50 protein-coding genes (2 of these 50 cut by a window edge) are annotated in these 57,671 nt (G+C 72.3%); 33 read left to right on the top strand and 17 right to left on the bottom strand.

The annotated features are described in order from the left end of the window. Nucleotides 1-978, top strand: partial view of an MFS transporter gene (locus KV205_RS21530; RefSeq protein WP_265866151.1) — the 3' portion only. Its footprint begins 324 nt before the window's first position; the window shows 978 of its 1,302 coding nt (coding positions 325-1,302); its start codon lies off the left edge, out of view; it ends in the stop codon at nt 976-978. Then, nucleotides 975-1,946 (top strand): hypothetical protein, encoded by a 972-nt coding sequence (locus KV205_RS21525; RefSeq protein WP_265866150.1) that lies wholly within the window; start codon nt 975-977, stop codon nt 1,944-1,946. The genes KV205_RS21530 and KV205_RS21525 overlap by 4 nt, the downstream gene beginning before the upstream one ends. A 169-nt stretch (nt 1,947-2,115) precedes the next feature. Here the strand turns inward: KV205_RS21525 and KV205_RS21520 are convergent, their stop codons facing one another. Next, nucleotides 2,116-3,411 carry an MFS transporter gene (locus KV205_RS21520; RefSeq protein WP_374214704.1) on the bottom strand — a complete coding sequence of 432 codons (1,296 nt, stop codon included), beginning with the start codon at nt 3,409-3,411 and terminating at the stop codon, nt 2,116-2,118. Nucleotides 3,412-3,638: 227 nt separating this feature from the next. Further along, on the bottom strand, nt 3,639-4,208 hold the full coding sequence (locus tag KV205_RS21515) for a methylated-DNA--[protein]-cysteine S-methyltransferase (protein ID WP_265866149.1): 570 nt from the start codon (nt 4,206-4,208) through the stop codon (nt 3,639-3,641). 161 nt (nt 4,209-4,369) lie between these two features. Between KV205_RS21515 and KV205_RS21510 the strand changes: the two genes are divergently transcribed. From KV205_RS21510 to KV205_RS21490, 5 genes are all read left to right on the top strand, one after another. Next, the gene (locus KV205_RS21510) at nt 4,370-5,278 is read left to right on the top strand and encodes an MHYT domain-containing protein (RefSeq protein ID WP_265866148.1); all 909 of its coding nucleotides are present in this window, start codon (nt 4,370-4,372) and stop codon (nt 5,276-5,278) included. Between the two features lie 83 nt (nt 5,279-5,361). Continuing rightward, nucleotides 5,362-7,515 (top strand): excinuclease ABC subunit UvrB, encoded by a 2,154-nt coding sequence (uvrB, locus tag KV205_RS21505; protein WP_265866147.1) that lies wholly within the window; start codon nt 5,362-5,364, stop codon nt 7,513-7,515. A 154-nt stretch (nt 7,516-7,669) separates the two neighbouring features. Then, nucleotides 7,670-8,248, top strand: a complete 579-nt coding sequence (locus KV205_RS21500) for a TerD family protein (protein WP_265866145.1) — start codon at nt 7,670-7,672, stop codon at nt 8,246-8,248. A gap of 43 nt (nt 8,249-8,291) precedes the next feature. Continuing rightward, nucleotides 8,292-10,253 carry a TerD family protein gene (locus KV205_RS21495; RefSeq protein ID WP_265866144.1) on the top strand — a complete coding sequence of 654 codons (1,962 nt, stop codon included), beginning with the start codon at nt 8,292-8,294 and terminating at the stop codon, nt 10,251-10,253. 226 nt (nt 10,254-10,479) lie between these two features. After that, nucleotides 10,480-11,457 (top strand): TerC/Alx family metal homeostasis membrane protein, encoded by a 978-nt coding sequence (locus KV205_RS21490; protein WP_265866143.1) that lies wholly within the window; start codon nt 10,480-10,482, stop codon nt 11,455-11,457. 10 nt (nt 11,458-11,467) lie between these two features. Here the strand turns inward: KV205_RS21490 and KV205_RS21485 are convergent, their stop codons facing one another. The 4 genes from KV205_RS21485 to KV205_RS21470 all read right to left on the bottom strand — a co-directional run bounded on the left by KV205_RS21485 (nt 11,468) and on the right by KV205_RS21470 (nt 15,444). Further along, nucleotides 11,468-12,640 carry a hypothetical protein gene (locus KV205_RS21485; protein ID WP_265866142.1) on the bottom strand — a complete coding sequence of 391 codons (1,173 nt, stop codon included), beginning with the start codon at nt 12,638-12,640 and terminating at the stop codon, nt 11,468-11,470. Next, nucleotides 12,625-13,914, bottom strand: a complete 1,290-nt coding sequence (locus tag KV205_RS21480; protein WP_265866259.1) for an MFS transporter — start codon at nt 13,912-13,914, stop codon at nt 12,625-12,627. Before KV205_RS21480 ends, KV205_RS21485 begins: the two co-directional genes overlap by 16 nt. A 142-nt stretch (nt 13,915-14,056) precedes the next feature. After that, a complete protein-coding gene (locus tag KV205_RS21475; protein WP_265866141.1) occupies nt 14,057-14,713 on the bottom strand; it encodes an MBL fold metallo-hydrolase in 657 nt (218 codons plus the stop codon). A 47-nt stretch (nt 14,714-14,760) separates the two neighbouring features. Continuing rightward, nucleotides 14,761-15,444, bottom strand: a complete 684-nt coding sequence (locus KV205_RS21470) for a maleylpyruvate isomerase family mycothiol-dependent enzyme (RefSeq protein ID WP_265866140.1) — start codon at nt 15,442-15,444, stop codon at nt 14,761-14,763. A gap of 213 nt (nt 15,445-15,657) precedes the next feature. Between KV205_RS21470 and uvrA the strand changes: the two genes are divergently transcribed. Beyond that, nucleotides 15,658-18,666, top strand: a complete 3,009-nt coding sequence (uvrA, locus tag KV205_RS21465) for an excinuclease ABC subunit UvrA (RefSeq protein ID WP_265866139.1) — start codon at nt 15,658-15,660, stop codon at nt 18,664-18,666. 52 nt (nt 18,667-18,718) lie between these two features. Here uvrA and KV205_RS21460 read toward each other — a convergent pair whose 3' ends face one another. Then, complete coding sequence (locus KV205_RS21460) at nt 18,719-19,612, bottom strand: carbohydrate kinase (protein WP_265866138.1); 894 nt, start codon at nt 19,610-19,612, stop codon at nt 18,719-18,721. A gap of 186 nt (nt 19,613-19,798) precedes the next feature. On the opposite strand from KV205_RS21460, the gene KV205_RS21455 reads away from it, so the two are divergent. Beyond that, nucleotides 19,799-20,224 (top strand): Rieske (2Fe-2S) protein, encoded by a 426-nt coding sequence (locus tag KV205_RS21455; RefSeq protein ID WP_265866137.1) that lies wholly within the window; start codon nt 19,799-19,801, stop codon nt 20,222-20,224. 36 nt (nt 20,225-20,260) lie between these two features. Here the strand turns inward: KV205_RS21455 and KV205_RS21450 are convergent, their stop codons facing one another. Then, nucleotides 20,261-21,190 carry a hypothetical protein gene (locus tag KV205_RS21450; protein WP_265866136.1) on the bottom strand — a complete coding sequence of 310 codons (930 nt, stop codon included), beginning with the start codon at nt 21,188-21,190 and terminating at the stop codon, nt 20,261-20,263. 236 nt (nt 21,191-21,426) lie between these two features. On the opposite strand from KV205_RS21450, the gene KV205_RS21445 reads away from it, so the two are divergent. From KV205_RS21445 to KV205_RS21390, 12 genes are all read left to right on the top strand, one after another. Then, a complete protein-coding gene (locus KV205_RS21445; protein ID WP_265866135.1) occupies nt 21,427-22,059 on the top strand; it encodes a papain-like cysteine protease family protein in 633 nt (210 codons plus the stop codon). Nucleotides 22,060-22,064: 5 nt separating this feature from the next. Continuing rightward, nucleotides 22,065-22,850 carry a hypothetical protein gene (locus KV205_RS21440; protein WP_265866134.1) on the top strand — a complete coding sequence of 262 codons (786 nt, stop codon included), beginning with the start codon at nt 22,065-22,067 and terminating at the stop codon, nt 22,848-22,850. 108 nt (nt 22,851-22,958) lie between these two features. Then, on the top strand, nt 22,959-24,938 hold the full coding sequence (gene uvrC / locus KV205_RS21435; protein ID WP_265866133.1) for an excinuclease ABC subunit UvrC: 1,980 nt from the start codon (nt 22,959-22,961) through the stop codon (nt 24,936-24,938). Beyond that, nucleotides 24,935-25,939 carry an RNase adapter RapZ gene (rapZ, locus tag KV205_RS21430; protein ID WP_265866132.1) on the top strand — a complete coding sequence of 335 codons (1,005 nt, stop codon included), beginning with the start codon at nt 24,935-24,937 and terminating at the stop codon, nt 25,937-25,939. The genes uvrC and rapZ overlap by 4 nt, the downstream gene beginning before the upstream one ends. Continuing rightward, entirely contained in the window at nt 25,936-26,970 is a 1,035-nt protein-coding gene (gene yvcK, locus KV205_RS21425) for a uridine diphosphate-N-acetylglucosamine-binding protein YvcK (protein ID WP_265866130.1), read from the top strand. The genes rapZ and yvcK overlap by 4 nt, the downstream gene beginning before the upstream one ends. Beyond that, the gene (whiA, locus tag KV205_RS21420) at nt 26,961-27,950 is read left to right on the top strand and encodes a DNA-binding protein WhiA (protein WP_030205188.1); all 990 of its coding nucleotides are present in this window, start codon (nt 26,961-26,963) and stop codon (nt 27,948-27,950) included. Before yvcK ends, whiA begins: the two co-directional genes overlap by 10 nt. Before the next feature lie 188 nt (nt 27,951-28,138). Beyond that, nucleotides 28,139-31,096, top strand: coding sequence for a M14 family metallopeptidase (locus tag KV205_RS21415; RefSeq protein ID WP_265866128.1), 2,958 nt, complete (start codon nt 28,139-28,141; stop codon nt 31,094-31,096). Nucleotides 31,097-31,343: 247 nt separating this feature from the next. After that, nucleotides 31,344-32,351 (top strand): type I glyceraldehyde-3-phosphate dehydrogenase, encoded by a 1,008-nt coding sequence (gene gap, locus KV205_RS21410; protein WP_265866127.1) that lies wholly within the window; start codon nt 31,344-31,346, stop codon nt 32,349-32,351. A 120-nt stretch (nt 32,352-32,471) separates the two neighbouring features. Beyond that, nucleotides 32,472-33,683, top strand: coding sequence for a phosphoglycerate kinase (pgk, locus tag KV205_RS21405; protein ID WP_265866126.1), 1,212 nt, complete (start codon nt 32,472-32,474; stop codon nt 33,681-33,683). Between the two features lie 7 nt (nt 33,684-33,690). Beyond that, the gene (gene tpiA / locus KV205_RS21400; RefSeq protein ID WP_265866125.1) at nt 33,691-34,467 is read left to right on the top strand and encodes a triose-phosphate isomerase; all 777 of its coding nucleotides are present in this window, start codon (nt 33,691-33,693) and stop codon (nt 34,465-34,467) included. Between the two features lie 107 nt (nt 34,468-34,574). Then, nucleotides 34,575-34,805, top strand: a complete 231-nt coding sequence (secG, locus tag KV205_RS21395) for a preprotein translocase subunit SecG (protein WP_265866124.1) — start codon at nt 34,575-34,577, stop codon at nt 34,803-34,805. Between the two features lie 77 nt (nt 34,806-34,882). Further along, nucleotides 34,883-35,218 carry an RNA polymerase-binding protein RbpA gene (locus tag KV205_RS21390; RefSeq protein ID WP_003957010.1) on the top strand — a complete coding sequence of 112 codons (336 nt, stop codon included), beginning with the start codon at nt 34,883-34,885 and terminating at the stop codon, nt 35,216-35,218. Between the two features lie 62 nt (nt 35,219-35,280). Here the strand turns inward: KV205_RS21390 and KV205_RS21385 are convergent, their stop codons facing one another. Then, nucleotides 35,281-36,117: a MurR/RpiR family transcriptional regulator gene (locus KV205_RS21385; RefSeq protein WP_265866111.1), complete on the bottom strand. Its 837-nt coding sequence runs from the start codon at nt 36,115-36,117 to the stop codon at nt 35,281-35,283. A gap of 96 nt (nt 36,118-36,213) precedes the next feature. Between KV205_RS21385 and KV205_RS21380 the strand changes: the two genes are divergently transcribed. The 5 genes from KV205_RS21380 to KV205_RS21360 all read left to right on the top strand — a co-directional run bounded on the left by KV205_RS21380 (nt 36,214) and on the right by KV205_RS21360 (nt 41,793). Next, complete coding sequence (locus KV205_RS21380; protein WP_265866110.1) at nt 36,214-37,161, top strand: N-acetylglucosamine kinase; 948 nt, start codon at nt 36,214-36,216, stop codon at nt 37,159-37,161. A gap of 78 nt (nt 37,162-37,239) precedes the next feature. After that, on the top strand, nt 37,240-38,010 hold the full coding sequence (locus KV205_RS21375) for an SIS domain-containing protein (protein WP_265866109.1): 771 nt from the start codon (nt 37,240-37,242) through the stop codon (nt 38,008-38,010). An 81-nt stretch (nt 38,011-38,091) separates the two neighbouring features. After that, nucleotides 38,092-39,747, top strand: coding sequence for a glucose-6-phosphate isomerase (gene pgi / locus KV205_RS21370; protein WP_265866258.1), 1,656 nt, complete (start codon nt 38,092-38,094; stop codon nt 39,745-39,747). 4 nt (nt 39,748-39,751) lie between these two features. Continuing rightward, nucleotides 39,752-40,264 (top strand): PH domain-containing protein, encoded by a 513-nt coding sequence (locus KV205_RS21365; RefSeq protein ID WP_265866108.1) that lies wholly within the window; start codon nt 39,752-39,754, stop codon nt 40,262-40,264. Further along, nucleotides 40,261-41,793, top strand: coding sequence for a PH domain-containing protein (locus KV205_RS21360; protein WP_265866107.1), 1,533 nt, complete (start codon nt 40,261-40,263; stop codon nt 41,791-41,793). Before KV205_RS21365 ends, KV205_RS21360 begins: the two co-directional genes overlap by 4 nt. Before the next feature lie 22 nt (nt 41,794-41,815). Here the strand turns inward: KV205_RS21360 and pgl are convergent, their stop codons facing one another. From pgl to tkt, 5 genes are read right to left on the bottom strand one after another with little or no spacing between them, the layout of a single operon-like run. Next, entirely contained in the window at nt 41,816-42,598 is a 783-nt protein-coding gene (gene pgl / locus KV205_RS21355) for a 6-phosphogluconolactonase (protein ID WP_265866106.1), read from the bottom strand. After that, a complete protein-coding gene (opcA, locus tag KV205_RS21350; protein ID WP_265866105.1) occupies nt 42,595-43,659 on the bottom strand; it encodes a glucose-6-phosphate dehydrogenase assembly protein OpcA in 1,065 nt (354 codons plus the stop codon). The genes pgl and opcA overlap by 4 nt, the downstream gene beginning before the upstream one ends. After that, nucleotides 43,656-45,188, bottom strand: coding sequence for a glucose-6-phosphate dehydrogenase (zwf, locus tag KV205_RS21345; protein ID WP_265866103.1), 1,533 nt, complete (start codon nt 45,186-45,188; stop codon nt 43,656-43,658). Before zwf ends, opcA begins: the two co-directional genes overlap by 4 nt. Before the next feature lie 5 nt (nt 45,189-45,193). Continuing rightward, on the bottom strand, nt 45,194-46,312 hold the full coding sequence (gene tal / locus KV205_RS21340; protein ID WP_265866102.1) for a transaldolase: 1,119 nt from the start codon (nt 46,310-46,312) through the stop codon (nt 45,194-45,196). A gap of 36 nt (nt 46,313-46,348) precedes the next feature. After that, entirely contained in the window at nt 46,349-48,436 is a 2,088-nt protein-coding gene (gene tkt, locus KV205_RS21335; protein ID WP_265866101.1) for a transketolase, read from the bottom strand. Between the two features lie 350 nt (nt 48,437-48,786). Here tkt and KV205_RS21330 point away from each other — a divergent pair, with 350 nt between their 5' ends. The 3 genes from KV205_RS21330 to KV205_RS21320 all read left to right on the top strand — a co-directional run bounded on the left by KV205_RS21330 (nt 48,787) and on the right by KV205_RS21320 (nt 51,355). Next, the gene (locus tag KV205_RS21330; RefSeq protein ID WP_265866100.1) at nt 48,787-49,734 is read left to right on the top strand and encodes a heme o synthase; all 948 of its coding nucleotides are present in this window, start codon (nt 48,787-48,789) and stop codon (nt 49,732-49,734) included. A 104-nt stretch (nt 49,735-49,838) separates the two neighbouring features. After that, entirely contained in the window at nt 49,839-50,189 is a 351-nt protein-coding gene (locus tag KV205_RS21325; protein WP_265866098.1) for a hypothetical protein, read from the top strand. A gap of 86 nt (nt 50,190-50,275) precedes the next feature. Then, entirely contained in the window at nt 50,276-51,355 is a 1,080-nt protein-coding gene (locus KV205_RS21320; RefSeq protein ID WP_265866096.1) for an amidohydrolase family protein, read from the top strand. 24 nt (nt 51,356-51,379) lie between these two features. Here KV205_RS21320 and KV205_RS21315 read toward each other — a convergent pair whose 3' ends face one another. From KV205_RS21315 to KV205_RS21305, 3 genes are all read right to left on the bottom strand, one after another. Continuing rightward, entirely contained in the window at nt 51,380-52,348 is a 969-nt protein-coding gene (locus tag KV205_RS21315; protein ID WP_265866095.1) for a heme A synthase, read from the bottom strand. 75 nt (nt 52,349-52,423) lie between these two features. After that, on the bottom strand, nt 52,424-53,212 hold the full coding sequence (locus KV205_RS21310) for an ABC transporter permease (protein ID WP_265866093.1): 789 nt from the start codon (nt 53,210-53,212) through the stop codon (nt 52,424-52,426). After that, on the bottom strand, nt 53,209-54,144 hold the full coding sequence (locus KV205_RS21305; protein ID WP_265866092.1) for an ABC transporter ATP-binding protein: 936 nt from the start codon (nt 54,142-54,144) through the stop codon (nt 53,209-53,211). The genes KV205_RS21310 and KV205_RS21305 overlap by 4 nt, the downstream gene beginning before the upstream one ends. 57 nt (nt 54,145-54,201) lie before the next feature. On the opposite strand from KV205_RS21305, the gene KV205_RS21300 reads away from it, so the two are divergent. The 4 genes from KV205_RS21300 to sufD form a co-directional block, all read left to right on the top strand. Next, entirely contained in the window at nt 54,202-54,978 is a 777-nt protein-coding gene (locus KV205_RS21300; RefSeq protein ID WP_265866257.1) for a DUF72 domain-containing protein, read from the top strand. A 103-nt stretch (nt 54,979-55,081) separates the two neighbouring features. Beyond that, complete coding sequence (locus KV205_RS21295) at nt 55,082-55,822, top strand: metalloregulator ArsR/SmtB family transcription factor (protein ID WP_265866091.1); 741 nt, start codon at nt 55,082-55,084, stop codon at nt 55,820-55,822. Beyond that, nucleotides 55,819-57,234 (top strand): Fe-S cluster assembly protein SufB, encoded by a 1,416-nt coding sequence (sufB, locus tag KV205_RS21290; protein WP_265866090.1) that lies wholly within the window; start codon nt 55,819-55,821, stop codon nt 57,232-57,234. Before KV205_RS21295 ends, sufB begins: the two co-directional genes overlap by 4 nt. A 70-nt stretch (nt 57,235-57,304) precedes the next feature. Beyond that, nucleotides 57,305-57,671, top strand: partial view of a Fe-S cluster assembly protein SufD gene (gene sufD, locus KV205_RS21285; protein ID WP_265866088.1) — the start only. Its footprint extends 812 nt past the window's final position; 367 of the gene's 1,179 nt are visible here — the first part of the coding sequence; the start codon lies at nt 57,305-57,307; its stop codon lies off the right edge, out of view.

The raw sequence follows: 57,671 nt of genomic DNA, 5'->3' as shown, positions 1-57,671 counted from the left end.
CTCCTCGCGGGCGGCGCGGCCGGTCTGATCGGCGCCGCGCTCGCCGCCGACCGGCTCGGCAAGGGCATCCGCACCGCGCCGCGGGACGCGCTCATCACCCTCGACAGCCCGCCCGACGCCCTCGGCCGCGCCTTCGGCGTGCACCGCGCCATGGACACCACCGGCGCGCTGCTCGGCCCGCTCGCCGCGTTCGCGATCCTGTGGGCCACGGCCGACGCGTACGACGCCGTCTTCGTCGTCAGCTTCTGCGTCGGGCTGCTCGGGGTGCTGCTGCTCGTGGTCCTCGTGCCCGGCGGCCCCCGCGCGTCCGTGGCCGACGCGCGCGCCGCGCGGCCGGTGCGGGAGCGGGGGCGGGTGCGGGGGCGGGTGCCCGCCGTGGGGCGGGTGCGGCCCGACGGTCCGGCCCTGCTGCGGGTGCCCGCCGTGCGCCGGGTCGCGCTCGCCGCCGCGCTGCTCGGCGCGGCCACGGTCGGCGACGCGTTCTTCTACCTCCTGCTCCAGCAGCGCACCGCACTCGACGCGACCTGGTTCCCGTTCCTGCCGCTCGGCGCCTCCGCCGCGTATCTGCTGCTCGCCGTGCCGGCCGGCCGCCTCGCCGACCGGACCGGCCGCCGACGCCCCTTCCTGTACGGGCACGGGGCCCTGCTCCTCGCCCTCGGCCTGCTCCTGGCCCCGGTGCCGGGCGCGCTGCTCCTCGTGGCCGTTCCGCTGCTCCTCGGGGTCTTCTACGCGGCCACCGACGGCGTCCTGATGGCGCTCACCGGCCCGCTGCTCCCGCCCGAGCGGCGGGCGAGCGGGCTCGCGCTCGTCCAGACCGCGCAGGCGCTCGCCAAGGTGGCCGCGGCCACCGGCTTCGGCGCCGCCTGGACCCTCTGGGGCCCGCGGCCCGCGCTGCTCCTGGCGCTCGCCGCGCTCACCGCCGCGCTGCTCGGCGCGAGCCGCCTGCTGCCCCGACCCCCTCGAAGGGACCCCTCATGAACCGGCGCCGTCTGTGGGCCCTCGTGCTCGGCTTCCTGATCCTGGCCGGCGGGGCCACCGCGTACACCGTGCGGGCCGCCGCCGGCCGCCCCGACAACGCCGCCGTGGCGGCCGACGCCGGGTTCGGGCTCGACGGGGCGCCGCCGGGCGCGCTCTGGTTCCGGGACACCGCGACCGGGCGGGTGGCCCGGCAGGACCCGGCCGCGCCCGGCGGCCGACTGGCCCTCGGGCCGCGCTGCGACCGCTTCCACGCCGCCGGGCCCACCGCGCTGTGCCTCCAGCGCCGCCCGGGGGTGCCGGCCCGCTCGTACGTCCTGGTGCTCGACCGGCGCCTGCGGGAGCAGAAGCGGATGAGCCTGCCCGGCATCCCCAACCGGGCCAGGGTCTCCGCCTCGGGCCAGGTGCTCGCCTGGACCACGTTCGCGACCGGCGACTCGTACAACACCTCCGCCTTCTCCACCCGCACCTCGATCCTCGATCTGCGCACCGGCTACCTGATCAAGAGCATCGAGCAGATCCCGCTCACCCTCGACGGGCGCCGCTACCACGCGCCCGACGTCAACTACTGGGGCGTCAGCTTCGCCGCCGACGACAACCGCTTCTACGCGACCGTCGGCACCCGCGGCCGCACCTACCTCGTCGAGGGCGACCTCGCGAAGTGGTCGGCGCGGGCGATCGAGGAGAACGTCGAGTGCCCCTCGCTCTCCCCGGACGGCACCCGCGTCGCGTACAAGAAGAAGGTCTCCACCGACCCGCGAGCGCCCTGGCGGCTGTACGTGCTGGACCTGGCCACCCGCCGCGCGCACCCCCTCGCCGAACCCCACTCCATCGACGACCAGGCCGCCTGGACCGCTCCCGACACGCTCTCCTACGCCTACGACGGCGCCGTCTGGAGCGTGCCCGCCGACGGCACGGGCGCGCCACGGGAGGTGGCGGCGGGCGCCACGTCTCCGGTGGTGCCGCGGTGAGCGGACCGGGGACGTCCGGGGGCCGGGCCCGCAGGGCTCAGGGGGCCTGGCACAGCATGGCCTTGGGCCGTGCGGGCCCAGGGGTGAGCCGCCCCGGCGGCCTGGGGCGGCTCCAGCACCAGGTGCCGCGGGCCTGTCCGGCCCCGATCCGCCGGGCGCGCCCGGCGGATCAGGCGCGGCGGAGTGCGCCGCGCGCCGCGAGGACGGTCATCGGGAGCAGCAGGCAGGCGCCGACGAGGTTGAGCCAGCCGTAGCCCGCCTGGGAGACGATCAGGCCGGCGGCGAGGCCGCCGAGGCCGGCTGAGGTGTTCATGATGAAGTCGGAGAGGCCCTGGACGGCGGCGCGGGCGGCCTGCGGCACGGAGTCCGTGAGCAGCGCCGAGCCGGAGACCAGGCCGGCCGACCAGCCGAGACCGAGGACGAACAGGCCGAGCGCGGTCTGTCCGTGGCTGGGTCCGGCGGTGCCCGCGAGCAGTGCGGCGGTGGCGAGCAGCGCCACGGCGAGGCCGATCACGGCGAGCCGACCGAGCCGGTCGGACAGCCAGCCCATGACCGGCGAGAAGGCGTACATGCCGGCGATGTGGCCGCTGATCACCAGTCCGATCAGCCGGATCCCGGCACCGTGGTGGCTCAGCGCGACCGGGGTCATCGACATGATCGACACCATGGCGGTGTGCGAACCGGCGACCGTCACCAGAGCCAGCCGGGCCCGCGACGAGGCCCGCACCGCGCGCAGTCCGGCCTTCAGGGAGCGCCCGTCGGCGGCCGCGGCCTCCTCGGGGCCGGCCAGTGCCCGCGCGGTGAGCAGGGGGTCGGGCCGGAGCAGCGCCGCCACCATGGCGGCGGCGACCACGAACACGCCGGACGCCCACACGAAGGGCCCGGCGGCGGCCGGGATGCCGAGGCCGGAGACGCTCTCGCCGGCCGGGGCGGCGATGTTGGGGCCGAGGACGGCGCCGATGGTGGTGGCCCACACCACGGTGGAGATGGCCCGGGCCCGCCGGTCCGGCTCGGCCAGGTCCGCGGCGGCGAACCGGGCGGCCAGATTGGCCGAGGAGCCCGCGCCGAAGCCGACCAGGCCGGCCAGGAGCAGCGGGAAGCTCCCGGCGGTGGCGCCGAGCACGGCGACCGCCGATCCGAGGGCGCCGACCAGATAGGCCAGAACCAGTCCCGCCCGCCGCCCGCGCCGGGCCATCAGCGAGGCCAGCGGCATCGCGAGCAGGGCGGGCCCGGCGACCGTCGCCGTCGACGCGAGCCCCGACAGCGCCTCCGTACCGCTGACCTCCTTGGCCAGGACCGCGGCGAGCGCCACCCCGATGGCGATGCCGAGCCCGCCCAGGATCTGCGTGGCGATCAGCACGGCCTGTATCCGGCGCCGCAGCGCGGGCAGCCGCTCGGGAGAGACGGACTTCGATATCCCCCCGGCCAGCAGGGCGGCGTCAGGGGCGTCTGGGGCTGTGGTCACTTACGCAGTGTGCCAGCCACCCCGCGGCCTGGGAACGCCCAGGTGCCGCCCACCGCAGCACCCATGGGCGCCGGGCCGGACCCGGCACCTGCCGGGCGCGTGACGGCGTCCCCCATCCCACGCGCGCCGCACCCCCGGTCCGGGTCGTACGCCTGTCCGTGCCGCGTCGGCCCCGGCCCCCCGGACCCGCCCCCAACCACCACCACCGCACCGCCGCGAACCGCCCCTCAGAACAGCGGCTCCGGCAGCACCCCCTCCAGCGCGAGCAGCTGCCGCTTGGTCTCCAGGCCGCCGCCGAAGCCGCCGATGCCGCCGTCGCTCTCCACCACCCGGTGGCACGGCACGACCACCGGCAGCGGATTGGCGCCCATCGCCGCGCCGACCGCCTGGGCGGCCGCCGGCCGGCCCACCCGGCGGGCCAGGTCGCCGTATCCCACCACCGTCCCGAAGGGGACGGTGGTGGCCAGTTCGCGCAGCACCTGACGGTTGAATCCGGTCACCAGGGACCAGTCGAGCTTGACGTCGAAGCTCCGGAGACTCCCGGCGAAGTAGGCCGCGAGCTGCCGTATCGGCTCGGCGAGGCGGCCGGAGGGGAGCTCCACGAGGTCCGCGCCCAGCGCGCCGGCGAGCCGGTCGAGGGCCCGCTCGCGCACCCGCGGGTCGGCGTGGAAGACCACGCTCACGAGTCCCCGCTCCGTCGCGGCGAGCAGCAGGGGCCCGATGGCGCTGGGCACCACCGCCCACTCCACCCGTCCCCGCTCCGGCCCGGCCGGCGTCCCCGGCATCTCCTGCTCCATGCCGCCCACCGTACGACCCGCCACCGACAACCGGTCCGGACTTTTCCCGGACCCCATGGCCGGACGGCCTCGGCGGACGCCATAATCCGATAGCACTACTCAGCGGTACCGACTGTTTTCGGACGAACGAACGTGGCACTCGGGGTGGAGGACGGACGCTGATGCAGGGCACGGTCGACGGATTCAGCTACGGACTGGTCACGCCGGTGGCGGCCTTCCTCATGGCCTGCCTCGGCGGCGCCCTGGGCCTGCGCTGCACCACCAGGTCGCTGCGCCACCGGGACACCTTCAAGGCCGGCTGGCTCGCGCTCGGCGCCACGTCCATCGGCACCGGCATCTGGACCATGCACTTCATCGCCATGATGGGCTTCTCCGTCCGGCAGGCCCCGATCAGCTACGACCGGCCCATCACCTTCGCCAGCCTCGGCGTCGCCATCCTCATGGTCGGCATCGGCATCTTCATCGTCGGCTACCGCGGCGCCACCCCGCTGACCCTGGTCACCGGCGGCACCATCACCGGCCTCGGCGTCGCCACCATGCACTACCTGGGCATGGCCGGGATGCGACTGCACGGAGAGGTCCGGTACGACACCCTCACCGTCGCCCTCTCGGTGGTCATCGCCGTCGTGGCCGCCACCGCCGCCCTGTGGGCCGCCGTCTCCGTGCACGGCTTCCTCGCCAGTCTCGGCGCCAGCGTCGTCATGGGACTCGCGGTCAGCGGCATGCACTACACCGCCATGGCCGCCGTCGACGTGCGGCTGCACGGCACCGCCGCCGCCGGCAGCGGCGACAGCGCCACCTCGCTCCTGCTGCCCATGCTGATCGGCCCCGGCGTCTTCCTGCTGCTCGCCGCCGTCGTCGTGATGTTCGACCCGCTGCTCGTCATGGGCGAGCCCGACTGGCAGCGCCCCGGCGGCCGCGGCGGCTACCCCAACCACCTCCCCGGAGTCCCCGCCCCGCGCCGCGCCGCGGCCTACGGCGAGCCCGCCAACTGGTCCGCCGCCCGCCCCGCCGCGCGCTCCGGCCGCCGCGCCGCACACCGCGGCACGTACCGCTCCCAGGACTGGTAGGGGACGGGGCGCGGAGCAGGCGACGGGACCGCCGACGGGGCGATCGCACCCCGGCTGTCAGTGCCGGGTCGTACGGTGGTCACATGCGGCCCGTTTCCAAGATCGAACGTACGGTGGCGCCCTTCGAGGTCGTCAGCCCCTACCAGCCCAGCGGCGACCAGCCTGCGGCCATCGCCGACCTCGACCGGCGCATCCGCGCCGGCGAGAAGGACGTCGTGCTGCTCGGCGCCACCGGCACCGGCAAGTCGGCTACCACCGCCTGGATGATCGAGAAGCTTCAGCGCCCCACCCTGGTGATGGCGCCGAACAAGACGCTGGCCGCCCAGCTGGCGAACGAGTTCCGCGAGCTCCTGCCGAACAACGCGGTGGAGTACTTCGTCTCGTACTACGACTACTACCAGCCCGAGGCGTACGTCCCGCAGTCCGACACCTACATCGAGAAGGACTCCTCGATCAACGAGGAGGTCGAGCGGCTGCGCCACTCCGCCACCAACTCGCTGCTCACCCGGCGCGACGTCGTCGTGGTCGCCTCCGTCTCCTGCATCTACGGCCTCGGCACCCCGCAGGAGTACGTGGACCGGATGGTCTCCCTCAAGGTGGGCGACGAGATCGACCGCGACCAGCTCCTGCGCCGCTTCGTCGACATCCAGTACAACCGCAACGACATGGCCTTCGCCCGCGGCACCTTCCGGGTGCGCGGCGACACCATCGAGATCTTCCCGGTGTACGAGGAGCTCGCCGTCCGCATCGAGATGTTCGGCGACGAGATCGAGGCCCTGTCGACCCTGCACCCGCTCACCGGCGAGGTCATCAGCGACGACGAGCAGCTGTACGTCTTCCCCGCCAGCCACTACGTCGCGGGCCCCGAGCGCATGGAGCGCGCGGTCAACGACATCGAGACCGAGCTGGAGCAGCGCCTCAAGGAGCTGGAGAAGCAGGGCAAGCTCCTGGAGGCGCAGCGGCTGCGCATGCGCACCACCTACGACATCGAGATGATGCGCCAGATCGGCTCCTGCTCCGGCATCGAGAACTACTCGATGCACTTCGACGGCCGCGAGCCCGGCTCCCCGCCGAACACCCTCCTCGACTACTTCCCCGAGGACTTCCTGCTCGTCATCGACGAGTCGCACGTCACGGTCCCGCAGATCGGCGCCATGTACGAGGGCGACGCCTCCCGCAAGCGCACCCTCGTCGACCACGGCTTCCGGCTTCCCTCGGCGCTCGACAACCGGCCGCTGAAGTGGGAGGAGTTCCAGGAGCGGATCGGCCAGACCGTCTATCTGTCGGCCACCCCCGGCACCTACGAGCTGTCCCGCTCCGACGGCTTCGTCGAGCAGATCATCCGCCCCACCGGCCTCGTCGACCCCGAGGTCGTCGTCAAGCCCACCGAGGGCCAGATCGACGACCTGGTGCACGAGATCCGGCTGCGCACCGAGCGCGACGAGCGGGTCCTCGTCACCACCCTCACCAAGAAGATGGCCGAGGACCTCACGGACTACTTCCTGGAGCTCGGCATCCAGGTGCGTTATCTGCACAGCGACGTCGACACCCTGCGCCGCATCGAGCTGCTGCGCGAACTGCGCTCCGGCGAGTACGACGTGCTCGTCGGCATCAACCTGCTCCGCGAGGGCCTCGACCTGCCCGAGGTGTCCCTCGTCGCCATCCTCGACGCCGACAAGCAGGGCTTCCTGCGCTCCGGCACCTCGCTCATCCAGACCATCGGCCGCGCCGCCCGAAACGTCTCCGGCCAGGTCCACATGTACGCCGACACCATCACCCCGGCGATGGCGCAGGCCATCGACGAGACCAACCGGCGCCGCGAGAAGCAAGTCGCCTACAACAAGGCCAACGGGATCGACCCGCAGCCGCTCCGCAAGAAGATCAACGACATCGTGGCCACCATCGCCCGCGAGGAGATCGACACCGAGGAGCTGCTCGGCACCGGCTACCGCAAGGGAGGCAAGGACGGCAAGGGCGCCAAGTCCCCCGTCCCGTCGCTCGCCGCCCACGCGCCCAAGGCCACGTCGGGCAAGGCGGGCAAGGCCGCGAAGTCCGGCGCGACCCTGGAGCTCGGCGACCGGCCGGCGGCCGAACTCGCCGGAATCATCGAGGAGATGACCGACCGGATGCGGGCCGCCGCCGCCGAGCTGCAGTTCGAGGTCGCCGCCCGGCTCCGCGACGAGGTGTCCGAACTCAAGAAGGAGCTGCGCCAGATGAAGGAGGCCGGACTCGCCTGACCGCCGCCCCCCACTGCCCTGAGGACGGATCCGGAGGACGGCCCCGCCGCCACGGCCCGGTGTGTTGCAAGACCGACACAAAACCGGGCCTCTCCGGGCACGGTGTCAGTGCCCCTGCGTAGGGTGCTGCTCACACCGATGAGAGGGGCAGCGCGTGACGGTCAACATGACCAAGGGGCAGGCCATCAGCCTGGAGAAGAAGGACGGCGGCAGCCTGACGTCCGTACGGATGGGGCTCGGCTGGCAGGCGGCACCCCGCCGCGGCCTGTTCGGCTCGCGCACCCGCGAGATCGACCTCGACGCCTCCGCGGTCCTCTTCGCCGACAAGCAGCCGGTCGACGTGGTCTTCTTCCGCCACCTGGTGAGCGACGACGGCTCGGTCCGCCACACCGGCGACAACCTGGTCGGCGGCGTGGGCCAGGGCGGCGACGACGAGGCGATCCTGGTGGACCTCCAGCGGGTCCCCGTCCACATCGACCAGATCGTGTTCACGGTGAACTCCTTCACCGGCCAGACCTTCCAGGAGGTGCAGAACGCGTTCTGCCGCCTCGTGGACGAGACCAACGGCCAGGAGCTCGCCCGCTACACGCTCAACGGCGGTGGCCAGTACACCGCCCAGATCATGGCCAAGGTGCACCGGGCCGGCTCCGGCTGGCAGATGACCGCCCTGGGCAACCCGGCCAACGGCCGGACCTTCCAGGACCTGATGCCGAGCATCTTCCCGGTCCTGTAACCCGGCGCCGCAGCGCCCACGTTCGCAACGAGAGACGGAGCAGATGACCGCCGAGCTGGTCCGGGGGCAGAACCACCCCCTGCCCCACACCCGCCTGGAGATCCGGGTCTCGGCCGGTCATCCGGTCCTCGCCGCGGCCACCCTGGGCGACGAGCAGGGCCGGGTCGCCGGCCCCGAGGCCCTCGCCCACCCGGGGGCCGCCGAACTGCCCGGCGTGGAGGTGCCCCGGCAGGCCGCCGCCCGGCACCGGCTCGCGGTCGACCTGGAGGCGGTGCGCGACACCGTCCACCGGGTCTCCGTCCTGCTCGCCCTGCCGCTCGGCACCGGCGGGCCCACCCGCTTCGGCGCCTCGGCCGCGCCCGTCGTCACCGTCACCGCACCCGACGGCACCGGCATCGCCGACTACACGATCACCGGACTCGACCGCGAGTCCGCCGTGGTCGCCCTGGAGCTGTACCGCCGCCAGGACAGCTGGAAGGTCCGCGCGGTCGGCCAGGGGTACGAGGGCGGGCTCGCCGCCCTCCTCGCCGACCAGGGCCTCGACCGCGCCCCCGAACTCGCCGGCTCCGTCCTGGACGCCGTCGCCCAGGGCCTGGCCCGCGCCGTGCCCGCCCCCGCCCCGCGCGCCGAGGACGCCGCCGGCCGGGTCCCCGAGGGCGAGCGCGCCCACCAGGCCGCCCAGACCCAGCCCGCCGTCCCGGTCCAGCCCCCGGTCACGCCGCCGCCCCCGGCCCCGGTCCAGCCCCCGGCCGCGCCGAGCAGCGGCGGGCCCATCGACTACACCCACCCGCGCCGCCGCCCGGCCGCCGCCGCGGCCCCCGGCCCCGCGCCGCAGCAGGACGCCGCCCCCGGACCGGCCCCCGCCGACTTCCCGCCGCCCGTCGCCGGCGACGCCAGCGGCTGGACCATGGACGAGCGGCTCTACAACCAGGTGTGGGGCATGTTCGAGGACCTGGCCCGCGCCACCGCCGCCTACCGCAGCGCCTGCAACTTCGCCGAGTCCCGGCTCGACCAGGAGCTCGACCGGGTCCTCTCCGACCCGCGCAGCCGCATCGGCGGCGCGGGCGACGCCGCCCGCGCCGCGGCCAAGGCCAAGCACGACGAGCTCACCGACCGCGCCCAGGAGGCCCTGGACCGGGACCTCGCCCAGCTCACCGCCGAGTCCGAGGTGGTCGAGCCCGCCCTGCCCGCCGCGTACGCGCGCTGGGACAGCCCCGTCTGGCAGGCCTACCGGGTGCCCATGGAGCCCCCGATGGCCGTCCGCCTCGGCGACCTCCACCTCCCCGAGCGCACCGGCCTGCGCGTCCCCTTCCTGGCCCGCCTCCCGCTCGCCCGCGGACTCTGGGTGGACTCCGGGCGCGGCCACTCGGAGGCGGCGATGCTGCTCGACGAGGCCGAGCTCCGCCGGCTCGCACTGGAGAGCGCCGTCGCGCACGCGGTGCGGCTGCTCGCCGTGCATCCCGCGGGCCGCTTCCGGGTCCGGGTGATCGACGCGGCCGGCGCGGGCGCGCACGCCTTCGCTCCGCTCGTCGAGGCGGGCGTCCTCGCCGGCCCGCCGGCCGCCGGTGCGGCCGGGGTCTCCGCCGTACTCATGCAGCTCACCGAGCGGGTCGACCTGCTGCAGATGGCGTCCCGCGCCGGGGCCGCCGAGGACCTGCCGCCCGGTCTGGACACGGCCGAGGAACTGCTGATCGTGCACGACTTCCCGCACGGTTTCGACGACCGCTCGGTCAACCAGCTGCGCTACCTCGCCGACGAGGGCCCGTCGGTCGGCACCCATCTGCTGCTCGTCGCGGACCGGGCCGACGCGGCGGCGTACGGGCCGGTGCTCGACCCGCTGTGGCGCTGCCTGACCCGGCTGACCCCGGTGCCCGACGACCACCTCGCCGACCCCTGGGTCGGGCACGCCTGGACGTACGAGCCGCCGGCCTTCCCGGCGGGCAGCTCGATACTGCGCCAGGTACTCGCCCAGCTCTCCGACTCCCGACGGCAGTGGGGCCCCTGACCCTCTGACCTGCACTCTTGGTGCGCCTTTACCCATCCCTTTACCAATCCTTGGGTATTCGGGTAGTCTCCCCTCAGCGGAGGGGAGTACTCCCCATGCGCGGCGTACCCGTCAATACGGACAGGTCGGACACCTGGTCCCGGGGCGTCGGCCCGGGCGACCCGGGTGGAAGAGACCTCCGGCAACGACGAGGCCGATCCGTCGGCCGTACGACGCCGGAGGCGCAGTGGACGTTTCTGTGACCCTGTGGGTGCTGACCATTCTCGGTCTGGGCGCCCTGATCGCGATCGACTTCTTCATCGGGCGCAAGCCCCATGACGTGTCGACCAAGGAAGCGGGCATCTGGACGGGCGTCTGGATCGCCCTCGCGGCCCTGTTCGGCCTCGGCCTGCTGGTCTTCGGCGACAGCAAGGCATCAGGGGAGTTCTTCGCCGGATTCATCACCGAGAAGTCGCTGAGCGTCGACAACCTCTTCGTCTTCGTCCTGATCATGGCGAAGTTCTCGGTGCCGTCCCACCTCCAGCAGCGCGTGCTGCTCGTGGGCGTGCTGATCGCCCTGGTACTCCGCGCGATCTTCATCGCCGCCGGCGCGGCGATCGTCGCCGGCTTCTCCTGGGTGTTCTACCTGTTCGGCGCCTTCCTCATCTACACCGCCTGGAAGCTCATCCAGGAGGCCCGCTCCGACGAGGAGGAGGACGACTTCGAGGAGAACCGCCTCCTCAAGTCCATCGAGAAGAAGTTCGGCGTCGCCGACCGCTACCACGGCACCAAGCTCTTCATCCGCGACAACGGCAAGCGGGTGCTGACCCCGCTGATGATCGTCATGCTGGCGATCGGCACCACCGACGTGCTGTTCGCCCTCGACTCCATCCCGGCGATCTTCGGCCTCACCCAGGACCCGTACATCGTCTTCACCGCCAACGCCTTCGCCCTGATGGGCCTGCGCCAGCTGTACTTCCTGATCGGCGGCCTGCTGAAGAAGCTGGTCCACCTCAGCTACGGCCTGTCGGTGATCCTCGGCTTCATCGGGGTGAAGCTGGTGCTGCACGCGCTGCACGAGTCGGGCGTCCACGTCCCGGAGATCTCCATCCCGTTCTCCCTCGCTGTCATCTGCGGCGTGCTGATCGTCACGACGATCACGAGCCTGATCGCGACGAAGAGGGAGACGGGGCGGGAGGCCGAGCGGAAGGCGGTCGAGGCCTGAGGACGCGCAGTCAGTTCACGCAGCCGGTGACGGCGGGGCTGCTGCCCGAGCAGTTGGAGGGCAGGTTGTCCGTCACCGGCGTCGCGGTCAGGGACACGGTGCCACCGTCGTTGTAGACGCCGCCGGGGGCGCTGCGGGACTGGTTGTGGGTGACCGAACTGTTCCGCAGTGTCGCCGCTGCGCCGGCACCTGAGTTCGTGATGCCGCCGCCCTGGCCACCGTCCCCCAGCGACCTGTTGGCGAAGACGGTGGTTCGCTCGAGCGTCAGGGCGCCTCGGTTGAGGATCCCACCGCCGGCGGGGCCGCCGTCCCGCTCGAAAGCCGTGGTGTTGCCCCGGACCAGCGTGTCCGTGAGCGTGGCCGTCGCGTCGGTTCGGATCGAGATGCCGCCGGCTTCCTCCCCGTCGGCGTTGTCGGTCACCCGGCTGTTCGTGAGGGTCAGAGTGGCGTATGCCTCGATGCCGCCGCCGATGTTCCTGGCGGTGTTGCCGTTGATCGTGGTGTTCGAGAGCGTCGTGGGGCCGAAGGCTTCCACGCCGCCTCCGCTCTCGGTCGCGTTGTTGAAGCTCACCGTGCTGTTGCGCAGGATCAGCGTGCCCCCGGAGACGATGCCGCCACCGGGGCCGGTGGCCAGCGATTGGTTCCGGGTGACCTCCACGGTGTCCAGGGTGGCCCGGCTGCCCGTATCAACGGCGAGCCCGCCGCCGCCCGCGCCGCCGGACGTCGACCGGCCGTCGCGCACGGTCAGATTCCGCAGGGTGAGGTTGCCGCCCGGGCCCTTGACCTCGAGGATCCGGAAGTTCGGCGCCGTGGACGCGCGCCGGATCGTGCTCTTGTTGCCGACGATGTCGATCTCGCTCGTGACCAGCGGCAGGCCGTTGCCCGGGTTGTCCGCGACAGTGAGCTGGTAGGTGCAGCCGAACGACAGATACAGCGTGCTCGGCCCGGGCGTCGTGTTCGCCCGGGTGATGGCGTTGCGCAGTGCCGTCGCGCTGCACGGGACGAACTCCTGGGCATGGGCGGTGCTTGGGACGGCGACGGCCGCCGCGACCGCGGAGGTCGCGACGGCGAGAACGGCGAGCCTGGACAAGAGGGTGCCTCCGAATCGGTATTCGACTACTTTGCGTAACGTAAATAGTGCGGAAAGTAGTCGCAATCGGGAGGCGGCTATGCGGGCGCGCACTCCCGCTCCGCCACCTCCTCCGCCCGCGCCGGCAGCGTCTCCGGCAGGAGCGCGAAGCAGGCCAGGCTCACCAGCGCCACCCCCGTCAGATAGGCCGCCACGCCCCACGGCGGGCCGTCGCCGCCGTCGGAGACGGCCGTCGCCACGATCGGGGTTAGCGCGCCGCCGAGGACGCCCGCCAGGTTGTAGCCGACGGCCGCGCCGGTGCAGCGGACCCGGGGCTCGTACAGCTCCGGGAGGTACGCGGCGACCACGGCGAACATCGTGATGAAGCCGAGCAGCGAGCCGAGGAAACCGAGGAACATCAGCAGCGGGCGCGCGGTGTGCAGCAGCGCGATCATCGGGAACATCCACAGGGCCGAGGCCGCGCAGCCCGCCAGGCACAGCGTCCGCCGCCCGTAACGGTCGCCGAGCAGCGCGAAGACCGGGGTCAGCGCCCCCTTGATCGCCACCGCCGCCATCACACAGGTCAGCATCACCGTGCTCGGCACCCCGAGCCGCTCGGTGCCGTACGCCAGGGCCCAGGTGGACACCGTGTAGAAGACGGCGTAGCCGACCGCGAGCGCGCCCGCCGTGAGCAGCACGAGGCGCCAGTGGCCCCGGGCGACCTCCCGCAGCGGCGCGCTCGCCTGCTTGCCCTCGGCGGCCAGCGCCTCGAACTGCGGGGTCTCCGCGAGCGAGGAGCGCAGCGCGAGGCCGGCGGCCGCGAGCAGCCCCGCCGCCCAGAACGGCACCCGCCAGCCCCAGGAGCGGAAGTCCGCGTCCCCGAGCCCGGCGGTCAGGGCCAGCATCACCCCGTTGGCGAGCAGGAAGCCGACGGCGGGCCCGATCTGCGGGAAGCTCGCCCACAGCGCCCGGCGTCCCGCCGGGGCGTGCTCGGCGGTCAGGAGCACCGCCCCGCCCCACTCGCCGCCGAGGCCGAGGCCCTGGAGGAAGCGCAGGACGAGCAGCAGGATCGGCGCGGCGACGCCGATGCTCTCGTACGTGGGGACGCAGCCGACCGCGACCGTGGCGCAGCCGGTCAGGAGCAGCGAGGCGAACAGGACCGGGCGGCGTCCGTAGCGGTCGCCGACATGGCCGAAGACGACCGAGCCGAGCGGCCGGGAGAGGAAGCCGATCGCGAAGGTGCCGAAGGCGGCGAGGGTGCCGGCGACGGGGGAGAAGGTCGGGAAGAAGAGCGGTCCGAGGACGAGGGCAGCGGCCGTCCCGTAGACGAAGAAGTCGAAGAACTCGATGGCGGTGCCGACGAGCGAGGCGGCGGCGAGCCGCCCCATCGAGGGCGCGGGGCGGGCCGTGGGCGGCGACGGAGCGTGACCGGTGTGCATGTCGCGCCCACTACCCGCCCGCCGTCCGGGTTACGGGGGCGCGCGGGAGCGCCCCCGGTGTCACCAGGGGCGCCTTGCCCGTGCCCGGGGGCTACCAGCCGCGCTCGCGCCACTCCGCGAGGTGCGGGCGCTCTTCACCGAGGGTGGTGTCCTTGCCGTGGCCCGGGTAGACCCAGGTCTCGTCGGGGAGCCGGTCGAAGAGCTTGGTCTCCACGTCGTGGAGCAGGCTCGCGAAGGCCTCGGGGTCCTTCCAGGTGTTGCCGACGCCGCCGGGGAAGAGGCAGTCGCCGGTGAAGACGTGCGGGTGCCCGTGCGGGTCGTCGTAGATCAGCGCGATCGAGCCGGGGGTGTGGCCGATGAGCCGGCGGGCGGTCAGCTCGACCCGGCCGACCCGGATCGTGTCGCCGTCCTCCACGAGCTCGTCGGTTCCGACGGGGATGCCCTCCGCGTCGTACGCCCCCGCGTACGTACGGGCGCCGGTGGCCGCGACGACCTCGGCGAGGGCCTGCCAGTGGTCGCCGTGCCGGTGGGTGGTGACGACGGCGGTGATGCCGTCGTCGCCGATCAGCGTGAGCAGGGTGCCGGCCTCGTTGGCCGCGTCGATCAGCAGCTGCTCGCCGGTGGTCCGGCAGCGCAGCAGATACGCGTTGTTGTCCATCGGACCGACCGCGACCTTCGAGATCATCAGATCGGTCAGCTCGTGCACGTCGGCGGGCCCGCCGACCTTCACCGCTCCGCTGTACGTCATGTGATCAGCCTAGCCCCGGCCGCTGACGGCCGGGGCGGCTGCCGGCGTCAGAGGGCCGGGAGTTCGGGGAGGGGGCCGCCGGCGGTGGTGAGGGCCGCGCCGTCGCGGCGGCCGGCGAGCCAGCCGAGGAGGTCCGGGGCCGGGCCCGTGACGGTGACGGCGCCGGAGTCGCCGCCGGTCGTCCAGGTCCGGCCGTCCTCGGAGCGCAGGACCGTGTTCGGTACGTTCTCCAGACCGCTCCAGCGGTCGGCGAGGAAGTCGATCTCCCGGGAGACGAACTCCTCCGGCAGGTCCTCCAGCTCGTACCCCGCGCCCAGGTCCACGTGGTGCAGGGCCACCTCCACCCAGCGGCGGAAGGGGATCCGGGAGGCGCTGTCGGTGACGCCGTTGCGCAGTTCGACGGTGCGGTCCCAGTCGGCGGGCTCCTCGCCCAGCGCCATGAAGCGGTCGGCGGTGGCGCGCAGGTCGGCGAGCTGGACGTCCAGCGGGCGGCCGGCGCCGGCCTCGATGTCGGCGTCGCGGGTCTCCGCGTCCTTGTACATCGGCAGGCCCTGGAGCACGTTCACGAGGGCGTCGGCGTTACGGGAGAGGTGGGCCAGGACGTGGCCGCGGGTCCAGCCCGGAAGCCGTGACGGCTGGGCCAGCGCCGCGTTGTCCCAGGAGGAGACCGCGTCGATGAGCCGGTCGGTCGCCTCGCGCACGGAGGCGAGGTCACGCACATGGTCGATCATGGCGTCGACCCTAGGCGGTTCGGGGCCGGTCCGGCCAGGCCCTCAGGGCCGCGACCTGGGACGACGCCCCGGCGCCGCCACTCGTTCGGGTGAAGTGGTCGGCGAAGGTCCGGAAATCGAATGTGCGTGCTATAAGCTCGACGGAAGCATCCGGCATCCTTGGTTGTTGGGTGTTCAGGCACATCCGCTCTCTCAAGAAAGGTGCGGACCGGCGTGGCCGACCGTCTCATCGTCCGTGGCGCTCGCGAGCACAACCTCAAGAACGTCTCGCTCGACCTCCCGCGTGACTCCCTCATCGTCTTCACCGGGCTCTCCGGGTCGGGCAAGTCCTCCCTCGCGTTCGACACGATCTTCGCCGAGGGGCAGCGCCGGTACGTCGAGTCGCTCTCCTCCTACGCCCGGCAGTTCCTCGGCCAGATGGACAAGCCGGACGTCGACTTCATCGAGGGCCTGTCGCCGGCCGTCTCCATCGACCAGAAGTCGACCTCGCGCAACCCGCGCTCCACGGTCGGCACGATCACCGAGGTCTACGACTACCTCCGGCTGCTCTTCGCCCGCATCGGCAAGCCGCACTGTCCCGAGTGCCGCCGCCCGATCTCCCGCCAGTCCCCGCAGGCCATCGTCGACAAGGTCCTGGAGCTGCCCGAGGGCAGCCGCTTCCAGGTGCTGTCGCCGCTGGTGCGCGAGCGCAAGGGCGAGTTCGTCGACCTCTTCGCCGACCTCCAGACCAAGGGCTACAGCCGCGCCCGGGTCGACGGGCAGACGATCCAGCTCAGCGAGCCGCCGACGCTCAAGAAGCAGGAGAAGCACACCATCGAGGTGGTCGTCGACCGCCTCACCGTGAAGGACAGCGCCAAGCGCCGCCTCACCGACTCCGTCGAGACCGCCCTCGGGCTCTCCGGCGGCATGGTCGTGCTCGACTTCGTCGACCTCGCCGAGGACGACCCCGAGCGCGAGCGGATGTACTCGGAGCACCTCTACTGCCCGTACGACGACCTGTCCTTCGAGGAGCTGGAGCCGCGCTCCTTCTCCTTCAACTCGCCCTTCGGCGCCTGCCCGGACTGCACCGGCATCGGCACCCGCATGGAGGTCGACGCCGAGCTGGTCGTGCCCGACGAGGAGAAGTCGCTCGACGAGGGCGCCATCCACCCCTGGTCGCACGGCCACACCAAGGAGTACTTCGGCCGGCTGATCGGCGGCCTCTCCCAGGCCCTCGGCTTCCGCACCGACATCCCGTACGCGGGCCTGCCGCAGCGCGCCAAGAAGGCGCTGATGTACGGCCACAAGACCCAGGTCGAGGTCCGCTACCGCAACCGGTACGGTCGCGAGCGCTCCTACACCACGCCCGCCTTCGAGGGCGCCGTCTCCTTCGTGAAGCGGCGGCACAGCGAGGCCGAGAGCGACGCGAGCCGCGAGCGCTTCGAGGGCTACATGCGCGAGGTGCCCTGCCCCACCTGTGAGGGCACCCGCCTGAAGCCGATCGTGCTCGCGGTCACCGTGATGGAGAGGTCCATCGCCGAGGTCTCCGCGATGTCGATCAGCGACTGCGCCGAGTTCCTCGGCCGGCTCACGCTCAACGCGCGGGACAAGAAGATCGCCGAGCGGGTCCTCAAGGAGGTCAACGAGCGGCTGCGCTTCCTCGTCGACGTCGGCCTCGACTACCTCTCGCTCAACCGCGCGGCCGGCACCCTGTCCGGCGGCGAGGCCCAGCGCATCCGGCTCGCCACCCAGATCGGCTCCGGCCTGGTCGGTGTCCTGTACGTGCTCGACGAGCCGTCCATCGGCCTGCACCAGCGCGACAACCACCGGCTCATCGAGACCCTGGTCCGGCTGCGCGACATGGGCAACACGCTCATCGTCGTCGAGCACGACGAGGACACCATCAAGGTGGCCGACTGGGTCGTCGACATCGGCCCCGGCGCCGGTGAGCACGGCGGCAAGGTGGTCCACTCCGGATCCCTGAAGGAGCTGCTCGCCAACGAGGAGTCGATGACCGGGCAGTATCTGTCCGGCCGCCGGGCGATCGTCACGCCGGAGATCCGCCGCCCCGTCGACCCCTCGCGCCGCCTCACCGTGCACGGCGCCCGGGAGAACAACCTGCGGGACATCGACGTCTCCTTCCCGCTGGGCGTCCTCACCGCCGTCACGGGCGTCTCCGGCTCCGGCAAGTCGACCCTCGTCAACGACATCCTCTACACCCACCTGGCGCGCGAGCTGAACGGCGCGAAGTCGGTGCCCGGCCGGCACACGCGCGTGGACGGCGACGACCTCGTCGACAAGGTCGTGCACGTCGACCAGTCGCCCATCGGCCGCACCCCGCGGTCCAACCCGGCGACGTACACCGGCGTCTTCGACCACATCCGCAAGCTCTTCGCGGAGACGATGGAGGCGAAGGTCCGCGGCTATCTGCCCGGCCGCTTCTCCTTCAACGTCAAGGGCGGCCGCTGCGAGAACTGCTCCGGCGACGGCACCATCAAGATCGAGATGAACTTCCTCCCGGACGTCTACGTCCCGTGCGAGGTCTGCCACGGCGCCCGCTACAACCGGGAGACCCTGGAGGTCCACTACAAGGGCAAGTCCATCTCGGAGGTCCTCGACCTGCCCATCGAGGAGGCGCTGGACTTCTTCGAGGCCGTCCCGACCATCTCCCGCCATCTGCGCACCCTCACCGAGGTCGGCCTCGGCTATGTGCGCCTCGGCCAGTCCGCGCCGACCCTCTCCGGCGGCGAGGCCCAGCGCGTCAAGCTCGCCTCCGAGCTCCAGAAGCGCTCCACGGGCCGCACGGTCTACGTCCTGGACGAGCCGACCACCGGCCTCCACTTCGAGGACATCTCGAAGCTGATCAAGGTGCTCTCCGGCCTGGTCGACAAGGGCAACTCGGTGATCGTCATCGAGCACAACCTGGACGTGATCAAGACCGCGGACTGGATCATCGACATGGGCCCCGAGGGCGGCAGCGGCGGCGGCATCGTCGTCGCCGAGGGCACCCCGGAGGAGGTCGCCTCCGTGCCGGCCAGCCACACCGGCAAGTTCCTGCGGGAGATCCTCGCCGCCGACCGGATCAGCGACGCCACGGCCTCCGTCCCGGCCGCGCGCGGCGCCAAGAAGGCAGCGGCGAAGAAGGCCCCGGCGAAGAAGACGGCGGCGGCCGCGACCAAGACCCCGGCGGCGAAGAAGACCACCGCCAAGAAGACGGCCACCACCCGGGCCCGCAAGGCCTGACGGGCGCCGACACCGGCCCCGAGGGGGCGCCCGCCGTAAGGAGGGCGCCCCCTCAGCCGTCGCCGAGCTCGTGGGCGTACGGCGGCTCCGCGCCCGCCCGGGTGCAGGTGATCGCCGCCGCCCGCGCGGCGAACGTCAGCAGCTCGTGCCAGTCCGTCCGGCCGAGCGCCTCCGGGGCGCGGCCCGCCAGGCCGTGCAGCAGGGCCGCGTTCACCGTGTCGCCCGCGCCGATCGTGTCCACCACCGGCACCCGCACGCCCGGGACGGACACCTCGTACCCCCGGGTGAACACCGTCAGACCGTCGCCGCCCCGGGTCAGCACCACGGCCGCCGGACCCGCGGACCGCCAGTCGGCGGGGGAGCCGCCCAGCCAGGCCGCGTCCTCCTCCGAGAGCTTCAGCAGACGGACGTCCGGCAGCCAGCCCGCGAACCGCTTCCGGTAGGCGTCCGCGTCCGGGATGAGGACCGGCCGGATGTTCGGGTCGAGCAGGGTCAGCACGCCCTCCCGCGCCGAGCGGCGCAGCAGCGCCTCGTACGCGCTCGCGCCCGGCTCCAGGGCCATGGAGCAGGTCCCGAAGGCCACCGCCCGTACGCCGGCCGGCAGCCGCTCGGGGAGCGCGAAGAGCCGGTCGGCCGTGCCTTCGACGTAGAAGCCGTAGCGCGCCGAGCCGTCCGACCCCACCGCGGCCACCGCCAGGGTGGTCGGCTCGGGACCGCGCTGGACGAGTCCCGTCGCGACGCCCGCCGCGCCGAGCCGTTCAAGCAGCGCCTCGCCGAAGGCGTCCGTCGACATCCGAGAGCAGAAGGCCACGTCCGCGCCGAGCCGCCCCAGGGCCACGGCGGTGTTGTACGGGCCGCCGCCCGGCCGGGGCAGCAGCGGGGCCAGGGGGCCCGGCGCCCCGTCGGGGACCAGGTCGATCAGGGACTCACCGGCGACGACGATCACGCACCGGAACGTAACCCATCACCGGCACCGGCCGACAACCACGGCCCGACGGTCAGGGCCCCGCCGACCTGCCCGCCACCCGCCCCGCCGACCCGCCCGCCGGCCCCCGCGTACGCGCCGGTATCGTCGGTTCGGTCCCTTCTGGGACCGCCTGTCCCGTCCCCGAGCCGACACCGTGGAGCGCTCATGTCCGGCCAGTCCACCCGCCGCACCGTCCTCAAAGGCGCCGCCCTCGCCGGGGCCGCCGGGCTGGGTGTCGCCGCCTGCTCCACCGACTCCAAGCTCGGCCACGCCGAGAACCCCACGCCCACCGCCCCGGTCGCCCTCGGCGCGCCCGACGAGATCCCCGTCGGCGGCGCCAAGCTCTACCGCGAGCAGCGGCTCCTGGTGCACTGCCCGGCCAAGGGCGAGTACAAGGCGTTCAGCGCCCAGTGCACCCACGCCGGCTGCGTCCTGGACAAGATCGAGGACAACGAGGGCAACTGCCCCTGCCACGGCAGCCGCTTCGACGTCACCACCGGCAAGGCCCTCCAGGGCCCGGCGACCGTGCCGCTCCCCGCGGTCCCGGTCCGGGTCGAGAACGGCAGGCTGATCGCCGGCCCGAAGGCCTAGGGCCTAGGGCCTAGCCGGAGGAGATCTCGCGCCCGGTCAGGACCAGTCCCACTCGATCCCCAGGATCCCCGGGCGCACCCCCTGCTCCACCACGTGCACCGTGCGGTGCCGGCCGCTCAGCGTCAGCTCGGCCCGGCCGCCGCGCGGCGCGCCCGTCGAGGCCTGCGCGAACCGCCGGCAGCGCACCGGCAGGGCCGCCTCGTCGAAGCGCACCTGGAGCACGTACTGCCCACCGGCGAAGCCGAAGCCGCGCACGTACTCCCGGCTCGGTCCGCCGGTGCCGTCCTCGAAGGCGTACGAGAAGAGATACGTGTCCCCGGCCCGCAGCCGCGCGTCGAAGAGCAGCTCGGCCACGCACACCCCGGTCTCCGCGTGCCGCCGCACCCGGCCCGTGCGGCAGTTCTCCGTCGCCCGCACCTCCACCCGGGACGGGTCGCAGCCCGGATCGCCGCGGTGGATCGCGAGATAGCGGTCGACGCCGTCCCGGTGCGCCCGCACCACCTGCTGCGAGTCCCGGCCGAGCAGCTCGCGCCCGGCGCCGATCCGTACCCGCTCCTGGTGGCCCACCGTGTGCAGCCCGCCGTCCGCCGGGCACTCCAGCTCCGCGAGCAGCTGCTCCACCACCCCGGAGGCCTCGACCAGCGAGCGGTACGAGCGGGCCGCCGGACGCTCGACCTCGGCGCGGGCCGCGGCGTCCTCGCGGAGCAGCCGGATCAGCGAGTTGTCGGGCAGCTGGAGCACCTCCTCCAGGGCCCGCACCGCCTTCATCGACTCCGGCCGCTGCGGCCGCCGTGCCCCCTGCTGCCAGTAACTCAGCGAGGTCACCCCGACCTTGACGCCCCGGTGCGCCAGATGGTGCTGCACCCGCTGGAGCGGCAGCCCGCGCACCGCGAGCGCCGTGCGCAGCGCCAGGTGGAACGGACCGGTGTGCAGCAGTTGCGCCAGATCGGCCTCGGTGTGGCCCACGAGGACTCCTCAGTGAACGTTCACGGCAGGGGGCGGCGGCGCGCGCCCGCCGGGGCGGGCGGGCAGGTGGGCAGGGGACGGCTGTTCACATCCGGGTCGCACCGTTCACAGCCCGCCGTCACCCCGCATTGAAGCGTGTTGACCCGATCCGGACAACGTTCGATGCTCCAGGCAGCGTCCGGACGCGCTCCTCTCCCCCCACTCACTCCCCACATCCCCACCTCGGGAGGAACGCGATGCGCAGCAGAAAGGCCCTGGCGGTGCTTGCCGCAGCCGCCGCCCTGTTCCTCGTCCCCGCCGCGCCGGCGTCCGCCGCGCCGACCGGCGAGGACGTCTCCACCCAGCACGTCTCGGCCAAGGACGTCTCCACCCAGGACGTCTCCACCTCCGCGTACAAGCGCCTGAACATCACCATGCAGGCCCAGCAGAAGGACAACTGGTGCTGGGCGGCAGGCGGCAACACCATCGCCACCTGGTACGGCCGCACCTACTCGCAGAACCAGTTCTGCAACGCCGCCTTCGGGCGGCAGCAGGGCTACGACTGCCCCAACTGGCAGGCCACGCTGGGCAACGTCCAGGACGGACTGAGCTGGGCGGGCATCAACCCCGGCTCGTACGTGGACGGCTGGCTGCGCTACTCGACCGTGCAGACCGAGATCAACGCGAACCGGCCGGTCGAGACCCGCATCCAGTGGGCGAGCGGCGGCGGCCACATGCACGTCCTCTACGGCTACGACGACGCCAACGGCTGGGTGTACTGGGGCGATCCGTGGCCGACGAGCGACCGCTACAACTGGGCCTCGCACGCCTGGTACGTGAACAACGGGTCCTTCTCCTGGACCCACTCGCTCTACCGGATCGGGGCGTGACGGCGATGACGATGGCGAACGTACGGATAGGGGCGGTGCTCGGTGCCGCGGTCCTGACGATCGGGCTCGGCGCGGTCCCGGCGGAGGCGGCGGAGGCCGCGGAGGCCGCGACGACTCCGGAGCGGGCGGCGGCCGCGCCGCGGACGCTCGACACGGTGGCGCGCTTCTTCGCCCGGGACGACGCCTCTCTTGCGCGGTCCGCCGCCAAACCCCGGATCGAGGGCGGGTCCGTCCCCGTCCGGATCCTGTCGCCCGACTTCGTCGCCGGGAAGCCGGGGGCGCCGGTGGCCCGCGTCGAGTTCCACGCGAGCACGGCGGTCGCCGCCGACGGACGCACCGCCTCGCTCTGGACCGTGCGCACGCCCGGCGGCGACTGGCAGGTGGTGAACATCGCCACCGGCGACGACGAACGCCGCTACGACGCGGCGGGCCGGCGCACGCTGCCGGGCGGCACGGTGTTCCGCGAGCCGCAGATCGACGCGTGGTACGTCCAGAAGGGCACGAAGGTGCTGCCGCTCGACGAGGACGCGGTGCGGGCGGTGGGCAGGAACGGCACCACCCTCGCCGCGTACCGGGACCGGGTGACCCGGGCGTACGGAGACAAGCTCCCGGGCTCGGCCTACGCGAGGAAGGGCGCGGCCGGCGGTTACGACGCGGGCGCGGGCACCGGCGCGTCGCACGACGACCCCGCCGTCACCGTCGCCTCCACGGCGGCGGGCGCCGGCGCCGTCCTCGCCCTGGCCCTGACGGGCGCGGCGACGCTCCGCCGCCGCGCCTCCCGCCGGGCCTGAACCCTGGGCCACCGCCCCGCCCGCGCGGGGCGGTGCGCCCCTCCGTCATGGGCCGGCCCCCGTTCGCGCGCGGTCTGAGTGTCGGTCCCCGCCAGTAGGGTGGGAACCATGGCCGACCCCTCCAGCTACCGCCCCAAGCCGGGACAGATCCCCGACTCGCCCGGGGTCTACAAATTCCGCGACGAGCACCGCCGGGTGATCTACGTCGGCAAGGCGAAGTCCCTGCGCCAGCGGCTGGCGAACTACTTCCAGCCGCTGGCGAGCCTGCACCCGCGCACGGCGACCATGGTGACCACGGCCGCGTCCGTGGAGTGGACGGTGGTGTCCACCGAGGTCGAGGCGCTGCAGCTGGAGTACTCCTGGATCAAGGAGTTCGACCCCCGGTTCAACGTGAAGTACCGGGACGACAAGAGCTACCCGTATCTCGCGGTGACGCTGAACGAGGAGTTCCCGCGCGTCCAGGTCATGCGCGGCCACAAGAAGAAGGGCGTGCGCTATTTCGGTCCGTACGCGCACGCGTGGGCGATCCGCGAGACCGTCGACCTGATGCTGCGGGTGTTTCCCGTACGGACCTGCTCCGCGGGCGTCTTCCGCAATGCCGCCTCCGCCGGACGGCCCTGTCTGCTCGGCTACATCGGCAAGTGCTCGGCGCCCTGCGTCGGCCGGGTCACCCCGGTCGAGCACCGCGAACTGGCCGAGGAGTTCTGCGACTTCATGGCCGGCCGCACCGGCACGTATCTGCGCCGCCTGGAGAAGCAGATGATGCTCGCGGCCGAGGACATGGAGTACGAGAAGGCCGCCCGGCTGCGCGACGACATAGGGGCGCTGCGCAAGGCCATGGAGAAGAGCGCGGTGGTGCTCGCCGACGCGACCGACGCCGATCTCATCGCCCTCGCCGAGGACGAGCTGGAGGCGGCCGTGCAGATCTTCCACGTGCGCGGCGGCCGGGTGCGCGGCCAGCGCGGCTGGGTCACCGACAAGGTCGAGGCCGTCGACACCGCCGGGCTCGTCGAGCACGCCCTGCAGCAGCTGTACGGCGAGGAGAGCGGCGACGCCGTCCCCAAGGAGGTCCTGGTGCCGGCGCTGCCGGAGGACGCCGGGGCGGTCACGGCCTGGCTCTCCGGGCGCCGCGGGTCCAACGTCTCGCTGCGCGTGCCGCAGCGCGGCGACAAGAAGGACCTGATGGAGACGGTCGCGCGGAACGCGCAGCAGGCCCTCGTCCTGCACAAGACCAAGCGGGCCAGCGACCTCACCACCCGCTCCCGGGCCCTGGAGGAGATCGCCGAGGCCCTGGACCTGGACTCGGCACCGCTGCGCATCGAGTGCTTCGACATCTCGCACCTGCAGGGCGAGGACGTGGTGGCCTCCATGGTCGTCTTCGAGGACGGGCTGCCCCGCAAGAGCGAGTACCGGCGCTTCCAGATCAAAAGCTTCGAGGGCCAGGACGACGTCCGGTCCATGCACGAGGTGATCAGCCGCCGCTTCAAGCGCTATCTCGCCGAGAAGGAGAAGACCGGCGAATGGGTGGACGGCGAGCTGCCCGAGGGCACGCCCGAGGACGACGGGCGGCCCAAGCGCTTCGCGTACCCCCCGCAGCTCGTCGTCGTCGACGGCGGGCAGCCGCAGGTCGCCGCCGCCCGCCGGGCCCTGGACGAACTCGGCATCGACGACATCGCCGTCTGCGGGCTCGCCAAGCGCCTGGAGGAGGTCTGGCTGCCGGACGACGACGACCCGGTGGTGCTGCCCCGCACCAGCGAGGGCCTGTACCTCCTTCAGCGGGTACGTGACACGGCTCACGACTTCGCCATCCGCTACCAGCGGTCCAAGCGGCACAAGCGCATCCGTACCAGCCCCCTGGACGCGATCCCCGGCCTCGGCGAAACCCGGAAACAAGCCCTCATCAAGCATTTCGGCTCGGTCAAACGGCTCCGGCAGGCGACAATCGAGCAGATCTGCGAGGTCCCCGGCATGGGCCGCAAGACGGCCGAGGCCGTGGCGGTGGCCCTCGCGCAGGCGGCCCCGGCCGCGCCCGCCGTGAACACGGCCACAGGAGAGATCATGGAAGACGACGGGGGCACCACCGCATGACCGAGCACGAGCAGCCACAGCAGCAACAGCAAGAGCAGCAGCACCAGCAGCACGAACACGAACAGCCCGAGTACGAAGACGGAGCACCAGACATGAGTACGGGCACGACGGAGCCCGCCGGCGAGAACAACGCCGAAGCGGCCATCCCCGAGCTGGTGATCATCTCCGGCATGTCCGGCGCCGGCCGGTCCACCGCGGCGAAGTGCCTGGAGGACCTCGGCTGGTTCGTCGTCGACAACCTGCCGCCCGCGCTGATCCCCACCATGGTGGAGCTCGGCGCCCGCTCCCAGGGGAACGTGGCCCGGATCGCGGTCGTCGTCGACGTCCGCGGCCGCCAGTTCTTCGACAACCTCCGCGACTCCCTCGCCGACCTCGACGCCAAGCAGGTCACCCGCCGGATCGTCTTCCTGGAGTCCTCCGACGAGGCCCTGGTCCGGCGCTTCGAGTCGGTCCGCCGGCCGCACCCCCTCCAGGGCGACGGCCGCATCACCGACGGCATCGCCGCCGAGCGCGACCTGCTGCGCGAGCTGCGCGGCGACGCCGACCTGGTGATCGACACCTCCAGCCTCAACGTGCACGAACTGCGCGCCAAGATGGACGCCCAGTTCGCCGGCGACGAGGAGCCCGAGCTGCGGGCCACCGTGATGTCCTTCGGCTTCAAGTACGGCCTGCCGGTCGACGCCGACCTGGTCGTCGACATGCGCTTCCTGCCGAACCCGCACTGGGTCCCCGAGCTGCGCCCCTTCACCGGCCTCAACGAGGAGGTCGCGAACTACGTCTACAACCAGCCCGGTGCCAAGGAGTTCCTGGACCGCTACACCGAGCTGCTGCAGCTGATCGCCGCCGGCTACCGGCGCGAGGGCAAGCGTTACGTGACCATCGCGGTCGGCTGCACGGGCGGCAAGCACCGCTCCGTCGCCACCGCCGAGAAGCTGGCCGCCCGTCTCGCCGCCGAGGGCGTCGAGACCGTCGTCGTCCACCGGGACATGGGGCGCGAGTGAAGCAGTACCGCCGGCGCACGCCCACCCTCTCGGTGCGGCGCGCGCTCCGCAGGCGCGGCGCCCAGCCCAAGGTCGTGGCGCTGGGCGGCGGCATGGGCCTGTCCGCCTCGCTCGCCGCCCTGCGCCGGATCACCGGCGACCTGACCGCCGTGGTCACCGTCGCCGACGACGGGGGCTCCAGCGGCCGGCTCCGCGAGGAGCTGGGCGTGCTGCCCCCGGGCGACCTCCGCAAGGCGCTCGCCGCGCTGTGCGGCGACGACGACTGGGGCCAGACCTGGGCCCGGGTCATCCAGCACCGCTTCCAGTCCAAGGGCGAGATGGGCGGCCACGCCGTCGGCAATCTGCTGATCGTCGCCCTCTGGGAGCAGCTCGGCGACCCCGTGCAGGCCCTGGACCTGGTCGGCCGGCTGCTCGGCGCGCAGGGCCGGGTGCTGCCCATGTCGGCCGTGCCGCTGGAGCTCCAGGCCCTGGTCAAGGGCCACGACCCGGAGCGCCCGCACGACGTGGACACCGTGCGCGGGCAGGCCACCGTGGCGCTCACCCCGGGCGAGGTGCAGTCCGTGCACCTGGTGCCGCACGACCCGCCGGCGGTGCCGGAGGCGGTGGCCGCGGTGCTCGACGCCGACTGGGTGGTGCTCGGTCCGGGCTCCTGGTTCTCCTCGGTGATCCCGCACCTGCTCGTGCCCGAGCTGCTCGACGCGCTGATGGAGACCAAGGCCCGCCGGGTGCTCTCGCTGAACCTCGCGCCGCAGCCGGGAGAAACCGAGGGCTTCTCCCCGCAGCGTCATTTGGAGGTTTTGGCACGACACGCCCCTAAACTCGCCCTGGACGTGGTGCTGGCCGACGAGGCCGCCGTGCCCGACGCGTCGGCAAGAGAGCCCCTCGCCGAAGCCGCCAAGCGGCTCGGCGCCGCGGTCGAGCTGGCGCCGGTGGCCCGGCCCGACGGCGCTCCGAAGCACGACCCGGAGCTGTTGGCCGCCGCGTACGACCGTATTTTTCGGATGCATGGAAGGATCGGCCCATGGCGATGACGGCAGCGGTGAAGGACGAGATCTCCCGGCTCCCCGTCACCCGGACCTGCTGCAGGAAGGCCGAGGTCTCGTCGATCCTGCGGTTCGCGGGCGGGCTGCACCTGGTGAGCGGCCGGATCGTGATCGAGGCGGAGCTGGACACCGCGATGGCGGCGCGCCGGCTGAAGCGGGACATCCTGGAGATCTTCGGGCACAGCTCGGAGCTGATCGTGATGGCCCCCGGCGGCCTGCGCCGCGGTTCGCGCTTCGTGGTCCGGGTGGTCGCCGGCGGCGACCAGCTGGCCCGGCAGACCGGTCTGGTGGACGGCCGCGGCCGCCCCATCCGCGGGCTGCCCCCGCAGGTGGTCTCCGGGGCCACCTGTGACGCCGAGGCGGCCTGGCGCGGCGCCTTCCTGGCGCACGGCTCGCTGACCGAGCCGGGCCGCTCCTCCTCCCTGGAGGTCACCTGCCCCGGCCCGGAGGCCGCGCTCGCCCTGGTCGGCGCCGCCCGCCGGCTCTCCATCGCGGCCAAGGCCCGTGAGGTACGGGGCGTGGACCGGGTCGTGGTCCGCGACGGCGACGCCATCGGCGCGCTGCTCACCCGGCTCGGCGCGCACGAGTCGGTGCTCGCCTGGGAGGAGCGCCGGATGCGGCGCGAGGTCCGCGCCACCGCCAACCGGCTCGCCAACTTCGACGACGCCAACCTGCGCCGCTCGGCGCGCGCCGCGGTCGCCGCGGGCGCCCGGGTGCAGCGGGCCCTGGAGATCCTCGGCGAGGAGGTGCCCGAGCACCTCGCGGCGGCCGGCCGGCTGCGCATGGAGCACAAGCAGGCCTCCCTGGAGGAGCTGGGCGCGCTCGCCGACCCGCCGCTCACCAAGGACGCGGTGGCCGGCCGGATCCGCCGGCTGCTCGCCATGGCCGACAAGCGGGCCCAGGACCTGGGCATCCCCGGGACCGAGTCCAATCTGACGGAGGAGCTGGACGACAGCCTGGTCGGCTGAGCCGGCCTGCCGGGGATCCCGGATCTCCCGGAAGCTCCAACTCCGCGCTGCCGGTGCCTTTCTGAGGCACCGGCAGTTCCGTTCGGCGGGCTTCGGCCGACGCGCCGGAGGCACCCTTGACAGGGGTATGAGCCCCCACGAGCCTGGCGTCTGTTCACCTTCGTGACAGACGACAGCAAGGGGGGCAGATGAGACGCAGAGCGGGAGCGATCCTCGCCACTGCATCACTGGTCATCGCGGGCCTGGCGGCGGCACCCGTCGCGGGCGCGCAACCCACCCGTCAGGACGGGGACTTCGAACACGTCTCCGTCTGGCGGGCCAAGGTGACGAAGGAGCAGCTGCCGCTGCTCCTCGACGCGGGCACCGACGCCCACGAGTTGACCGAGCAGGTGCCCGCCAAGGGCTCCGCCACGGTCGAGCTCTACCTCACCGACGCACAGGCCGGGCAGCTGCGCCGGCAGGGCGTCGAGATCGCCGAGCACACCCTCGGGGCCCGCGCCGAGCAGCGGGTCGCGGCCGCCGGGGACGGCGTCTTCCGCCCGTACGGCGGGAAGGGCGGCCTCAAGCAGGAGATCGTGGACACCGCCCGGGCCAACCCGGGGCTCACCAAGGTGGTCTCCATCGGCAAGACCGTGAAGGGCCAGGACATCCTCGCCCTCAAGGTCAGCAAGGGCGCGGCGAAGACCAAGGACGGCAGCAGGCCGGCCACGCTGTACCTGTCCAACCAGCACGCCCGCGAGTGGATCACGCCGGAGATGACCAGGCGGCTGATGCACCACTACCTGGACGGCTACGGCAAGGACCCGCGGATCACGAAGCTGGTGGACACCACGGAGCTGTGGTTCGTGCTCTCCGCCAACCCGGACGGCTACGACTACACCCACGCCGACCCGGCCAACCGCCAGTGGCGCAAGAACCTGCGGGACAACGACGGCGACGGCCGGATCGCCGCCGGCGACGGCGTCGACCTCAACCGCAACTTCGGCCACAAGTGGGGCTACGACGACGAGGGCTCCTCGCCCGACCCGGCCGACGAGACCTTCCGCGGCCCGAGCGCCATGTCCGAGCCGGAGACCCGGGCGCTCGACGCCTTCGAGAAGCGCATCGGCTTCCGCTACGCCATCAACTACCACTCGGCCGCCCAGCTGCTGCTCTACGGCGTGGGCTGGCAGGTCGCCACCGACACCCCCGACGACGTGGCCCTCAAGGCGCTCGCCGGCACCCCGCAGCAGCCCGCGATCCCCGGTTACCGCTCGCAGCTCTCCTCCGAGCTGTACACCACCAACGGCGAGGCGGACGGACACGCCGCCAACGTCAACGGGACGCAGATGTTCACCCCGGAGATGTCGACCTGCGTCACTGCCTCCCGGGTCGACCCGAACGATGCCTGGGACCCGGCCGACTGCGCCTCCGTCTTCACCTTCCCGGACGACGAGAAGCTGATCCAGGGCGAGTTCGAGAAGAACATCCCGTTCGCCCTCGCCGTCGCCGAGTCCAGCGCCCACCCGGACACCCCGGTCTCCCCGGTCGGCATCGAGGCCCCCGACTTCACCCCGGACGCCTTCGCCACCTCGTACGCGGGCGGCGGCGCCCAGGAGGTCGCGGTCACCGCCCGAAAGTCCCTGCGCGGCAAGACCCTGAACTACCGGATCAACGGCGGCCGCACCCATCGCACGGGCCTGGAGCCCTGGAAGGGCGGCGAGACCTGGGGCGGCGAGGACAACCTCTACTTCGACCAGTACCGCGCCGAGGTCGAGGGCGCCCGTACCGGCGACAAGGTCGAGGTCTGGTTCACCGCCCGCACCCGCGCCGGGAAGACGACCGCGTCCGCCCCGTTCACGTACACCGTGGCCGAGCGGCCCCGCGGCGACGTCCTCGTCCTCGCCGAGGAGGGCGGCACCGCGGCCGCCCAGCACGCCGACACCTATGTGCGGGCGCTCGCCGCGAACGGGCGCCGGGCCGCCGTGTGGGACGTCGCCACCCAGGGCGCCCCGCACGCCCTCGGCGTGCTGAGCCACTTCCGTACCGTCGTCTGGTACACCGGCGCCGAGCAGCCCTCCGGGGCCACCGTGCTCGCCGTCCGCGCCTACCTCAACGAGGGCGGCAAGCTGATCAACGCGGGCGAGAAGTCCGGCGGGCAGGTCTGGCTCGGCCGTGCCGACTCCAACGACTTCGCCCAGTACTACCTCGGCGCCTACCGCCGGGCCGCGCTGAACGGCCCCGCCTCCTTCGCCGGCTCCGGCCGGCTCGGCGGCAGCGGGGCGGCACTCGGTGCCGCCGCCGGCAACCCGCTCGACAACGCCGGCGCCTTCACCGTCACCTCCGACTCCCTCGCCCCCGACCGCTTCCCGCAGTTCGCGAGCAGCGCCGCCGGCGGCGACTACCCGGGCCTGAAGACCCCCTTCGAGCCGTACGCGGGCAGCCGCTTCGCCGCGCTGCGCCACACCGACGGCACCTGGGGCCGGCTGAGCCGGACCGTGGACCTCACCGGGGTGACCGCGGCCGACCGGCCGAACCTGGCCTTCCAGGTCAGCTACGACACCGAGCCGGGCTACGACCACCTGGTCGTGGAGGCCCACACCGCCGGCCAGGACGACTGGACCACCCTGCCCGACGCCGACGGCGGCACCTCCGCCGAGCCGCCCGCCGACTGCGGCGAGGGCTACTACGTCCGGGAGCACCCCTTCCTGGCGCACTACCTCACCGTGGGCCAGGACGGCACCTGCGCCGCCACCGGCACCACCGGTGCCTGGCACGCCTTCACCGGCCCCTCCAACGGCTGGCGGCAGGCCCGCGTCGACCTGAGCGCCTACGCGGGCAAGCGGGTCGAGCTGGCGATCTCGTACGTGTCCGACCCGGGCACCGGCGAGATGGGCGCGTTCGTCGACGAGCTGACCCTGTCGGCGGGCGCGGCGAGCGACACCGAGGGCTTCGAGACCGGAATGGGTGCTTGGTCCGTACCGGGCCCGCCGGCCGGAAGTCCCGGGAACGGAAGTGACTGGACCCGTTCCGAGGCGCTCTTCCACTCCCAGGCTGCGGTCACCACCCGTGACACCGTCCTGTTCGGCTTCGGCCTGGAGCATGTCCCGAATGCGACGGAACGGGCGACTCTGCTCAGAAGGGCGCTTACTTCGCTCCGACGCTGATTCGGGCGCTCAGGCGAGCACCGATTTTCGTCACTCTGCGTAGTGGGGACCAAGGTCCCTCGACAGCCCTTACCCGTTGGTAGGCAAGGGCTGTCGGCCTTTTTCCGGCACTTTCCGGGCGTGTACCGCCGCACTCGATGTCACGCGGAGCCATCTGGAGAGGTAGGGTCGTAAGCGGTCGGGGACATCCCAAAAGAGAAGCTCGCCGGGCGTCGAAACCCGGCGTACCTAACGAGGAGATCGGTTCGTGACGATCCGCGTAGGCATCAACGGCTTTGGCCGTATCGGTCGCAACTACTTCCGCGCGCTCCTTGAGCAGGGTGCCGACATCGAGGTCGTGGCCGTCAACGATCTGGGCGACACCGCGACCACGGCTCACCTGCTGAAGTACGACACCATTCTGGGCCGCCTCAAGGCCGAGGTGACCCACACCGCCGACACCATCACCGTCGACGGCCACACCATCAAGGTGCTCTCCGAGCGCAACCCGGCCGACATCCCGTGGGGTGAGCTGGGCGTCGACATCGTCATCGAGTCCACCGGCATCTTCACCAAGCGCGACGACGCCGCCAAGCACCTCGCGGGCGGCGCGAAGAAGGTCCTCATCTCGGCCCCGGCCAAGGACGAGGACATCACCATCGTGATGGGCGTCAACCAGGACAAGTACGACCCGGCGAGCCACGACGTCATCTCCAACGCCTCCTGCACGACCAACTGTGTCGCGCCGATGGCCAAGGTCCTCGACGAGAACTTCGGCATCGTCCGCGGTCTGATGACCACGGTCCACGCGTACACCAACGACCAGCGCATCCTGGACTTCCCGCACAAGGACCTGCGCCGCGCCCGCGCCGCCGCGGAGAACATCATCCCGACCACGACGGGCGCCGCCAAGGCCACCGCCCTGGTCCTCCCGCAGCTCAAGGGCAAGCTCGACGGCATGGCCATGCGCGTGCCGGTCCCGACCGGCTCGGTCACCGACCTGGTCGTCGAGCTCTCCCGCGAGGTCACCAAGGACGAGGTCAACGCCGCGTTCAAGAAGGCCGCGGACGGCGAGCTCAAGGGCATCCTGTTCTACACCGAGGACGAGATCGTCTCCTCGGACATCGTGAGCGACCCGGCCTCCTGCACCTTCGACTCGTCGCTGACGATGGTCCAGGAGGGCAACTCGGTCAAGGTTCTCGGCTGGTACGACAACGAGTGGGGCTACTCCAACCGTCTCGTCGACCTCACCGTCTTCGTCGGCGGTCAGCTCTAAGCTCTCTAAGCTTCTGAGCGGGCTTTCGATGTGAAGCAGGGCTCGGGCAGTGCGATGGCGCACTGTGCGGGCCCTGCTGTCGTGTGCTCCACCGCGTGTACCAAGGAGTCAGAGAAACAGATGAAGACGATCGACGAGCTGCTCGCCGAGGGCGTCACCGGCAAGCGGGTGTTCGTCCGCGCCGACCTCAACGTGCCCCTCGACGGCACCACCATCACCGATGACGGGCGCATCCGCGCCGTCGTCCCGACCGTCAAGGCGCTCGCCGAGGCCGGCGCCCGGGTCGTGGTCGCGTCCCACCTCGGCCGCCCCAAGGGCGCGCCGGACCCGGCCTTCTCCCTCGCCCCGGCCGCCGCGCGGCTCGGCGAACTGCTCGGCGCCGACGTGGCCTTCGCGACCGACACGGTCGGCGAGTCCGCCAAGGCGACCGTCGCCGGCCTGACCGACGGCCGGGTGGCCGTCATCGAGAACCTGCGCTTCAACGCCGGCGAGACGTCCAAGGACGACGCCGAGCGCGCGGCCTTCGCCGCGCAGCTGGCCGAGCTCGCCGACCTCTACGTCGGCGACGGCTTCGGCGCCGTGCACCGCAAGCACGCCTCGGTCTTCGACCTCCCCGGCAAGCTGCCGCACGCGGCCGGCTACCTCATCGCCACCGAGGTCGGCGTCCTGAAGAAGCTCACCGAGGACGTCCAGCGCCCCTACGTCGTCGCCCTCGGCGGCGCCAAGGTCTCCGACAAGCTCGGCGTCATCGACAACCTCCTGCAGAAGGCCGACCGCATCCTCATCGGCGGCGGCATGGCGTACACCTTCCTCAAGGCCAAGGGCCACGAGGTCGGCATCTCGCTGCTCCAGGAGGACCAGATCGACACGTGCCTCGGCTACCTGGCGGAGGCGGAGAAGCGCGGCGTCGAGTTCGTGCTGCCGATCGACGTGCTGGTCTCCGCCGACTTCCCGGACCTGAAGACCAAGGCCCCGGCCAACCCCGAGCTCGTCTCCTCGGACGCCATCCCGGCGGACAAGGAGGGCCTGGACATCGGCCCGAAGACCCGCGAGCTCTACGCGGCGAAGCTCGCCGACGCCGGCACCGTCTTCTGGAACGGCCCGATGGGCGTCTTCGAGCACCCCGACTACGCGAACGGCACCAAGGCCGTCGCGCAGGCGCTGCTCGACTCGGACGGCTTCACCGTCGTCGGCGGCGGCGACTCGGCCGCCGCCGTCCGCACGCTCGGCTTCGACGAGAATGCATTCGGCCACATCTCGACCGGCGGCGGCGCCTCCCTCGAATACCTCGAGGGCAAGAAGCTCCCCGGCCTCGTCGCACTGGAGGACTGACCCCTTTATGAGCACCCGCACCCCGCTGATGGCGGGCAACTGGAAGATGAACCTCAACCACCTCGAGGCCATCGCCCACGTCCAGAAGCTCGCCTTCGCCCTCACCGACAAGGACTACGACGCCGTCGAGGTCGCCGTCCTGGTCCCCTTCACCGACCTGCGCTCCGTGCAGACCCTGGTCGACGGCGACAAGCTGAAGATCAAGTACGGCGCCCAGGACCTCTCGGCGCACGAGTCCGGCGCGTACACCGGTGAGATCTCCGGCGCGATGCTGTCCAAGCTGAAGTGCGCCTTCGTGGCCGTCGGCCACTCGGAGCGCCGCCAGTACCACGCCGAGAGCGACGAGCTCTGCAACGCCAAGGTGAAGGCCGCCTACCAGCACGGCCTGACCCCGATCCTGTGCGTCGGCGAGGAGCTGGACGTCCGCGAGGCCGGCAACGCCGTCGCGCACACCCTGGCCCAGGTCGAGGGCGGCCTGAAGGACATCCCGGCCGAGCAGGCCGAGACGATCGTGATCGCCTACGAGCCGGTGTGGGCCATCGGCACCGGCAAGGTCTGCGGCGCCGACGACGCCCAGGAGGTCTGCGGGGCGATCCGCGGCAAGCTCGCCGAGCTGTACTCGCAGGAGCTGGCCGACAAGGTCCGCATCCAGTACGGCGGCTCCGTCAAGAGCGGCAACGTGGCCGAGATCATGGCCCAGGCCGACATCGACGGCGCCCTGGTCGGCGGTGCCTCGCTGGACGCCGACGAGTTCGTCAAGATCGTGCGATTCCGCGACCAGTGATGATGTAGAGCGGCGGACGGGATCCGTCGTACCCTTGCGGGGGTCGGGCAGGTACGATGCCCGGCCCCCGTCCGTATAAGTCCGAGGAAGTTGGTCCAGCCGTGGTTATGGGGTTCTCGATCGCCCTGATCGTCTTCAGTGCGCTGCTGATGCTGCTCGTGCTGATGCACAAGGGGAAGGGCGGCGGCCTCTCCGACATGTTCGGTGGCGGCATGCAGTCGTCCGTCGGTGGCTCCTCGGTCGCCGAGCGCAACCTGGACCGGATCACCGTCGTGGTCGGTCTGCTGTGGTTCGCGTGCATTGTCGTACTTGGTCTGCTGATGAAGATGGACGGGTAACTCCAATCACTGGACGCGCGTTGGGCCTTACGTAGACTGGGGCATCTTCGAGCACCATCACGCAGGGAGTTACGACCGTGGCAAGTGGCAACGCGATCCGGGGAAGCCGGGTCGGCGCGGGGCCGATGGGCGAGGCCGAGCGGGGCGAGTCGGCACCGCGTCTCCGGATCTCCTTCTGGTGCTCGAACGGGCACGAGACCCAGCCGAGCTTCGCCAGCGACGCACAGGTCCCGGACACCTGGGACTGCCCCCGCTGTGGCTTCCCGGCCGGCCAGGACCGGGACAACCCGCCGGACCCGCCGCGCACCGAGCCGTACAAGACGCACCTCGCGTACGTACGGGAGCGGCGCAGCGACGCGGACGGCGAGGCGATCCTCGCGGAGGCGCTCGCCAAGCTCCGGGGCGAGATCTGACAACCGGCTGAACGGGCTCTGCGCGCAGGGCCCGTTCCGTCGTATGTGCGGCGGCCTTTCGGTTATCTCCGGTGGTCGCCGGCGATGTGCGCGGTGAGTGCGAGGGCGGCCGCGGCGCGCGAGTAGGTCAGCTGGGTCACGCGCGCGTAGAGGCAGTCCAGGATCAGCAGCACCGAGTGCCGGGCGCCGAATCCGCCGTGCCGGAAACCGGTCTCGGCGGACGTCGAGGTGAGGTGCGTTCCGGCCGCCCGGGCCACCGGGGAGCGCGGGTCGCCCGTGACGGCGACCGTCGCCGCGCCGCGCTCGGCGGCCAGCTCCAGCGGGGCCAGGACCTCGCGGGTCGCCCCCGAGTGGGAGAGCGCGACCACCGTGTCGGCCGGGGTGAGCAGCGCCGCCGAGGTCTTCGCCGCGTGCACCTCGGTCCACGCGCGGGCCTCGCAGCCGATGCCGAACAGCCGGGCCCGCAGCTCCACGGCGAGGAACCCGGAGGCCCCCACCCCGTACACGTCGATCCGGCGGGCCTGTGCCAGGGCCCGGGCCGCCCGCTCCAGGGCGTCCGGGTCGAGCCGCTCGGCGGTGGCGCGCAGGGCGGCCAGGTCGGCCTGGGCGACGGCGGCCACGACCCGGTCGAGCGGGTCGTCGGGGCCGATGTCGGGGCCCAGCGGCCCGGCCTCCTGGCCCTGTTCCCGGGCCAGTTCGAGCAGCAGCCGCTGGTACGAGTCGAGGCCGAGGGCCCGGCAGAAGCGGGTCACGGTGGCCTGCGAGGTGCCGGTGCGGCGGCCGAGTTCGGCGGCGGACACCCCGGCGACCCGGGCCGGATCGGCGAGCACCCAGTCGCCGACCTTGCGCAAGGAGCCGGACATCCGGGGGAGTTCGGAGCGGATCAGCGCGGTGATCATGCGGGGCCTTCTTCGACGGACGGCGGCGGGGGAGGGGCGTGTCGGAGGTGTCGGGGTCTTGTGGTCGCGTGAATGTATCAACCAGCATGCGGCCTGATGAACGGATCCAGCATTCAGCGGGTGGTCGTCGGCATCGACGCCGGCGGTACGCGGACCAGGGCGCGGTGCGCCGACGCGGCGACCGGCACGGCCCTGGGCGAGGGCACGGGCGGCCCGGGCAACGCGCTGAGCGTGCCCGCGGAGGAGCTCGTACGGCATCTGGCCGAGGCCCTGCGCGGAGCCCTGCCGCCGGGCGCCGGGGGAGCGGTCGGCGCGGTGGTGGCGGGCTTCGCCGGCGGCGGTCCCGGCGGCGGCGCGGAGCGGGCCGGGGCGGCGCTGCGGGCGGCCCTCGCCGAGGTGGGCGCGGCCCCGGCGCGGATCGTGGTGCACGGCGACGCGGAGGTGGCCTTCGCGGCCGGTCCCGGCACCCCGGCCGACGGACTCGTCCTGATCGCCGGCACCGGCGCCGCCGGCGCCCGGGTGGTGGGGCGCCGTCTGGCGAGCGCGGTGGACGGCGACGGCTGGCTGCTCGGGGACGCGGGCAGCGGCTTCTGGCTCGGCCGGGAGGCGCTGCGCGCGGTGCTGCGGGCCCTGGACGGCCGAGGCCCGGCGACCGCGCTCTCCGACCCGGTCGCGGCGCTGTGCGGGGGCCTGGCCAAGGAGCGGCTGGTCGGCTGGGCCTACGCGGCGCACCCGGTGCGGCTTGCCGGGCTCAGCCCGCTGGTGGTCGACGCGGCGGCGGCCGGGGACGCGGTGGCGACCGGACTGCTCGACCGCGCGGCGGACGAACTGACCGTCACCGTACGGGCGTTGCTGCCCCGGCCCGGTGAACCCCTGGTGGTCACGGGCGGCCTGCTCGGTCCGGGCGGCCCGCTGCTCGACCGGCTGTCGGTACGGGTGGCCGCGCTCGGCCTCGTACCGTCGTCGGTCCCGGACGGTCTGGCGGGCGCGGTGGCGCTCGCGCGGCTCGCCGATCCGGCCGGGCCTGCGGCGCCGCGCTCTTGACGGGCCATCGGCTCGCTGGTTGATTGAACCGACTGATCGGATCAGGCTCGGTTCAATCAATCATGAGGAGCTTGCGTCATGGACCAACCCGCCCTCGGTGCCGCGCAGTTCGCCGACATCGCCCGCACCGCCGTCGACCGGGTCGTCGCCGCCAACAAGGAGTCCGTGGCCGCCGCCGCCCGGCTCTTCGCGGACTGCGTGGCCGCCGACGGGGTGATCCACGCCTTCGGCACCGGACACTCCCAGGCCGCCGCCCTCGAAGTCGCCGGACGGGCCGGCGGACTCGTGCCCACCAGCCGGATCGCCCTCGCCGACCTCGTCCTGCGCGGCGGCGAGGACCCGGCGATCCTGAAGGACCCGCTGCTCGAACGCTCCCCGGGCCTCGCCGACCGGCTCTACGCCCTGGCCACGCCCCGCCCCCAGGACCTCTTCGTGATCATCTCCAACTCGGGGGTGAACAACTCGATCGTCGACCTCGCGCTCAAGGTCACCGGCGCCGGCCACCCGCTGGTCGCCCTCACCTCCCTGGAGCACACCCGTGCCGTCCCGGCCCTGCACGCGAGCGGCAAGCGGCTGGCCGACCTCGCCGACGCCGTCCTCGACAACGGCGCCCCGGCCGGCGACGCCGTCCTTCCGCTGCCCGGCTCCGACGCGGGCGGACTGTGCGGGATCTCCACCCTCACCTCGTCGCTGCTCGTCCAGATGACCGTCGCCGAGGCCGTCGCCCTGCTGCTCGCCGAGGGCGTCGAACCGCCCCTCTACGTCTCCGCGAACCTCCCCGGCGGACACGAGCGCAATGCCGTCCTGGAGGCGCGGTACGCGGGGCGCCTCCACCGCGGCGGTCACTGAACGGGAATCCGGTGCTCGATCAATTAGGTTGGAGACAGCGGGGCACGAAGCAGCAAGACGAAGAAATGGGCGATGTCCGAGATGAACAACGCAGGCCGAAGCCGGCTCAACCAGCTGCCCGAGTGGGCGGCCCTCGGAAAGCACCGTGAGCAGCTGGGCGAACCCCGGCTGCGCGAGCTGTTCGCCGCCGACCCCGAGCGCGGCAGCGCGTACACGCTGCGGGTCGGCGACCTCTATCTGGACTACTCCAAGCACCTGGTCACCGACGAGACCCTGAGCCTCCTGCGTGAACTGGCCGCCGCCACCGGCGTGGCCGAGCTGCGCGACGCCATGTTCCGCGGCGAGAAGATCAACAACACCGAGGACCGTGCCGTCCTGCACACCGCGCTGCGCGCCCCGCGCGGCGCGGTCGTCGAGGTCGACGGCGAGAACGTGGTGCCCGAGGTGCACGCCGTCCTCGACAAGATGGCCGCCTTCGCGGACAAGGTGCGCGCCGGCGAGTGGACCGGCCACACCGGCAAGCCGATCAAGAACATCGTCAACATCGGCATCGGCGGCTCCGACCTCGGCCCCGCCATGGCCTACGAGGTGCTGCGCGCCTACACGCAGCGCGATCTGACGTTCCGTTTCGTCTCCAACGTCGACGGCGCCGACCTCCACGAGGCCGTCCGTGACCTCGACGCCGCCGAGACCCTCTTCATCGTCGCCTCGAAGACCTTCACCACCATCGAGACGATCACCAACGCCACCTCCGCCCGCAACTGGCTGCTCACCGAGCTGCGGGCCGGTCAGGAGGCCGTCGCCAAGCACTTCGTGGCCCTGTCGACCAATGCCGAGAAGGTCGAGGACTTCGGCATCGACACGGCGAACATGTTCGAGTTCTGGGACTGGGTCGGCGGCCGCTACTCCTACGACTCCGCCATCGGCCTCTCCCTGATGATCGCCATCGGCCCGGACGCCTTCCGCGAGATGCTCGACGGCTTCCACCTCGTCGACGAGCACTTCCGCACCGCCCCGCCGGAGGAGAACGCGCCGCTGCTGCTCGGCCTCCTCGGCATCTGGTACGGCGGCTTCTTCGACGCCCAGTCGCACGCCGTCCTGCCGTACTCGCACTACCTGTCGAAGTTCACCGCGTACCTCCAGCAGCTCGACATGGAGTCCAACGGCAAGTCCGTCACCCGCGACGGACAGCCGGTCGACTGGCAGACCGGCCCGGTCGTCTGGGGCACCCCCGGCACCAACGGCCAGCACGCCTACTACCAGCTGATCCACCAGGGCACCAAGGTCATCCCGGCCGACTTCATCGGCTTCGCCAAGCCGGTCGCCGACCTGCTGCCCGGCCTGGTCGCCCAGCACGACCTGCTGATGGCGAACTTCTTCGCCCAGACCCAGGCCCTCGCCTTCGGCAAGACGCCCGAGGAGGTGCGCGCCGAGGGCGTGCCCGAGGAACTGGTCCCGCACAAGACCTTCAAGGGCGACCACCCCACCACCACCATCCTGGCCGACGCCCTCACCCCGTCCGTGCTCGGCCAGCTCGTCGCCCTGTACGAGCACAAGGTCTTCGTCCAGGGCGCCGTGTGGAACATCGACTCCTTCGACCAATGGGGCGTCGAACTCGGCAAGGTCCTCGCCAAGAAGATCGAGCCGGTGCTGACGAAGGGGACGGGCGGCGAGGGGCTCGACTCGTCCACCGCCGGACTCGTCGCCGCCTACCGCGCACTGCGCGACCGGGGCTGATCCGGTGACCGGGGGGAGGAACGCGGAGCACGAGGTACGGCTGCGCCCGCCGAGGAACACCCTCGACGGGCGGGCCCTCGGCTGGTGGCGCACCCAGCTGCTGCTCGCCACCGCCGCACCGGCCGGCGTCCTGGCCGTGCTCGGCGCCCTCATCGGACCGGCGAGCAGCTGGCTGTTCGCCGCCGCCGGCGCCGTGGCGCTGCTCGGCCTCGGCTGCACCGCGTTCCTCCCCGCCTGGTGGTACCGGGTGCACCGCTGGGAGGTCACCGAGGACGCCGTGTACGTGCGCACCGGCGCCCTCTGGCAGGAGTGGCGGATCGCGCCCATGTCCCGGATCCAGACCGTCGACACCGTGCGCGGCCCGCTCGAACAGGCCTTCCGGCTCGCCACCGTCACGGTCACCACCGCCTCCTCCAAGGGCGCGCTCCGGATCGAGGGCCTGGACCACGAGCTCGCCGCCGAGCTCGCCGAACGGCTCACCGCGATCACCCGGGCCACCCCCGGGGACGCCACATGAGCGAGGACTGGCGGCAGCTCGCCCCCCGTACGGTGCTCGCCGGGGCCGCCGTCCTGTGCGGCGTCGCCGGCGGCGCCGCGCTGCCCGCCTTCCTCAGCCTCTCCTCCGGCTCCCGGCCGCTCTGGCAGGCCGCCGCCTGGGTGCTCGCCGGGACCGCGCTGATCATCGGCGGCGGCACCGTCGCCGACTGGATCCGGCTGCGCCGCACCCGCTACCGCGTCGGCGCCGAACGCGTCGACCTCCACACCGGCCTGCTCGTCGTCAAACGGCGCTCCCTGGCCCGCGAACGCATCCGCAGCGTCGACCTCACCGCCAACCCGCTCCAACGCGTCCTCGGCCTGGTCAAGGTCCGCATCGGCACCGGCGAGCACACCGACGGCGAGTCCACCCTCGAACTCGACCTGGTCACCCGCGCCGAGGGCGAACAGCTGCGCCGCACCCTGCTCGCCCGCCCGGCCGGCACCCCCGAGGACGCCGCCCACGACGGCCTGCTCGCCGCGCTCGACCCGCACTGGATCCGCTACGCCCCGGTCTCCTTCGTCGCCCCGCTGCTCGGCGGCGCGGCCGCCGGGGCCGTGATGCAGGTCAGCGACTGGTTCGGCGCCCAGGACAAGGTCATCCACTGGATAGGGGACCGCTTCGAGGACGTCTCGCTGCCCTGGATGATCGTCGACCTCGTGCTGCTCGCCACCCTCGCCGGGGTGATCGGCGCGCTCGGGCTGTGGATCGAGATGTGGTCCCACTACCGCCTGGAGCGCGAGCCCGGGGGCACCCTGCGGGTCCGCCGCGGCCTGTTCACCGCCCGCTCCGTCTCCCTGGAGGAGCGCCGGCTGCGCGGCGTGGAACTCGTCGAGCCCCTCGGCGTGCGCCTGTTCCGCGCCGCCCGGGTCGACGCCGTCGCCACCGGACTCGCCCAGGACGACGACGACCAGCACGGCGACCTCAAGAACCTGCTGCCGCCCGCGCCGCGCGCCGTCGCCGACCGGGTCGCCGCGAGCGTGCTCCGCGAGACCGAACCGCCCACGAGCGCGCCGCTCGCCGCCCACCCCCGGGCCGCCCGCACGAGGCGGCTGCGCTGGGCGCTGTGGGCCGCGCTCGGCCCGGCCGCGATCCTCGCCGTCCTCGGCGCCCGGCTCACCCCGGTGCTGCTCTATCTCGCGGGCGGCGTCGCCGTCGTCCTCACCCCGCTCGCCGTGCTGCTCGCCCTCGACGCGTACCGCAACCTCGGACACGGCGTCAGCGGCGCCTTCCTGGTGACCCGTTCCGGCACCGTACGGCGCTCCACCGTCGCCCTCCAGCGCGCCGGGGTGATCGGCTGGACGGTCAAGCAGTCCTGGTTCCAGCGCCGCGCGGGCGTGCTCACGCTGAGCGCCACGACGGCCGCCGGCGAGGGTGCGTACGACGTGTACGACGCGGGCGAGAGCCAGGGCCTGGCCTTCGCCGCCGAGGCCGTACCCGACCTGCTGACGCCCTTCCTGGAACCCGTCATCGGGCCGGAAACGCCGGAGGCCCGGCGCACCGAAAGGTGAACCGGGCCTCCCTGCAAGGGAATCAGGCCGAGGCCGGCGGATACAGGCTCCGCGGCAGCTCGGCCGCCGCGGCCGCGTCGAGCAGCCACAGCGTGCGCGTCCGGCCGCGGGCACCGGCCGCCGGGGCCTGCACCTCGCCCGCGCCGGACAGCGCGATGGCCGCGGCCTTCGCCTTGTCCGCGCCGGCCGCGAGCAGCCAGACCTCCTTCGCGGCCCGGATCGCCGGAAGGGTCAGCGAGATCCGGGTCGGCGGCGGCTTCGGCGCGCCGTGCACGCCCACCACCGTCCGCTCGGTCTCGCGGACCGCCGGCAGCTCCGGGAACAGCGAGGCGACATGGGTGTCCGGGCCGACGCCCAGCATCAGCACGTCGAAGGTCGGCACCCCGCCGTGGTCGCCGGGAGCGACAGCCGCCGCGAGCTCCGCCGCGTACGCCTCGGCCGCCGCCTCCACGTCGGAGCCGTACGGACCGTCCGAGGCCGGCATCGCGTGCACCCGGGCCGGGTCCAGCGGGACGCTGTCGAGCAGCGCCTCGCGGGCCTGGGTGACATTGCGCTCCGGGTCGCCCTCGGGCAGGTAGCGCTCGTCGCCCCACCACAGGTCGAGCCGCGACCAGTCGATCGCGTCCCGGGCGGGCGCCGCACGCAACGCCGCCAGCAGCCCGTTGCCGTTGCGGCCGCCGGTGAGCACCACCGACGCGGAGCCGCGGGCGGCCTGGGCGTCCACGATCTTGGTGATCAGCCGGGCCGCGGCGGCCTCGGCCATCAGCTCCTTGTCGCGGTGCACGACCAGCTGAGGGGCGCTCACTTGCCCGCCGCCTTCTTGGCCGTGGCCTTCGCCGGGGACTTCCTCGCGGCCGGCTTGGGAGCCTCCGCGACCTCCTCCACCACGACCACTTCCTCGGCCTCCACCTGGGCCACCTGCGGCGCGGTCGTCGCCGCCTCCTCGTCGAGCCGCTCCAGACCGAAGCGCAGCGCCGAGGCATAGGTGTCGTCCGGGTCGAGCCGGCGCAGCTCCTCCGCGATCAGCTCGGCGGTCTCGCGGCGCTTGAGCGCCACGGCCCGGTCGGGCTGGCCCTGGATGGAGAGCGTCGCGAGCGAGCCGTCCGGCCGGTCGAGCACGATCGGCCCGGTGTTGGTCTCCAGGCGCACCGAAGTGAGGCCCGGGCCGCCCGACTTGGCGCGCCGCACCGGGATCTGCAGCCGGTCCGCCAGCCACATGGCGAGCAGTTCGACGCTCGGGTTGAACTCCTCGCCCTCGACCTCGGCCGAGGTCACCTGGCAGGCGACCTGGTCGAGCGCGGCGGCCAGCATCGAGCGCCACGGGGTGATCCGGGTCCACGACAGATCGGTGTCGCCGGGGGTGTACGCGTCCGCCCGCGCGGTCAGCTCCTGGATGGGCTGCTCGGCGGCGTACGTGTCGGTGACCCGGCGCTGGGCGAGGGCGCCCAGCGGGTCGTTCGCCGGGTCGGCCGGCGAGTTCACCGGCCACCAGACGACGACCGGCGCGTCCGGCAGCAGCAGCGGCAGCACCACCGACTGGGCGTGGTCGACGACCTCGCCGTACAGCCGGAGCACCACCGTCTCGCCGGTGCTGGCGTCGGCGCCGAGGCGGACCTCGGCGTCGAGCCGCGCCTTGCTGCGGTCCCGCGGTCCCCGCGAGACCCGCTTGATGACGACGAGGGTCCGCGAGGGGTGCTCGCGGGACGCCTCGTTGGCCGCCTTGAGCGCGTCGTAGGCGTTCTCCTCGTCGGTGACGATGACGAGGGTGAGCACCATGCCGACGGCCGGGGTGCCGATGGCCCGCCGCCCGAGCACCAGCGCCTTGTTGATCTTGGAGGACGTGGTGTCCGTCAGGTCGGTCTTCATGGCCGGCGCCAGCTCCTGCCGTCTCGTGCGAGCATCTCGTCCGCCTCGACCGGACCCCAGGTCCCGGACTGGTACTGCGCGGGCTTGCCGTGCCCGTCCCAGAACCGCTCGATCGGGTCGAGGATCTTCCAGGACAGCTCGACCTCCTCGACCCGCGGGAAGAGGTTGGAGTCGCCGAGCAGGACGTCGAGGATGAGCCGCTCGTAGGCCTCGGGGCTGGACTCGGTGAAGGACTCGCCGTAGGCGAAGTCCATCGACACGTCCCGGACCTCCATCTGGGTGCCCGGCACCTTGGAGCCGAAGCGCATCGTCACGCCCTCGTCCGGCTGGACCCGGATGACCAGGGCGTTCTGCCCGAGCTCCTCCGTGGCCGTCTGGTCGAAGGGGGAGTGCGGGGCGCGCTGGAAGACCACCGCGATCTCGGTGACCCGGCGGCCGAGCCGCTTGCCGGTGCGCAGATAGAAGGGGACGCCCGCCCAGCGGCGGTTGTCGATCTCCAGCTTGATCGCCGCGTAGGTGTCGGTCTTCGACTGCGGGTCGATCCCGTCCTCCTCCAGGTAGCCGACGGCCTTCTCGCCGCCCTGCCACCCGGCCGCGTACTGGCCGCGGACCGTGGACTTCGCCAGGTCCTTGGGCAGCTTCACCGCGCCGAGCACCTTGGTCTTCTCCGCCGCGAGCGCGTCGGCGTCGAAGGAGGCGGGCTCCTCCATCGCGGTCAGCGCGAGCAGCTGCAGGAGGTGGTTCTGGATGACGTCACGGGCCGCGCCGATGCCGTCGTAGTAGCCGGCCCGGCCGCCGATGCCGATGTCCTCGGCCATGGTGATCTGCACGTGGTCGACGTACGACCGGTTCCAGATCGGCTCGAAGAGGGTGTTGGCGAAGCGGAGCGCCAGGATGTTCTGGACGGTCTCCTTGCCGAGGTAGTGGTCGATGCGGAAGACCGCCTCGGGCGGGAAGACCTCGTGCACGACCTCGTTGAGCTCCTTGGCGGACTCCAGGTCGTGGCCGAACGGCTTCTCGATGACGGCGCGCCGCCACGAGCCGTTCTTCTGGTCGGCCAGGCCGTGCTTCTTGAGCTGCTGGACGACCAGCGGGAAGAACTTCGGCGGCACGGAGAGGTAGAAGGCGAAGTTGCCGCCCGTGCCCTGCGCCTTGTCCAGCTCCTCGATGGTGGACTTCAGCTGCTCGAAGGCGTCGTCGCTGTCGAAGTCGCCCTGGACGAAGCGCATCCCCTGGATCAGCTGCTGCCACACCTCCTCGCGGAACGGGGTGCGGGCGTGCTGCTTGACCGCCTCGTGGACCTCCTGTGCGAAGTCCTCGTCCTCCCACTCGCGGCGGGCGAATCCGATGAGGGAGAAGCCCGGCGGCAGCAGACCCCGGTTCGCGAGGTCGTAGACGGCAGGCATCAGCTTCTTACGGGACAAATCGCCCGTGACACCGAAGATCACCAGACCCGACGGCCCCGCGATGCGCGGGAGCCGTCGGTCTGCGGCGTCACGGAGCGGGTTGGCTCCGGTGACTGCGCTCAAGGTGCTTACGCCTCCGAGGGAGTACGGCGGGAGAGCTCCGCCTCGGTCGACTTCAGCAGGTCGTTCCACGAGGCCTCGAACTTGTCGACGCCCTCGTCCTCCAGGAGCTGGACGACCTCGTCGTACGAGATGCCGAGCGCCGCCACCGCGTCGAGGACCTTGCGGGACTCCTCGTACGTGCCGCGGATGGTGTCGCCGGTGACCTCGCCGTGGTCGGCGGTGGCCTCCAGGGTCGCCTCCGGCATGGTGTTGACGGTGCCCGGGGCGACCAGGTCCACCACGTACAGGGTGTCCTTGTACGCCGGGTCCTTCACACCGGTCGAGGCCCACAGCGGACGCTGCTTGTTGGCCTGCGCCTTGTCCAGGGCCGCCCAGCGCTCCGAGCCGAAGACCTCCTCGTACGCCTCGTAGGCCAGCCGCGCGTTGGCGACGGCCGCCTTGCCCTTGAGGCCCTTGGCCTCGTCGGTGCCGAGGACGTCCAGGCGCTTGTCGATCTCGGTGTCCACCCGGGACACGAAGAAGGACGCCACGGAGTGGATCTTCGACAGGTCCAGGCCGCGCTCGCGGGCCTTCTCCAGACCGGCCAGGTAGGCGTCCATGACCGCGCGGTAGCGCTCGAGCGAGAAGATCAGCGTCACGTTCACGCTGATGCCGAGGCCGATGACCTCGGTGATCGCCGGCAGACCCGCCTTGGTGGCCGGGATCTTGATGAGGGTGTTGGGCCGGTCCACCAGCCAGGCCAGCTGCTTGGCCTCGGCGATCGTGGCCGCCGTCTCGTGGGCCAGGCGCGGGTCGACCTCGATCGAGACCCGGCCGTCCTGACCCTGGGTCGCGTCGAAGACCGGGCGCAGGATGTCGGCGGCGTCCCTCACGTCAGCCGTCGTGATCATGCGGATGGCCTCGTCCACCGTCACCTTGCGGGCGGCGAGGTCCACGAGCTGCTGCTCGTAGCCGTCACCCGAGGAGATCGCCTTCTGGAAGATGGACGGGTTGGTGGTCACACCCACCACATGGCTCTGGTCGATGAGCTCGGCGAGGTTGCCGGACGTGATCCGCTTCCGCGAGAGGTCGTCGAGCCAGATCGCGACGCCTTCGTCGGAGAGGCGCTTGAGAGCGTCTGTCATGAGAATTGCATCTCCAATAAGTCGTACGTATGCGCGTCAGCGCGCGGCGGCGTCGAGAGATTCCCGCGCGGCGGCGACGACCGCCTCCGGCGTGAACCCGAACTCGCGGAACAGCACCTTCGCGTCCGCCGAGGCACCGAAGTGCTCCAGCGAGACGATCCGGCCGGCGTCACCGACGAACCGGTGCCAGGTCAGACCGATACCGGCCTCGACCGCGACGCGCGCCTTCACCGACGGCGGCAGGACGGCGTCCTTGTACTCCTGGTCCTGCTCCTCGAACCACTCGACCGACGGCATCGAGACCACCCGGGTCGGGACGCCCGCGGCCTGCAGCTGCTCCCGGGCCTCGACGGCCAGGTGCACCTCGGAACCGGTCGCGATCAGCAGCACCTGCGGCTCGCCGCCCTCGGCCTCGAACAGCACGTAGCCGCCCTTGGCCGCGTCCTCGTTCGGCGCGTAGGTCGGCACGCCCTGACGGGTCAGCGCCAGACCGTGCGGGGCACCCTTGCCGTACACCTTGGTGTGGCGGCGCATGATCTCGCGCCAGGCGATCGCGGTCTCGTTGGCGTCGGCCGGGCGGACCAGGTTCAGGCCCGGGATGGCGCGCAGCGAGGCCAGGTGCTCCACCGGCTGGTGGGTCGGGCCGTCCTCGCCGAGACCGATCGAGTCGTGCGTCCACACGTACGTCACCGGCAGGTGCATCAGCGCGGACAGGCGCACCGCGTTGCGCATGTAGTCGGAGAACACCAGGAAGGTGCCGCCGTAGATGCGGGTGTTGCCGTGCAGCGCGATGCCGTTCATCTCCGCGGCCATCGCGTGCTCGCGGATGCCGAAGTGGATGGTCCGGCCGTACGGGTCCGCCTCGGGCAGCGGGTTGCCCTCCGGGAGGAAGGAGGACGACTTGTCGATCGTGGTGTTGTTGGAGCCGGCCAGGTCGGCCGAGCCGCCCCACAGCTCCGGGATCACCGCGCCGAGCGCCTGCAGCACCTTGCCGGACGCCGCACGCGTCGCGACGCCCTTGCCGGGCTCGAAGACCGGGATGGCCTTCTCCCAGCCGGCGGGCAGCTCGTTGGCCTCGATGCGGTCGAACTCGGCCGCCCGCTCCGGGTTGGCGGTGCGCCACTCGGAGAGCTGCTTCTCCCACGCGGCGCGGGCCTCGCGGCCGCGGTCGCCGAGCGCGCGGGTGTGCGCGATGACCTCGTCGGAGACCTCGAAGGTCTGCTCCGGGTCGAAGCCCAGGACGCGCTTGGTGGCCGCGACCTCCTCGTCGCCGAGCGCCGAGCCGTGCGCGGCCTCGGTGTTCTGCGCCGACGGGGCCGGCCAGGCGATGATCGAGCGCATCGCGATGAACGACGGACGCTCGGTCTCGGCCTCGGCGGCCTTGATCGCCGCGTAGAGGGCGGCCGGGTCCAGGTCGCCGTCGGCCTTGGGCTCGACGCGCTGCACGTGCCAGCCGTACGCCTCGTACCGCTTCATCGTGTCCTCGGACACGGCGGTCTCGGTGTCGCCCTCGATCGAGATGTGGTTGTCGTCCCACAGCAGGATCAGGTTGCCGAGCTTCTGGTGACCCGCGAGCGAGGACGCCTCCGCGGAGATGCCCTCCTGCAGGCAGCCGTCGCCGGCGATCACGTACACCCGGTGGTCGAAGGGGGAGGTGCCCTGCGGGGCCTCCGGGTCGAACAGACCGCGCTCGTAGCGGGCGGCCATCGCCATGCCCACCGCGTTCGCGACGCCCTGGCCGAGCGGACCGGTGGTGGTCTCGACACCGGCCGTGTGCCCGTACTCGGGGTGGCCCGGGGTCTTCGAGCCCCAGGTGCGGAACGACTTCAGGTCGTCCAGTTCGAGGCCGAAGCCGCCCAGGTACAGCTGCGTGTACAGGGTCAGGGACGAGTGCCCGGCGGAGAGGACGAAGCGGTCACGGCCCACCCACTCCGGATCGGCGGGGTCGTGGCGCATCACCTTCTGGAAGAGGGTGTACGCGGCGGGCGCCAGGCTCATGGCCGTGCCGGGATGGCCGTTGCCGACCTTCTGTACGGCGTCGGCGGCCAGGATGCGGGCGGTGTCCACGGCCCGCTGGTCCCGTTCGGTCCATTCGAGGTCTGTGGTGGTCGGCTTAGTGCTCACCCTGGGTCAGGGCTCCTCTCCACATGTCTGTAGCCGGTGACTGAGGGTGTCCCCGGCGTTGTCGAGCCTACCCCCGAAAAACGCCCCTCTTTTCGGGCTCACGCCCCTCAAATGAGCGCTTACGGCAAGACTGCCGCCGCCCGTGGCACTTCGCCTCCCGAGCCGCTCCGGCGGCCGCTCCGCACGGCGTGTCCACCCACTGGGACGCACCCTCGGGTGACCCCCGCCAACACGACCCCACCCCCGCGAAGATCGGCCCATGGGCAACGTCTACAGTGGCGTGGTACGCGCAAGTCTTCACCCCGTCTTCATCCGGGGAGCTTGCTGGGAATTCTCTGTCAGGGGTGTGCGTGACGGCCGTCGAGTCCCGACCCGCAGGGGTCGTCTTGACTCCCAGCCCGGGGGGCCATCGGCCGTTCGGGGCCCGCGTCAAGGCATACGTGGCGCTGACCAAGCCGCGGATCATCGAACTGCTGCTCATCACCACCGTGCCGGTGATGTTCCTCGCCGAACAGGGCGTGCCCGACCTGTGGCTGGTGCTCGCCACCTGCTTCGGCGGCTACCTCTCCGCGGGCGGCGCCAACGCGCTGAACATGTACATCGACCGCGACATCGACGCCCTGATGGACCGCACCTCCCAGCGCCCGCTGGTCACCGGGGTGCTCACCCCGCGCGAGGGCCTGGTCTTCGGTCTGAGCCTCGCGGTGATCTCCACCCTCTGGTTCGGCCTGCTCGTCAACTGGCTGTCCGCCGCCCTCTCGCTCGGCGCGCTCCTCTTCTACGTCGTCGTCTACACGATGATCCTCAAGCGGCGCACCGCGCAGAACATCGTCTGGGGCGGCATCGCCGGCTGTCTGCCGGTGCTCATCGGCTGGTCGGCCGTCACGAACTCGATGTCGTGGGCCGCGATCATCCTCTTCCTCGTCATCTTCTTCTGGACGCCGCCGCACTACTGGCCGCTGTCGATGAAGGTGAAGGACGACTACGCGCGCGCCGGCGTTCCGATGCTCCCGGTGCTCGCCTCCAACAAGGTCGTCGCCAAGCAGATCGTGATCTACAGCTGGGTCATGGTGGCGGTCTCCCTGCTGCTCACCCCGCTGGGCTACACCGGCTGGTTCTACACGGCCGTGGCGCTCGCCACCGGCGGCTGGTGGCTGTGGGAGGCGCACGCCCTCCTGAACCGCGCCAAGGCGGAGGTCACGGGCGCGAAGCTCAAGGAGATGCGCCTGTTCCACTGGTCCATCACCTATGTCTCGCTGCTCTTCGTGGCGGTCGCGGTGGACCCCTTCCTGCGCTAGTCCCTTCCTGACTCGTACACGCCCGGTCGACGGCCGGGGCGCGTGGCCCACGCCACGTGCCCCGGCCGTCGCCACGTGATCTACCCCCGAGTAGCATCTTTGGCATGGCAGACACGAAGCAGGCGGAGCCGCAGCAGACGGAGCCCAGGGGTGCGGCGCGCAAGGCGGCCAAGCTGGCCAAGGAGATCAAGGCGTTCGCCGGTCAGCACGGCGGGGCCGAGGGCAAGCTCGCCCACATCGGGCAGGCGGGCACCCGGATCGTCCTCGTCGGCGAGGACGGCGGCTGGGGCGACCTGGTCGCGCCCAGCTACGCGATCGCCGAGCAGGCCGCCGAGCAGGCCGGTCTGACCCTCCACGAGGAGTTCGACGGCGAGTTCGCCGCCAAGGTCGTCACCGGCCCGTACGAGTGGACCCGCATGGCCGGCATCCAGGTCGGCGGCCCGTCCAACAGCTGAGGCGACAACCGGCTGAAGCGACAACCTCGCGCGGGGCTCACCCGTTAGGAGGGGTGCAAGCCCGTCCACACGTGGGAGCCCCCCGAATGATCGACACACCGCGCCTGGTCGACCAGTACTGCCACGGGGTGCTCCGTACGGAGCTCGGCCTCGGCACCTTCGAGAGCCATCTCGCGCCGGCCGGCGCCCCGCCCGCCGCGGGCACCACCTTCTTCGACACCCAGACCGGCTTCGCCGTACGCCGCTGGTGCCCGCCGCTGCTCGGCCTCGAACCGCACTGCCCGCCGGCCCGCTATCTCGCCCGGCGCCGCGAACTCGGCGTCCTGGAGACCGGCCGGCGCCTGCTCCGGGCCTCCGGGATCACCACCTACCTGGTCGACACCGGGCCGCCCGGCGACCTCACCGGACCCGCCGAACTGGCCGCCGCCGGCGACGCCACCGCCCACGAGATCGTCCGGCTCGAACCGCTCGCCCAGCAGGTCGCCGACACCTCCGGCACCGTCGACGCCTTCCTGGCCAACCTCGCCGACGCCGTCCACGGGGCGACCGCGGGCGCCGTCGCCTTCTCCTCGGCGGCAGGGGTACGGGGCGGGCTCGCCGCCGTCCCCGAGCCGCCCGGACCGGGCGAGGTGCGCGGCGCGGCCGGCCGTTGGCTGGCCCGGCGCCCGGCCGGCGGGCCGGTGGACGACCCGGTGCTGCTGCGCCATCTGCTGTGGGTGGCCGTGGGTGCGGGGCGGCCGCTGCAACTGCAGGTGGGGGACCGGGACCCGGGCAGCCTGGCCGGCTTCGCCGCCGCCACCGGCGGCCTCGGCACCGACCTGGTGCTGCTGCACTGCTACCCGCACCACCGTCAGGCGGCCCGCCTCGCCGCCCACTTCCCGCACGTGCACGCCGACCTCGGCCCGGTCGTCGCCCGCACCGGCGCGCGGGCCGCGGCCGTGCTCGCCGAGTTCCTGGAGCTGGCCCCGTTCGGCAAGCTCCTCTTCTCCAGCGGCGCCCGCGCCCTGCCCGAGCTGCACGTGGTGGCCGCCGGGGTGTTCCGCGGGGCGCTCAGCCGGGTGCTCGGCGAGTGGGTCGGCGACGGCGCCTGGTCCCGTACCGACGCGCAGCGGGTGGCACGGATGATCGCGGAGGGCAACGCCAGGCGGGTGTACCGCCTGGCGTGACGGCGCCTGGTGTGACGGTCCGGCTCAGGCGTTGGCGGGTACGGCGTCGGCCTGGGCCGGGATCTCCGCCGGCGTCACGGGGCGCTCGCGCAGGCTCAGGGCGAGCCGCAGCACCGCGATCCACATCAGGGAGGAGCCGAGCATGTGGGCGGCGACCAGGACCTCGGGGACCCCGGTGAAGTACTGGACGTAGCCGATCGCACCCTGCGCGAGCAGCACGATCAGCAGGTCGCGGGCGCGGGCGCGGGTGTCGTCCGGGGCGTCGACCACGCGGAGCACCAGCCACATCGCCACGGCGAGCGCGCACAGTGCCCAGGCGCCGATCGCGTGGACGTGGGCGGCGTCGGTCCAGTCCCACGGCATGCGCGGCACGTCGCTGCTGTCGCCGGCGTGCTTGCCGGCGCCGGTCACCGTCGTACCGAGCGCGATGAGCACCGCGGAGACCGCGACGATCGCCCAGGACAGCTTGCGCACCGGGCGCGGCACCCGCGGCTTCGGGGTGGTGTCGCCCTCGCCGGCCCGGTGCCAGGTGATCACGGCGACGGTCAGGAGCGAGTTCGCGGCCAGGAAGTGGCCGGCCACCGTCCACGGGTTGAGGCCCATCCAGACGGTGATGCCGCCGATGACGGCGTTGCTCATCACGATCCAGAACTGGGCCCAGCCGAGCCGGGTCAGCGGGCGGCGGCGGGGCTTGGCGGACCGGGCGGCGACGATCGCCCAGCCGACGGCCGCCGACAGGACGTAGGTCAGCATGCGGTTGCCGAACTCCACGAAGCCGTGGAAGCCCTGCTCGGCGGTGACGATCAGGCTGTCGTCGGTGCACTTCGGCCAGGTGTCGCAGCCGAGGCCGGAGCCGGTCAGCCGGACCGCGCCGCCGGTGACGATGATGATCACGCTCATCACGACGGCGGAGAGCGCGGCGCGCCGGAGCGTCCGGGGGGACGGGGTCCAGCGCTGGGCGATGAAGGCGAGGGGGGTCTGCACGGGCCCCATCGTAGGACGGGGCTTGTGCACGCTTTCACGAGGGGGTGGTTACGGGGCGAGTCACCCCGAAACGTCACCGCGCGGCTACTCCCAGCGGAAGAACTTCGCCGCCGCGCCGAGCCCGAGGACCGCCCACACGGCCAGGATCAGCGCGTCGCCCCAGGGCATTCCGGTGCCGTGCTGCAGGACGTCGCGCAGCCCGTCGGAGAGCGCCGAGATCGGCAGGAGCGCGAGCACGTCGCCGGCCGCGCCGAACTTCTCCAGGGGCACCATCACCCCGCCGCCGACCAGCAGCAGCAGGAAGACCAGGTTGGCTGCGGCAAGCGTGGCCTCCGCCTTCAGGGTGCCGGCCATCAGCAGCCCGAGCCCGGAGAAGGCGGCGGTGCCCAGGACGAGCAGCACGAGCACCCAGAGTGGGTTGCCTTGCGGCGACCAGCCGAGCGCGAGCGCGATCACGGTCAGGAGCACCACCTGGAGCACCTCGGTGACCAGGACGGACAGCGTCTTGGCGGTCATCAGGGCCCACCGCGGCAGCGGTGAGGCGCCAAGCCGCTTGAGCACCCCGTAACGCCGCTCGAAGCCGGTCGCGATGGCCTGTCCGGTGAAGGCGGTGGACATCACGGCGAGCGCGAGGACGCCGGGGGCGAGGAAGTCGACGGCCTTGCCGGCGCCGGTGTCGACGATGTCCACCGTCGAGAACAGCACCAGGAGCAGCGACGGGATGATCACGGTCAGGAGCAGCTGCTCGCCGTTGCGCAGCAGCATCCTGGTCTCCAGGGCGGTCTGCGCGGCGATCATGCGCCCGACGGGCGCGGCCCCGGGCTTCGGCGCGTACGTACCCGTACCCGTGCCCGTACCTGTGACGGTGCTCATCCGCGCAGCTCCTTGCCGGTCAGTTCCAAGAAGACGTCTTCGAGGGTGTGGCGCTCGACCGAGATGCGGTCGGGCATCACGCCGTGCTGGGCGCACCAGGTGGTGACGGTGGCGAGCAGCTGCGGGTCGACGGTGCCGGTGATCCGGTACGTGCCGGGGAGGGGTTCCGCGGCGGCCGAGCCGTCCGGCAGCGCCTTGAGCAGCGAGCCGAGGTCGAGGCCGGGGCGGCCGGCGAAGCGGAGGGTGTTCTCGGCGCCGCCGCGGCACAGCTCCTCGGGGCTGCCCTGGGCGACGACGCGGCCGGCGTCGACGATGGCGACGTCGTCGGCGAGTTCCTCGGCCTCGTTCATGAAGTGGGTGGTGAGCACGACGCTCACGCCGTCGGCGCGCAGTTCGCGGACCAGGTCCCAGGTGGCGCGGCGGGCCTGCGGGTCGAGGCCGGCGGTGGGCTCGTCGAGGAAGACGAGCTCGGGGCGCCCGACGACGGCCATGGCGAGGGAGAGCCGCTGCTGCTGGCCGCCGGAGAGCCGCCGGTAGCTGGTGCGGCCGCAGGAGCCGAGGCCGAGGCGCTCGATGAGCGCGTCGACGTCGAGCGGGTGGGCGTGCAGCTTGGCCATGTGGCGGAGCATCTCGTCGGCGCGGGCGCCGGAGTAGACGCCGCCGGACTGGAGCATCACGCCGATCCGGGGGCGCAGGGCGGCGGCGTCGGCGACCGGGTCGAGGCCGAGGACGCGCACGGTGCCGGCGTCCGGCCGGCGGTAGCCCTCGCAGCTCTCGATGGTGGTGGTCTTGCCGGCGCCGTTGGGGCCGAGGACGGCGGTGACGGTGCCGGCCCGGACGTCCAGGTCGAGGCCGTCGACGGCGGTCTTCGTCCCGTACCGCTTGACCAGGCCCCGGACCCGGACGGCGGACTCGACGGACTCGTTTCGCATGCCGGGAAGTCTAAGGACTCGCCGGTGGGCCGGGACCGGGCGGGGTACGGGCCGGGTGTGACGGTCTTCGTCGGCACCTCGGGGTGGCAGTACCGGGACTGGCGGGGCGTGCTCTACCCGGAGGGCGTGCCGCAGCGGCGCTGGCTGGAGGAGTACGCCCGCAGCTTCGCGGCCGTGGAGAACAACGCCGCCTTCTACCGACTGCCCGAGCGGGCGACCTTCGCCGACTGGCGGGAGCGGACGCCCGAGGGCTTCGTGATGGCGGTCAAGGCGAGCCGCTATCTGACGCACATCAAGCGGCTGAAGGCGCCGGCGGAGCCGGTGGCGCGGCTGATGGACCGCGCGCAGGCGCTGGGCGGCCGGCTCGGGCCCGTACTGCTCCAGCTGCCGCCGAATCTGCGGGCCGATCCGGGGCTGCTCGACGCGGCGCTCGCCCGTTTCCCGGCGGGGACGCGGGTGGCGGTGGAGCCGCGGCACCCGTCGTGGTGGACGGACGAGGTGGCGGACGTGCTTGCCGGGCGGGGTGCCGCGCTGTGCTGGGCGGACCGGGGCTCGCGGCCGGTGGCACCGCTGTGGCGGACGGCGGACTGGGGCTATCTGCGGCTGCACGAGGGCCGGGCGCGGCCCTTCCCCTCGTACGGCAGGAAGGCGCTGGTGAGCTGGACGGAGCGGATCGCGGACGGCTGGCCGGGGGACCGGGCCGATGTCTTCGTCTTCTTCAACAACGACGTGGGCGGCGCGGCCGTCCGGAACGCGGAGCTGTTCGTCCGCCTCGCGGTGTCGGCGGGGCTGGAAACCGCTGGTCAGGACGGTCGTGATTCGTCCCATGAATGATCGTTTCCGCAGGTCAGGTAAGCCTTACCTGCGTGACGCACGGCACCGCCGCCCGCCCGGACCTCGCTTGTCAGTCCCCGATTAATTACGCAACAATGGCGTTGTGAAAAACGTCGGTGAGGCTCCTGCGGAGGAACTCGCGACCGGTGAGCGTTCCACGCGCAACCGGGTCGCGCGCTCCATCCTGGACCACGGTCCCTCGACCGTCGCCGACCTCGCCGAGCGGCTCGGCCTCACCCAGGCCGCCGTCCGCCGCCACCTCGACTCGCTGGTCGGCGACAACGTCGTGGAGGCGCGCGAGAAGCGGGTCTACGGGGCCCGCACCCGCGGCCGGCCCGCGAAGGTCTTCGCGCTCACCGACTGCGGCCGGGACGCCTTCGACCAGTCGTACGACAAGCTCGCCGTCGAGGCGCTGCGCTGGATCGAGCGGAACGCCGGCGGGGAGGCGGCCGTCGCCGCCTTCGCCCGCGACCGGATCGAGGCCCAGGCCGAGCCGTACCGCGCGGCCGTGGAGTCCGCCGACCCCCGGGAGCGCACCGAGGCCCTGGCCAAGGCGCTGACGGCCGACGGGTACGCTGCCACCGCGCGCAACGCGCCGGTCGGCGAGCAGCTCTGCCAGCACCACTGCCCGGTCGCCCACGTCGCCGAGCAGTACCCCCAGCTGTGCGAGGCGGAGACGGAGATCTTCTCCCGCCTCCTCGGGACCCACGTCCAGCGCCTGGCCACCATCGCGCATGGTGACGGCGTCTGCACGACGTTCATCCCGCACATCGCGCACGGCACCCCACAGACCACCGAATCCACCGCATCATCCGCAAGCACGGCCGGGAGGAACCCCGCATGACCACCGAGATCAGCCACCCCGAGCTCGAGGGCCTGGGTCGGTACGAGTACGGCTGGGCCGACTCGGACGCGGCCGGCTCCTCCGCCAAGCGCGGTCTCTCCGAGGACGTCGTCCGCGACATCTCGGCGAAGAAGAACGAGCCCGAGTGGATGCTGAAGCTGCGGCTGAAGGGTCTGCGGCTGTTCGACAAGAAGCCCATGCCGACCTGGGGCTCCGACCTGTCGGGCATCGACTTCGACAACATCAAGTACTTCGTGCGGTCCACCGAGAAGCAGGCCGAGTCCTGGGAGGACCTGCCGGAGGACATCAAGAACACGTACGACAAGCTCGGCATCCCGGAGGCGGAGAAGCAGCGCCTCGTCGCCGGTGTCGCCGCCCAGTACGAGTCCGAGGTCGTCTACCACCAGATCCGCGAGGACCTGGAGGAGCAGGGCGTCATCTTCGTCGACACCGACACGGCCCTGAAGGAGCACGAGGAGCTCTTCAAGGAGTACTTCGGCACCGTCATCCCGGTCGGCGACAACAAGTTCGCCTCCCTGAACACCGCCGTGTGGTCCGGCGGCTCGTTCATCTACGTGCCGAAGGGCGTGCACGTCGAGATCCCGCTCCAGGCCTACTTCCGCATCAACACGGAGAACATGGGCCAGTTCGAGCGGACGCTGATCATCGTCGACGAGGACGCCTACGTCCACTACGTCGAGGGCTGCACCGCCCCGATCTACTCCTCGGACTCGCTGCACAGCGCCGTGGTCGAGATCATCGTCAAGAAGGGCGGCCGCTGCCGCTACACGACCATCCAGAACTGGTCGAACAACGTCTACAACCTGGTGACCAAGCGCGCCGTCGCCTACGAGGGCGCCACCATGGAGTGGGTCGACGGCAACATCGGCTCCAAGGTCACCATGAAGTACCCGGCCGTCTACCTGATGGGCGAGCACGCCAAGGGCGAGACCCTGTCCATCGCCTTCGCGGGCGAGGGCCAGCACCAGGACGCCGGCGCCAAGATGGTCCACATGGCCCCGAACACCTCGTCGAGCATCGTCTCGAAGTCGGTGGCCCGCGGCGGCGGCCGCACCTCCTACCGCGGTCTGATCGAGATCGGCGAGGGCGCCCCCGGCGCCAAGTCCAACGTGCTGTGCGACGCGCTGCTCGTCGACACGATCTCCCGCTCGGACACGTACCCGTACGTGGACGTCCGCGAGGACGACGTCACCATGGGCCACGAGGCGACCGTCTCCAAGGTCTCCGAGGACCAGCTCTTCTACCTGATGCAGCGCGGCCTGACCGAGCAGGAGGCCATGGCGATGATCGTGCGCGGCTTCGTCGAGCCGATCGCCAAGGAGCTGCCCATGGAGTACGCGCTGGAGCTGAACCGGCTGATCGAGCTGCAGATGGAAGGCGCGGTCGGCTAAGCCCCGCACCGCCCCACCCGTACGCAGCACTGATTTCTTTTTGACGCAGGAAGAGAGCAACACGACAGCCATGGCTGAGGCTCAGAACATCCCCGCGGGCTCCACCACCGCGGGCTCGATCGCGGTGGCCGCCGAGTCCACCGTCGCCACGCGCATGAGCGCCCCGCCGTCCTTCGACGTCGCGGACTTCCCGGTCCCGCACGGCCGCGAGGAGGAGTGGCGCTTCACCCCGCTGGAGCGCCTGCGCGGTCTGCACGACGGCACCGCCGTCGCGACCGGCGAGGGCGTCCGCGTCGAGATCGAGGCCCCCGAGGGCGTCACCGTGGAGACCGTCGGCCGCGACGACGCCCGCCTCGGCAAGGCCAAGCCGGTCGACCGGGTCGCCGCCCAGGCGTACAGCTCCTTCGAGAAGGCCGGCGTGGTCAGCGTGCCCAAGG

Source organism: Streptomyces sp. SKN60, from assembly GCF_026236535.1.
Lineage (GTDB): Bacteria > Actinomycetota > Actinomycetes > Streptomycetales > Streptomycetaceae > Streptomyces.
This window is presented reverse-complemented; position numbering and strand designations above follow the sequence as displayed.

What these genes read in the sequence shown, in the direction of transcription:
- KV205_RS21415 (WP_265866128.1), top strand. Translation starts at nt 28,139, where the DNA reads ATGAGACGCAGAGCGGGAGCGATCCTCGCCACTGCATCACTGGTCATC.
- tpiA (WP_265866125.1), top strand. Translation starts at nt 33,691, where the DNA reads ATGAGCACCCGCACCCCGCTGATGGCGGGCAACTGGAAGATGAACCTC.
- KV205_RS21320 (WP_265866096.1), top strand. Translation starts at nt 50,276, where the DNA reads ATGATCGACACACCGCGCCTGGTCGACCAGTACTGCCACGGGGTGCTC.
- KV205_RS21305 (WP_265866092.1), bottom strand. Translation starts at nt 54,144, where the DNA reads ATGCGAAACGAGTCCGTCGAGTCCGCCGTCCGGGTCCGGGGCCTGGTC.
- KV205_RS21380 (WP_265866110.1), top strand. Translation starts at nt 36,214, where the DNA reads ATGAACGGATCCAGCATTCAGCGGGTGGTCGTCGGCATCGACGCCGGC.
- rapZ (WP_265866132.1), top strand. Translation starts at nt 24,935, where the DNA reads ATGACCGAGCACGAGCAGCCACAGCAGCAACAGCAAGAGCAGCAGCAC.
- KV205_RS21495 (WP_265866144.1), top strand. Translation starts at nt 8,292, where the DNA reads ATGACCGCCGAGCTGGTCCGGGGGCAGAACCACCCCCTGCCCCACACC.
- KV205_RS21525 (WP_265866150.1), top strand. Translation starts at nt 975, where the DNA reads ATGAACCGGCGCCGTCTGTGGGCCCTCGTGCTCGGCTTCCTGATCCTG.
- KV205_RS21310 (WP_265866093.1), bottom strand. Translation starts at nt 53,212, where the DNA reads ATGAGCACCGTCACAGGTACGGGCACGGGTACGGGTACGTACGCGCCG.
- KV205_RS21515 (WP_265866149.1), bottom strand. Translation starts at nt 4,208, where the DNA reads ATGGAGCAGGAGATGCCGGGGACGCCGGCCGGGCCGGAGCGGGGACGG.
- KV205_RS21375 (WP_265866109.1), top strand. Translation starts at nt 37,240, where the DNA reads ATGGACCAACCCGCCCTCGGTGCCGCGCAGTTCGCCGACATCGCCCGC.
- opcA (WP_265866105.1), bottom strand. Translation starts at nt 43,659, where the DNA reads ATGAAGACCGACCTGACGGACACCACGTCCTCCAAGATCAACAAGGCG.
- KV205_RS21455 (WP_265866137.1), top strand. Translation starts at nt 19,799, where the DNA reads ATGTCCGGCCAGTCCACCCGCCGCACCGTCCTCAAAGGCGCCGCCCTC.
- KV205_RS21360 (WP_265866107.1), top strand. Translation starts at nt 40,261, where the DNA reads ATGAGCGAGGACTGGCGGCAGCTCGCCCCCCGTACGGTGCTCGCCGGG.
- KV205_RS21470 (WP_265866140.1), bottom strand. Translation starts at nt 15,444, where the DNA reads ATGATCGACCATGTGCGTGACCTCGCCTCCGTGCGCGAGGCGACCGAC.
- KV205_RS21385 (WP_265866111.1), bottom strand. Translation starts at nt 36,117, where the DNA reads ATGATCACCGCGCTGATCCGCTCCGAACTCCCCCGGATGTCCGGCTCC.
- pgk (WP_265866126.1), top strand. Translation starts at nt 32,472, where the DNA reads ATGAAGACGATCGACGAGCTGCTCGCCGAGGGCGTCACCGGCAAGCGG.
- KV205_RS21440 (WP_265866134.1), top strand. Translation starts at nt 22,065, where the DNA reads ATGACGATGGCGAACGTACGGATAGGGGCGGTGCTCGGTGCCGCGGTC.
- tal (WP_265866102.1), bottom strand. Translation starts at nt 46,312, where the DNA reads ATGACAGACGCTCTCAAGCGCCTCTCCGACGAAGGCGTCGCGATCTGG.
- uvrB (WP_265866147.1), top strand. Translation starts at nt 5,362, where the DNA reads ATGCGGCCCGTTTCCAAGATCGAACGTACGGTGGCGCCCTTCGAGGTC.
- KV205_RS21480 (WP_265866259.1), bottom strand. Translation starts at nt 13,914, where the DNA reads ATGGGGCGGCTCGCCGCCGCCTCGCTCGTCGGCACCGCCATCGAGTTC.
- KV205_RS21475 (WP_265866141.1), bottom strand. Translation starts at nt 14,713, where the DNA reads ATGACGTACAGCGGAGCGGTGAAGGTCGGCGGGCCCGCCGACGTGCAC.
- KV205_RS21325 (WP_265866098.1), top strand. Translation starts at nt 49,839, where the DNA reads ATGGCAGACACGAAGCAGGCGGAGCCGCAGCAGACGGAGCCCAGGGGT.
- KV205_RS21510 (WP_265866148.1), top strand. Translation starts at nt 4,370, where the DNA reads ATGCAGGGCACGGTCGACGGATTCAGCTACGGACTGGTCACGCCGGTG.
- pgi (WP_265866258.1), top strand. Translation starts at nt 38,092, where the DNA reads ATGAACAACGCAGGCCGAAGCCGGCTCAACCAGCTGCCCGAGTGGGCG.
- KV205_RS21445 (WP_265866135.1), top strand. Translation starts at nt 21,427, where the DNA reads ATGCGCAGCAGAAAGGCCCTGGCGGTGCTTGCCGCAGCCGCCGCCCTG.
- sufB (WP_265866090.1), top strand. Translation starts at nt 55,819, where the DNA reads ATGACCACCGAGATCAGCCACCCCGAGCTCGAGGGCCTGGGTCGGTAC.
- uvrC (WP_265866133.1), top strand. Translation starts at nt 22,959, where the DNA reads ATGGCCGACCCCTCCAGCTACCGCCCCAAGCCGGGACAGATCCCCGAC.
- KV205_RS21315 (WP_265866095.1), bottom strand. Translation starts at nt 52,348, where the DNA reads ATGGGGCCCGTGCAGACCCCCCTCGCCTTCATCGCCCAGCGCTGGACC.
- whiA (WP_030205188.1), top strand. Translation starts at nt 26,961, where the DNA reads ATGGCGATGACGGCAGCGGTGAAGGACGAGATCTCCCGGCTCCCCGTC.
- secG (WP_265866124.1), top strand. Translation starts at nt 34,575, where the DNA reads ATGGGGTTCTCGATCGCCCTGATCGTCTTCAGTGCGCTGCTGATGCTG.